52 protein-coding genes and 3 pseudogenes (1 of these 55 only partly in view) are annotated in these 57,005 nt (G+C 71.8%); 19 read left to right on the top strand and 36 right to left on the bottom strand.

Annotation, left to right across the window (positions count from 1 at the left end; genetic code table 11):
- The 5 genes and pseudogenes from opcA to ACIP94_RS27735 all read left to right on the top strand — a co-directional run.
- A protein-coding gene (gene opcA, locus ACIP94_RS27755) for a glucose-6-phosphate dehydrogenase assembly protein OpcA (protein WP_402431229.1) crosses the window boundary here: on the top strand, nt 1-500 show its 3' portion. The gene continues 436 nt to the left of window position 1, outside the view; only the last 500 of its 936 coding nucleotides appear in the window; its start codon lies off the left edge, out of view; it ends in the stop codon at nt 498-500.
- Nucleotides 493-2,179: pseudogene (gene pgi / locus ACIP94_RS27750) on the top strand (glucose-6-phosphate isomerase). Before opcA ends, pgi begins: the two are co-directional and overlap by 8 nt.
- A 17-nt stretch (nt 2,180-2,196) precedes the next feature.
- On the top strand, nt 2,197-3,078 hold the full coding sequence (gene gnd, locus ACIP94_RS27745; protein WP_402431379.1) for a phosphogluconate dehydrogenase (NAD(+)-dependent, decarboxylating): 882 nt from the start codon (nt 2,197-2,199) through the stop codon (nt 3,076-3,078).
- Between the two features lie 6 nt (nt 3,079-3,084).
- Nucleotides 3,085-3,711: a histidine phosphatase family protein gene (locus tag ACIP94_RS27740; RefSeq protein WP_402431226.1), complete on the top strand. Its 627-nt coding sequence runs from the start codon at nt 3,085-3,087 to the stop codon at nt 3,709-3,711.
- A gap of 62 nt (nt 3,712-3,773) precedes the next feature.
- Nucleotides 3,774-4,229, top strand: a complete 456-nt coding sequence (locus tag ACIP94_RS27735) for a tellurite resistance TerB family protein (protein WP_402431223.1) — start codon at nt 3,774-3,776, stop codon at nt 4,227-4,229.
- Between the two features lie 205 nt (nt 4,230-4,434).
- On the opposite strand, the gene ACIP94_RS27730 is transcribed toward ACIP94_RS27735, so the two are convergent.
- Nucleotides 4,435-4,845, bottom strand: coding sequence for a VOC family protein (locus ACIP94_RS27730; protein ID WP_402431221.1), 411 nt, complete (start codon nt 4,843-4,845; stop codon nt 4,435-4,437).
- 133 nt (nt 4,846-4,978) lie between these two features.
- Nucleotides 4,979-5,584 (bottom strand): TetR/AcrR family transcriptional regulator, encoded by a 606-nt coding sequence (locus ACIP94_RS27725; protein WP_402431218.1) that lies wholly within the window; start codon nt 5,582-5,584, stop codon nt 4,979-4,981.
- A gap of 112 nt (nt 5,585-5,696) precedes the next feature.
- Here ACIP94_RS27725 and ACIP94_RS27720 point away from each other — a divergent pair, with 112 nt between their 5' ends.
- Entirely contained in the window at nt 5,697-6,617 is a 921-nt protein-coding gene (locus ACIP94_RS27720; RefSeq protein WP_402431215.1) for an NAD(P)-dependent oxidoreductase, read from the top strand.
- A gap of 208 nt (nt 6,618-6,825) precedes the next feature.
- Here the strand turns inward: ACIP94_RS27720 and ACIP94_RS27715 are convergent, their stop codons facing one another.
- Nucleotides 6,826-7,263 (bottom strand): PPOX class F420-dependent oxidoreductase, encoded by a 438-nt coding sequence (locus ACIP94_RS27715; protein WP_402431212.1) that lies wholly within the window; start codon nt 7,261-7,263, stop codon nt 6,826-6,828.
- A 149-nt stretch (nt 7,264-7,412) separates the two neighbouring features.
- On the opposite strand from ACIP94_RS27715, the gene ACIP94_RS27710 reads away from it, so the two are divergent.
- Nucleotides 7,413-8,639: a serine hydrolase domain-containing protein gene (locus ACIP94_RS27710; RefSeq protein ID WP_402431209.1), complete on the top strand. Its 1,227-nt coding sequence runs from the start codon at nt 7,413-7,415 to the stop codon at nt 8,637-8,639.
- A 237-nt stretch (nt 8,640-8,876) separates the two neighbouring features.
- Here the strand turns inward: ACIP94_RS27710 and ACIP94_RS27705 are convergent, their stop codons facing one another.
- The 5 genes from ACIP94_RS27705 to ribA form a co-directional block, all read right to left on the bottom strand.
- On the bottom strand, nt 8,877-10,043 hold the full coding sequence (locus ACIP94_RS27705) for a saccharopine dehydrogenase family protein (protein ID WP_402431206.1): 1,167 nt from the start codon (nt 10,041-10,043) through the stop codon (nt 8,877-8,879).
- Nucleotides 10,036-11,091 (bottom strand): saccharopine dehydrogenase, encoded by a 1,056-nt coding sequence (locus ACIP94_RS27700; protein ID WP_402431203.1) that lies wholly within the window; start codon nt 11,089-11,091, stop codon nt 10,036-10,038. The genes ACIP94_RS27705 and ACIP94_RS27700 overlap by 8 nt, the downstream gene beginning before the upstream one ends.
- Nucleotides 11,088-12,233, bottom strand: a complete 1,146-nt coding sequence (locus ACIP94_RS27695; RefSeq protein WP_402431200.1) for an NAD(P)/FAD-dependent oxidoreductase — start codon at nt 12,231-12,233, stop codon at nt 11,088-11,090. The genes ACIP94_RS27700 and ACIP94_RS27695 overlap by 4 nt, the downstream gene beginning before the upstream one ends.
- Nucleotides 12,230-13,207 (bottom strand): ornithine cyclodeaminase family protein, encoded by a 978-nt coding sequence (locus ACIP94_RS27690; RefSeq protein WP_402431197.1) that lies wholly within the window; start codon nt 13,205-13,207, stop codon nt 12,230-12,232. The genes ACIP94_RS27695 and ACIP94_RS27690 overlap by 4 nt, the downstream gene beginning before the upstream one ends.
- A gap of 130 nt (nt 13,208-13,337) precedes the next feature.
- The gene (gene ribA / locus ACIP94_RS27685; RefSeq protein WP_402431195.1) at nt 13,338-14,027 is read right to left on the bottom strand and encodes a GTP cyclohydrolase II; all 690 of its coding nucleotides are present in this window, start codon (nt 14,025-14,027) and stop codon (nt 13,338-13,340) included.
- Nucleotides 14,028-14,173: 146 nt separating this feature from the next.
- On the opposite strand from ribA, the gene ACIP94_RS27680 reads away from it, so the two are divergent.
- The gene (locus tag ACIP94_RS27680; RefSeq protein ID WP_402431376.1) at nt 14,174-14,944 is read left to right on the top strand and encodes a creatininase family protein; all 771 of its coding nucleotides are present in this window, start codon (nt 14,174-14,176) and stop codon (nt 14,942-14,944) included.
- 119 nt (nt 14,945-15,063) lie between these two features.
- On the opposite strand, the pseudogene ACIP94_RS27675 reads toward ACIP94_RS27680, so the two are convergent.
- The 5 genes and pseudogenes from ACIP94_RS27675 to ACIP94_RS27655 all read right to left on the bottom strand — a co-directional run.
- Nucleotides 15,064-16,371 (bottom strand): annotated as a pseudogene (locus ACIP94_RS27675) (lysylphosphatidylglycerol synthase transmembrane domain-containing protein); the annotation flags it as partial.
- 8 nt (nt 16,372-16,379) lie between these two features.
- Nucleotides 16,380-17,303 (bottom strand): class I SAM-dependent methyltransferase, encoded by a 924-nt coding sequence (locus ACIP94_RS27670; protein WP_402431192.1) that lies wholly within the window; start codon nt 17,301-17,303, stop codon nt 16,380-16,382.
- Nucleotides 17,300-18,514 carry a glycosyltransferase family 4 protein gene (locus ACIP94_RS27665; protein ID WP_402431189.1) on the bottom strand — a complete coding sequence of 405 codons (1,215 nt, stop codon included), beginning with the start codon at nt 18,512-18,514 and terminating at the stop codon, nt 17,300-17,302. Before ACIP94_RS27665 ends, ACIP94_RS27670 begins: the two co-directional genes overlap by 4 nt.
- On the bottom strand, nt 18,511-18,909 hold the full coding sequence (locus tag ACIP94_RS27660) for a 6-pyruvoyl trahydropterin synthase family protein (RefSeq protein WP_402431186.1): 399 nt from the start codon (nt 18,907-18,909) through the stop codon (nt 18,511-18,513). The genes ACIP94_RS27665 and ACIP94_RS27660 overlap by 4 nt, the downstream gene beginning before the upstream one ends.
- 194 nt (nt 18,910-19,103) lie before the next feature.
- On the bottom strand, nt 19,104-20,084 hold the full coding sequence (locus ACIP94_RS27655) for a zinc-binding alcohol dehydrogenase (protein WP_402431183.1): 981 nt from the start codon (nt 20,082-20,084) through the stop codon (nt 19,104-19,106).
- Between the two features lie 109 nt (nt 20,085-20,193).
- On the opposite strand from ACIP94_RS27655, the gene ACIP94_RS27650 reads away from it, so the two are divergent.
- A complete protein-coding gene (locus ACIP94_RS27650; protein WP_402431180.1) occupies nt 20,194-20,982 on the top strand; it encodes a CDP-alcohol phosphatidyltransferase family protein in 789 nt (262 codons plus the stop codon).
- Nucleotides 20,983-21,186: 204 nt separating this feature from the next.
- Nucleotides 21,187-21,696: a hypothetical protein gene (locus tag ACIP94_RS27645; RefSeq protein WP_402431177.1), complete on the top strand. Its 510-nt coding sequence runs from the start codon at nt 21,187-21,189 to the stop codon at nt 21,694-21,696.
- Between the two features lie 61 nt (nt 21,697-21,757).
- On the opposite strand, the gene ACIP94_RS27640 is transcribed toward ACIP94_RS27645, so the two are convergent.
- Nucleotides 21,758-22,213 carry an RpiB/LacA/LacB family sugar-phosphate isomerase gene (locus tag ACIP94_RS27640; RefSeq protein WP_402431174.1) on the bottom strand — a complete coding sequence of 152 codons (456 nt, stop codon included), beginning with the start codon at nt 22,211-22,213 and terminating at the stop codon, nt 21,758-21,760.
- Nucleotides 22,214-22,663: 450 nt separating this feature from the next.
- On the opposite strand from ACIP94_RS27640, the gene ACIP94_RS27635 reads away from it, so the two are divergent.
- Nucleotides 22,664-23,278, top strand: a complete 615-nt coding sequence (locus ACIP94_RS27635; RefSeq protein WP_402431171.1) for a DNA polymerase ligase N-terminal domain-containing protein — start codon at nt 22,664-22,666, stop codon at nt 23,276-23,278.
- 19 nt (nt 23,279-23,297) lie between these two features.
- On the opposite strand, the gene ACIP94_RS27630 is transcribed toward ACIP94_RS27635, so the two are convergent.
- The 3 genes from ACIP94_RS27630 to ACIP94_RS27620 form a co-directional block, all read right to left on the bottom strand.
- The gene (locus ACIP94_RS27630) at nt 23,298-23,981 is read right to left on the bottom strand and encodes a DUF305 domain-containing protein (RefSeq protein ID WP_402431168.1); all 684 of its coding nucleotides are present in this window, start codon (nt 23,979-23,981) and stop codon (nt 23,298-23,300) included.
- 106 nt (nt 23,982-24,087) lie between these two features.
- Nucleotides 24,088-24,696 (bottom strand): DUF6153 family protein, encoded by a 609-nt coding sequence (locus tag ACIP94_RS27625; RefSeq protein ID WP_402431165.1) that lies wholly within the window; start codon nt 24,694-24,696, stop codon nt 24,088-24,090.
- Between the two features lie 409 nt (nt 24,697-25,105).
- Nucleotides 25,106-26,557, bottom strand: a complete 1,452-nt coding sequence (locus ACIP94_RS27620; RefSeq protein ID WP_402431162.1) for an MFS transporter — start codon at nt 26,555-26,557, stop codon at nt 25,106-25,108.
- Nucleotides 26,558-26,901: 344 nt separating this feature from the next.
- On the opposite strand from ACIP94_RS27620, the gene ACIP94_RS27615 reads away from it, so the two are divergent.
- Complete coding sequence (locus ACIP94_RS27615) at nt 26,902-27,483, top strand: TetR/AcrR family transcriptional regulator (protein WP_402431158.1); 582 nt, start codon at nt 26,902-26,904, stop codon at nt 27,481-27,483.
- Between the two features lie 88 nt (nt 27,484-27,571).
- Here ACIP94_RS27615 and ACIP94_RS27610 read toward each other — a convergent pair whose 3' ends face one another.
- The 4 genes from ACIP94_RS27610 to ACIP94_RS27595 all read right to left on the bottom strand — a co-directional run bounded on the left by ACIP94_RS27610 (nt 27,572) and on the right by ACIP94_RS27595 (nt 32,271).
- Nucleotides 27,572-28,339: a TIGR03943 family putative permease subunit gene (locus tag ACIP94_RS27610; protein ID WP_402431155.1), complete on the bottom strand. Its 768-nt coding sequence runs from the start codon at nt 28,337-28,339 to the stop codon at nt 27,572-27,574.
- Entirely contained in the window at nt 28,336-29,349 is a 1,014-nt protein-coding gene (locus tag ACIP94_RS27605; protein ID WP_402431152.1) for a permease, read from the bottom strand. The genes ACIP94_RS27610 and ACIP94_RS27605 overlap by 4 nt, the downstream gene beginning before the upstream one ends.
- Before the next feature lie 122 nt (nt 29,350-29,471).
- On the bottom strand, nt 29,472-31,307 hold the full coding sequence (locus ACIP94_RS27600) for a phosphatidylglycerol lysyltransferase domain-containing protein (RefSeq protein WP_402431149.1): 1,836 nt from the start codon (nt 31,305-31,307) through the stop codon (nt 29,472-29,474).
- 277 nt (nt 31,308-31,584) lie between these two features.
- Nucleotides 31,585-32,271, bottom strand: coding sequence for a hypothetical protein (locus ACIP94_RS27595; RefSeq protein ID WP_402431146.1), 687 nt, complete (start codon nt 32,269-32,271; stop codon nt 31,585-31,587).
- Nucleotides 32,272-32,358: 87 nt separating this feature from the next.
- Between ACIP94_RS27595 and ACIP94_RS27590 the strand changes: the two genes are divergently transcribed.
- Nucleotides 32,359-32,856, top strand: coding sequence for a hypothetical protein (locus ACIP94_RS27590; RefSeq protein ID WP_402431143.1), 498 nt, complete (start codon nt 32,359-32,361; stop codon nt 32,854-32,856).
- 167 nt (nt 32,857-33,023) lie between these two features.
- Here the strand turns inward: ACIP94_RS27590 and ACIP94_RS27585 are convergent, their stop codons facing one another.
- The 4 genes from ACIP94_RS27585 to ACIP94_RS27570 form a co-directional block, all read right to left on the bottom strand.
- Nucleotides 33,024-33,827 carry a DUF2690 domain-containing protein gene (locus ACIP94_RS27585; RefSeq protein WP_402431140.1) on the bottom strand — a complete coding sequence of 268 codons (804 nt, stop codon included), beginning with the start codon at nt 33,825-33,827 and terminating at the stop codon, nt 33,024-33,026.
- A gap of 224 nt (nt 33,828-34,051) precedes the next feature.
- Entirely contained in the window at nt 34,052-34,687 is a 636-nt protein-coding gene (locus ACIP94_RS27580; RefSeq protein ID WP_402431137.1) for a hypothetical protein, read from the bottom strand.
- Between the two features lie 197 nt (nt 34,688-34,884).
- Nucleotides 34,885-36,405 carry a hypothetical protein gene (locus ACIP94_RS27575; RefSeq protein ID WP_402431134.1) on the bottom strand — a complete coding sequence of 507 codons (1,521 nt, stop codon included), beginning with the start codon at nt 36,403-36,405 and terminating at the stop codon, nt 34,885-34,887.
- A gap of 407 nt (nt 36,406-36,812) precedes the next feature.
- Nucleotides 36,813-38,081, bottom strand: coding sequence for a serine hydrolase domain-containing protein (locus ACIP94_RS27570; RefSeq protein WP_402431131.1), 1,269 nt, complete (start codon nt 38,079-38,081; stop codon nt 36,813-36,815).
- A gap of 858 nt (nt 38,082-38,939) precedes the next feature.
- Between ACIP94_RS27570 and ACIP94_RS27565 the strand changes: the two genes are divergently transcribed.
- The gene (locus ACIP94_RS27565) at nt 38,940-39,524 is read left to right on the top strand and encodes a hypothetical protein (RefSeq protein WP_402431128.1); all 585 of its coding nucleotides are present in this window, start codon (nt 38,940-38,942) and stop codon (nt 39,522-39,524) included.
- Here the strand turns inward: ACIP94_RS27565 and ACIP94_RS27560 are convergent.
- Entirely contained in the window at nt 39,512-40,126 is a 615-nt protein-coding gene (locus tag ACIP94_RS27560; protein WP_402431125.1) for an LLM class flavin-dependent oxidoreductase, read from the bottom strand. The genes ACIP94_RS27565 and ACIP94_RS27560 overlap by 13 nt on opposite strands.
- On the opposite strand from ACIP94_RS27560, the gene ACIP94_RS27555 reads away from it, so the two are divergent.
- The 3 genes from ACIP94_RS27555 (at nt 40,117) to ACIP94_RS27545 (ending at nt 43,418) form a co-directional block, all read left to right on the top strand.
- On the top strand, nt 40,117-40,290 hold the full coding sequence (locus ACIP94_RS27555; protein ID WP_402431122.1) for a hypothetical protein: 174 nt from the start codon (nt 40,117-40,119) through the stop codon (nt 40,288-40,290). The two genes, ACIP94_RS27560 and ACIP94_RS27555, sit on opposite strands and share 10 nt — an antisense overlap.
- 682 nt (nt 40,291-40,972) lie before the next feature.
- Nucleotides 40,973-41,596, top strand: coding sequence for a lasso peptide biosynthesis B2 protein (locus ACIP94_RS27550; protein WP_402431119.1), 624 nt, complete (start codon nt 40,973-40,975; stop codon nt 41,594-41,596).
- 1 nt (nt 41,597) lies between these two features.
- Complete coding sequence (locus ACIP94_RS27545) at nt 41,598-43,418, top strand: asparagine synthase-related protein (RefSeq protein WP_402431116.1); 1,821 nt, start codon at nt 41,598-41,600, stop codon at nt 43,416-43,418.
- Here ACIP94_RS27545 and ACIP94_RS27540 read toward each other — a convergent pair.
- The 10 genes and pseudogenes from ACIP94_RS27540 to ACIP94_RS27495 form a co-directional block, all read right to left on the bottom strand.
- On the bottom strand, nt 43,402-44,607 hold the full coding sequence (locus tag ACIP94_RS27540; protein ID WP_402431113.1) for a hypothetical protein: 1,206 nt from the start codon (nt 44,605-44,607) through the stop codon (nt 43,402-43,404). The two genes, ACIP94_RS27545 and ACIP94_RS27540, sit on opposite strands and share 17 nt — an antisense overlap.
- Nucleotides 44,608-44,958: 351 nt before the next feature.
- Nucleotides 44,959-45,183, bottom strand: a pseudogene (locus ACIP94_RS27535) (M4 family metallopeptidase); the annotation flags it as partial.
- A gap of 57 nt (nt 45,184-45,240) precedes the next feature.
- Nucleotides 45,241-46,131, bottom strand: coding sequence for a DUF6424 family protein (locus tag ACIP94_RS27530; RefSeq protein ID WP_402431110.1), 891 nt, complete (start codon nt 46,129-46,131; stop codon nt 45,241-45,243).
- Between the two features lie 350 nt (nt 46,132-46,481).
- The gene (locus ACIP94_RS27525) at nt 46,482-47,495 is read right to left on the bottom strand and encodes a GlxA family transcriptional regulator (protein WP_402431107.1); all 1,014 of its coding nucleotides are present in this window, start codon (nt 47,493-47,495) and stop codon (nt 46,482-46,484) included.
- Between the two features lie 209 nt (nt 47,496-47,704).
- Entirely contained in the window at nt 47,705-48,208 is a 504-nt protein-coding gene (locus ACIP94_RS27520) for a hypothetical protein (RefSeq protein WP_402431104.1), read from the bottom strand.
- A 2-nt stretch (nt 48,209-48,210) separates the two neighbouring features.
- On the bottom strand, nt 48,211-49,644 hold the full coding sequence (locus ACIP94_RS27515) for a molybdopterin-dependent oxidoreductase (RefSeq protein ID WP_402431101.1): 1,434 nt from the start codon (nt 49,642-49,644) through the stop codon (nt 48,211-48,213).
- Between the two features lie 586 nt (nt 49,645-50,230).
- Nucleotides 50,231-51,697: a glycosyltransferase 87 family protein gene (locus ACIP94_RS27510; RefSeq protein WP_402431098.1), complete on the bottom strand. Its 1,467-nt coding sequence runs from the start codon at nt 51,695-51,697 to the stop codon at nt 50,231-50,233.
- A complete protein-coding gene (locus ACIP94_RS27505; RefSeq protein ID WP_402431094.1) occupies nt 51,694-52,380 on the bottom strand; it encodes a class I SAM-dependent methyltransferase in 687 nt (228 codons plus the stop codon). Before ACIP94_RS27505 ends, ACIP94_RS27510 begins: the two co-directional genes overlap by 4 nt.
- Before the next feature lie 182 nt (nt 52,381-52,562).
- Entirely contained in the window at nt 52,563-53,219 is a 657-nt protein-coding gene (locus tag ACIP94_RS27500; protein ID WP_402431091.1) for a DUF2064 domain-containing protein, read from the bottom strand.
- Nucleotides 53,216-53,944, bottom strand: coding sequence for a glycosyltransferase family 2 protein (locus ACIP94_RS27495; protein ID WP_402431088.1), 729 nt, complete (start codon nt 53,942-53,944; stop codon nt 53,216-53,218). Before ACIP94_RS27495 ends, ACIP94_RS27500 begins: the two co-directional genes overlap by 4 nt.
- 689 nt (nt 53,945-54,633) lie before the next feature.
- Here ACIP94_RS27495 and ACIP94_RS27490 point away from each other — a divergent pair.
- The gene (locus ACIP94_RS27490; RefSeq protein WP_402431373.1) at nt 54,634-55,377 is read left to right on the top strand and encodes an SGNH/GDSL hydrolase family protein; all 744 of its coding nucleotides are present in this window, start codon (nt 54,634-54,636) and stop codon (nt 55,375-55,377) included.
- A 441-nt stretch (nt 55,378-55,818) separates the two neighbouring features.
- The coding region (locus ACIP94_RS27485) for a GH25 family lysozyme (protein WP_402431085.1) at nt 55,819-57,005 on the top strand (1,187 nt) is incomplete at its 3' end.

The raw sequence follows: 57,005 nt of genomic DNA, 5'->3' as shown, positions 1-57,005 counted from the left end.
GCCGGATCACCGACATGTACGCCGTCGAGCACCCGCTCGAAGCCCTGGAGATCCGGGTCGCCTCCTACGCGCCCGGTGACACCGACCTGGCCTGGACCCGGCTCACGCCCTGGCGGTCGATGCTGGCCGCGGCGCTGGACCAGGCGCGTACGAAGGTGACCTACGCGGCGATCGAGAGCGAGGCCGAGAACCCGAGCGCCGAGTTGCTGGCCCGCTGGCTGGGCGCCCGGCTCAGGGTGCCGGTGGAGCGGATCGTCACCGCGGGACCGGTCATCACGGCCGTGCGGCTGGGCACCGAGAAGGGCGAGATCGTCATCGACCGCCCCGAGGGCCCGCTGGCCACGCTGACCCTGCCGGGCCAGCCCCCGCGCACCCTCGCGCTGAAGGTGCGCCCCACCTCCGAACTGATCGCCGAGGAACTGCGCCGGCTCGACGCGGACGAGATGTACGCCATCGCCCTGCGCGGCGAGGGCGCCAAGGAGAACGCCAGCCATGTCTGACAGCCCCCGGCTCACCCGACGCCCCGAGTGGACGGCCCTGGAGGACCACCGCGCGGGCCCGCTGCTCCACCCGGACCTGCGCGGGTTCTTCGAGCAGGACCCCGGACGGGCCGAGCGCTACACCGTGCGCGTCGGCGATCTGCTCATCGACTACTCGAAGCACCTGATCAACGACGAGACGCTCGCCCTGCTCCAGGAACTGGCCACCGCCACCGGCGTGTTCGGCCTCAGGGACGCCATGTTCCGCGGCGAGAGGATCAACGTCACCGAGGGCCGGGCCGTGCTGCACACCGCGCTGCGCGCCCCGCGGGACGCGGTGATCGAGGTCGACGGCGAGAACGTGGTGCCCAAGGTCCATGCGGTCCTCGACAAGATGGCCGGATTCGCGGACCGGGTCCGCTCGGGCGAGTGGACGGGGCACACCGGCAAGCGCATCAGGAACATCGTCAACATCGGCATCGGCGGCTCGGACCTGGGCCCGGCGATGGCCTACGAGGCGCTGCGCCCGTACACCTCACGTGAGTTGACGTTCCGGTTCGTCTCCAATGTCGACGGCGCCGATCTGCACGAGGCGCTGCGGGACCTCGACCCGGCGGAGACGCTGTTCATCGTCGCGTCCAAGACGTTCACCACCATCGAGACGATCACGAACGCGACCTCGGCCAGGTCCTGGCTGCTCGCGGCGTTCGAGGAGGGCGGCACCTCCCGCTCGGGCGAAGGCGGGGGTGGGGGGGGACAAGGCGGTCGCCCGGCACTTCGTCGCGCTGTCGACGAACGCCGGGAAGGTCGCCGAGTTCGGTATCGACCCCGAGAACATGTTCGAGTTCTGGGACTGGGTCGGCGGCCGCTACTCCTTCGACTCGGCGGTCGGCCTGTCCCTGATGATCGCCATCGGCCCGGAGCGGTTCCGGGAGATGCTGGCGGGCTTCCGCCTCGTCGACGAGCACTTCCGGAACGCTCCCGCCGAGGCCAACGCGCCGCTGCTGCTGGGCCTGCTGGGCATCTGGTACGACGACTTCTTCGACGCCCAGACCCATGCGGTCCTGCCGTACAGCCACTATCTGTCCAAGTTCACCGCCTATCTCCAGCAGCTCGACATGGAGTCCAACGGCAAGTCCGTGGACCGCGAAGGGCATCCGGTGGAGTGGCAGACCGGGCCGGTGGTGTGGGGCACCCCCGGCACCAACGGCCAGCACGCCTACTACCAGCTCATCCACCAGGGCACCAAGCTCATCCCGGCGGACTTCATCGGTTTCGCCCGGCCGATCGAGGAGCTGAGCGAGGAACTCAAGGCCCAGCACGACCTGTTGATGGCCAACTTCTTCGCCCAGACCCAGGCGCTCGCCTTCGGCAAGACCAGCCAGGGGGTACGGGCGGAGGGAGTGCCGGAGGAGCAGGTGCCGCATCGCACCTTCAAGGGCAATCGCCCCACCACCACGATCCTCGCCACCGAGCTGACCCCCTCGGTCCTCGGCCAGCTCATCGCCCTCTACGAGCACAAGGTGTTCGTCCAGGGCGCGGTCTGGAACATCGACTCCTTCGACCAGTGGGGTGTCGAGCTGGGCAAGGTCCTCGCCAAGCGGGTCGAACCGGCCCTGACCGAGGGCGCCGAGGTGCCCGGCCTCGACCCCTCCACCGCCGCCCTCGTGGCCGCCTACCGCACGCTCAGGAAGAAGTGAGACTGAAAATGACGCAGATGCAGTTGGGCCTCATCGGCCTCGGCAAGATGGGCGGCAACATGCGCGAGCGGATCCGCCGCGCGGGCCACACCGTCGTCGGCTACGACCGCAACCCGGAGATCTCCGACGTCAAGACCCTTGACGAACTGGTCGAGAAGCTCGAGGCGCCGCGCGTGGTCTGGGTGATGGTCCCGGCCGGCGGGCCCACCCAGTCCGTCATCGACGAGCTCAGGGATCTGCTGTCGCCCGGTGACATCGTGGTCGACGGCGGCAACTCCCGCTGGACCGACGACGAGAAGCACGCCACCGAGCTGGGCATCAAGGGCATCGGCTTCGTCGACGCGGGCGTCTCCGGCGGTGTCTGGGGTCTGGAGAACGGCTACGCGCTGATGGTCGGCGGCGACAAGGAGTACGTCGACCGCCTCCAGCCGATCTTCGACGCGCTCAAGCCCGAGGGCCCCTACGGGTACGTCCACGCCGGCCGGGTCGGCGCGGGACACTTCTCGAAGATGGTCCACAACGGCATCGAGTACGCGATGATGCAGGCCTACGCCGAGGGCTGGGAGCTGCTGGAGAAGGTCAAGTCGGTGGAGAACGTCCGTGAGGTCTTCCGCTCCTGGCAGGAGGGCACGGTCATCCGCTCCTGGCTGCTGGACCTCGCGGTCAACGCTCTCGACGAGGACGAGCACCTGGACAAGCTGCGCGGCTACGCCGAGGACTCCGGCGAGGGCCGCTGGACCGTGGAGGCCGCCATCGACAACGCGGTGCCGCTGCCTGCCATCACCGCGTCGCTGTTCGCGCGCTTCAGCTCCCGGCAGGACGACTCCCCGCAGATGAAGATGGTCGCGGCGCTGCGCAACCAGTTCGGCGGCCACGCGGTCGAGTCGGCGAAGGAGTAGCCGGCCGTGGGCGACCTCCTGCTGGTCCGCCACGGCGAAACCGAGTGGAGCATATCGGGACAGCACACCAGCTGGACCGACCTCCCGCTCACCCGGCGGGGCGAGGAACAGGCCAAGTCCCTCGCCCCGTTGCTCGCCGGACGCACCTTCGCTCTCACCCTCACCAGCCCGCTCGGCCGGGCGGTACGCACGGCCGAACTCGCCGGGCTGTTCGGCGCCGAACCCGACGCCGGCCTGCACGAGTGGGACTACGGCGGCTACGAGGGCATCACCACGGCCGAGATCCACCGCACCCGGCCCGAGTGGTGCCTGTGGACCGACGGGGTGCCGGCCGGACCGGACGGCCATCCGGGTGAGTCGCCCGACGAGGTGGCGGCGCGCGCCGACCGCGTACTGGCCCGTATCGAGCCCGCCCTGGCCCAGGGCGATGTGATCCTTGTGGCCCACGGTCACTTCCTGCGTGTCCTGGCCGCCCGGCGTCTGGGTCTGACGGCCGCCCAGGGGCGGCTGCTGCGGCTGGAGACGGGGACGGTCAGCCGGCTCTCCACCGAGCATGGCTGGCCCGTGATCGCGGAATGGAACGCGAGCGGAACTTCTGCGGCTTCCCGTCAGTTTCCTTCTACGTTGCTGTAGAAAGGCGAGGTCACGGCCCGTCCGCCGGGACGGGCCGGCTTCGACGACGTAGGGAGTTCTCCATGGCCCTGTGGGACCGCATCAAGGAATCCGCCTCGACGATGCAGACCCAGCTCGTGGCGAAGAAGAACGATCTGAAGAGCGGCGCGTTCCGCGACGCGAGCATGGCCATGTGCGCGCTCGTGGCCGCGGCGGACGGCACCGTGGACCCCTCGGAGCGCCAGCGTGTCGCCCAGCTCATCGCCACGAACGAGGTGCTCCAGAACTTCCCGGCCGACGACCTGCGCCGCCGCTTCGAGGACAATCTGAACAAGCTGACCGCCGACTTCGACTTCGGCAAGGTCAGCGTTCTCCAGGAGATCGGCAAGGCGAAGAAGAAGCCCGCCGAGGCGCGCGCCGTGATCCAGATCGGCATCGTCATCGGGGGCGCCGACGGGAACTTCGACAAGGACGAGCAGGCGGTGGTCCGGGAGGCGTGCTTCGCGCTCGACCTGCCGCCGCACGAGTTCGACCTCTAGGCCACCACTTGGGCCCGGACCGCACGGTGTCACGTCACTCGCCGCGTGCGCACACGGTGTGGCCCGGGCCTTGCCGTCCGGGCTGACGTCCCGGGGGAAGCCGCGGTCCGCCTCGGTGCCGCGGGAGTACATCACGAGGTGCGTCCCATCGATCACGGCCGGAGGCCCACGGCAGAGCGGGTCCCCCCGGCGCGGCACACCGGGCCTATGCGTTGGACCAGCCGCGTCGGCAGAGCACCAGCCGGTAGCCGTCGAGGTCCTCGATCGTGACGCCCCACTCGTTCCAGTACGGGTTGGGCGAGGGCACCCGCCTGCCGCCGTGCCGCTCCAGCCGGGTGACCAGTTCGTCGGGGACCGGCTCGTCGAGGTACAGGACGAGGAGGTCCTCCTCGGTGGGACGGGGTCGGACCGGGCGGCCGGCCTCGTGGACGAGTTCCAGGTGCCATCCGGCCTCGGGCAGGCCGAGCATGAGCAGGTCGTGCTCACCCTGCTGCGGGCCCGCCTCGATCCGGCACACCACCGACATCCCGAGCCCTCCGGCCCAGAACCGCTCGGCCGCGGCCAGGTCCCGGGAGGGACGGGCGATCCGGACGTGACTGCGGGCGTCGAAGGGCATGACGGTGCTCCTCACGGAGATGCGAACGGGCGGGTCGGGGCGCGACCGCGAGCGGGTCCCTTCGGCAGCCTAGGAGCGCGGTGATCGCGAGACCATCGGCCGTGCGTCCTGCGTCGTAGGGCGTAGGACCATGTCAGCCGTCCGGTGCCGGGCGTGTGACGCTCGCGTCGAGCAGGGGCCCCAGTTCCCGTACCACGGTCGTCAGGGCCCGTACGTCCCGTTCGGTCCGGGCGATCAGAAGGGCACCCTCCAGTGTGCTGATCATGAGCGTGGCGAGCGACTCGGACCGGTCCGCCGGGACGCCCATGGCCGTCAGGGCGTCGGCGACCGGGCGGATCCAGCGCGCGAACGCCGCCGCGGCCGCCGTCCGTGTGGAGTCGGCGGACTCCGCGCAGTCCACGGTCGCCGCGGCGACCGGGCAGCCCCCCGCGAACCCGGCCGTCTCGTACTCATCCGTCCACTGCCGCACCATCGCGGCGAACAGCCCGCTCGGCGTCGGCTCGGGCAACTGGGCGAGGAAGCGCGCGACGCGCCCGGCCGCGTACCGGCCGGCCCAGGCCACGGCCTCGTTGACGAGCTGCTCCTTGCCGCCGGGAAAGTAGTGCTGGAGGGAACCGCGCGGAGCCCGCGCGTGGGCGGCGACGTCGCGCATGCCGGTCGCCGTGACACCGTCGCGCCGGATCAACTGGGCCGCGCTGAAGACCATCCGCTCCCGCGGCCCGCGCTCGGACGCCGCCATCGCCGACCTCCCGGCTGGACACCTCGTTTGCCGCCCACTCTATGACCGGTGTCATAAAGCTGGCTACTATGACCGGTGTCATAAGGGGGTCCGGAGCGGAAGGCGGTCCATCGTGCACATCGGCTTCATCGGACTCGGGGTCATGGGGCAGCCCATGGCGCTGCGCCTCGCCCGGTCCGGCACTCCCCTCGTGGTCTGGAACCGCACTCCCGCGCGCGCCGAACCACTGCGCGCGGCGGGCGCCGAGGTGGCGGCCGACCCCGCCGAGGTGTTCGCGCGAGCGGAGGTGGTGATCCTCATGCTCGCCGACGACCTCGCGATCGACGCCACCCTGGGCCGTGGCACCCCGGACTTCACCGCGCGCGTCGCCGGACACGTCGTCGTGCACATGGGCACGACCTCGCCCGGATACTCACGGGCCCTGGAGGCCGACGTACGGGCCGCGGGCGGGCGCTATGTGGAGGCCCCCGTCTCCGGATCCCGGGTCCCGGCGGAGAACGGGCAGCTCGTGGCGATGCTGGCCGGGGACGCGGCGGCCGTGGAGGTCGTACGGCCGCTGCTCGCGCCCCTGTGCCGCGAGACGTTCGTCTGCGGCGCGGCGCCGAACGCCCTGGTCATGAAGCTGTCGGTCAATCTGTTCCTGATCACCCTGGTGACCGGCCTGTCGGAGGCCTACCACTTCGCCGACCGGCACGGCCTGGACCACAGGCTCTTCCTGGACGTCCTGGACGCGGGGCCCATGGCCAGCGCGGTCTCCCGCATGAAGGCGCCCAAGCTGCTCGCCCGCGACTTCGCCGTGCAGGCGGCGGCCCACGACGTCCTGAAGAACAACCGGCTGGTCGCCGAGGCCGCCCGTGAGGCGGGAGTCGCCTCACCGCTCCTCGACGTCTGCCACACCCTCTTCGACGAGACCGTGACGCTGGGGTACGGGTCCGAGGACATGGTGGCCGTCCTGCGGGCGATCGAGGCCCGCACCGCGAACGGTCCCGCCGCGTCCCGGCCCCTGGACGTCCTGGACCGGCCGGGGATCTAGTGGCCCGACAGGCCACCTTCGGCCCGTCACGACGCCCGGCACGCGCTCTCGCCGCACCAGCCGAAAGCCCAGGTACGTCCGAGTAGGAGGGCGTCCGGCCGGCACGCCGAGAGCACGCTGCCCCAAGCTCTCGGCTTCGCTCGGGCAGGGGGGACCAGGGACCCCCATGACGCCGCTCCTCGACGGGCAGACGTCGCCTGCCGGGGCCCTAGCTCCGGGCGATTCCGTAGGCCCGCTCGACGCGCAGGCGCAGGACCAGCCGGCGGTCGCGGACCATGGCGGCGCGATAGTCGTCCCAGTCGGGGTGCTCGCCGGAGATGTCGCGGTAGAGCCGCACCAGCTCCTCGACCGTCCGGTCGTACGGGTCCTGCGCGACCGGCGACAGCTCGGCGGCGCCCTCGGCCACCGTGTACGCCCACCGGTCGGGACTGGTCACGTGGTACGAGGCCCGGGGGTCCCGGCGCAGATTGCGGGTCTTGGCGCGGTCGTCCGTGAGCGAGACCCGGATGACGCGCTCCTCGGGGTCGTAGGCGTGGCTGACGTTCGACAGCTGGGGCCGGCCGTCGCGCTTGAGGGTGACCAGCACCCCGCCGTGGCCCTCGGAGAGCAGTGCGAGCAGCGCGTTCTGCGTGGCGTCCTGAGTCATACCCGGGTCAACTCCCCCGACCGAGCAGCGCATTCCCCGGTGAAGTGATCCGGATCGCAGCGGCTCTGCGATCGGCCCGGAACGCTGTGCACCGTGACATGTTGGAGCCGGAAACCCGGGAAGGCACCGGGACGGACCGGAGGAGAACGATGGGACAGCTGCGTCAAGAGGTGGAGCCGGAAGAGGTCGGTCTCGACCCGCAGGCGCTGGCCCGCCTCGACCGGCACTTCACGCACCAGGTCGACGACGGGCGGCTGCCCGGCTACCTGGTGGCCGTCTCCCGCCACGGCCGCACGGCGCACCTCACCCTGTACGGACACCGCCATGTGCAGGAACGGCTCCCGGTCGAGACCGACACGCTGTGGCGGATGTACTCGATGACCAAGCCGGTCACCTCGGTCGCCGCACTCATCCTGATGGAGGAGGGCCGCTTCGGGCTCGACACCCCCGTCGCGGACTTCCTGCCGGCCTTCGCCGAGCCGCGGGTCTACGTCGACGGCTCCGGTCCGGGCCTGAGGACCCGCCCGGCCGAGCGGCCGATCCTGGTCCGCCATCTGCTCACCCACACGGCGGGACTGACGTTCGGCTTCTACCACACGCATCCGGTCGACGCCCTGTACCGGGAGGCGGGCATCGAGTCCTCCGTGGTGCCCGGCACGGACCTCGCCGAGACCTGTGAGGCCTACGCCCGGCTGCCCCTGCAGTTCGAGCCGGGCACCCGGTGGAACTACTCGGTGGCCACGAATGTGCTCGGCCGGCTCGTGGAGGTGGTGTCGGGCCAGGACCTGGCCGCCTTCCTCGCCGAGCGCGTCTTCGCCCCGCTGGGCATGAGGGACGCGGGCCTGTGGGTCACCGAGGAGCAGGCGCCACGGCTCGCGGAGCTGTACGGCGAGACGGAGGACGGCGGGATCACCCCGGTGCCGGGCCTGCCCGTGCGCGGCCGGCCGCGGCTGCTCTCCGGCAGCGGGGGCATGGTCGCGTCGGCGCACGACTACCACCGCTTCATGGAGTTCCTCCGCCGCCGCGGCGAACTGGACGGCATCCGTCTGCTGAGCGCCGCCACGGTCGCCGCGATGACCTCCAACCACCTCCCGGGTAACGCCGACATGCACTCCTATGGCAGTCCGGTGCATCGCGAACCCGGCAAGGCGGGCCTCGGGTTCGGGCTCGGAGTCTCCGTCGTCACCGATCCCGCGATCACCCGGTCGCCCACGGTCAGGGGCGCGTTCGGCTGGAGCGGGGTGGCCACCACGACCTTCTGGGTCGACCCGGAGCACGACCTGACGGTCCAGTTCCTGACCCAGCTCCGCCCGACGGGCTCGCACACGGTCTACCCGGAGTTGAAGCGCCTGGTGCACGAGGCGTTGACGGGCTGAACCCCTCCCGGCGTCCAGCCGGTCGGGGCGGCGATCCGGGGAGGGGCGGCGATCCGGCCGCCCCTCTCCCGGCGCTCCAGCCCCGCCGGTCAGGCCAGGCGCTCGAACCCCGACACTCGAACCCGGTGGTCAGAGCCGGCGCGCGAACCCCGGTGGTCAGACCCGGCGCGCGAACCCCGGTGGTCAGACCCGGCGCGCGAACCCCGGCGGTCAGACCCGGCGCGCGAACCCCGGCGCTCAAGTCCCGGTGATCAAGCTGAACTCCAGCCCCTCTCCGGCCAGTTCCGCGAGCCACTCCTCGGACCGCCGGGCCGTCTCGGCCGCCCGGTTGAGCCCCGGCGGCAGGGCGTCGGCCAGGATCCGCCGCACGCCCAGGGCCAGCGGGCGGGAGACACAGCGGGCCATCGCGCTCTCCTCCTTCGTGCCCTTCAGGTCCAGCAGGTAGCGGCCCGACCACACCTCGCCCGACCCCGCCCGTACCTCGAGGGACACGGCGAGGACCACCCGGTCGCGGTCCTCGTCCGTCGTGGGGTACGCCGCCGCGAGTTCGGTGGCCAGGGCCGCGATCGTTGCGTCGTCGCCCGCCTTCAGCTGCTCGAACACCCGGTCCCAGGCGCGCAGCCAGCCGTCGAGCCGCAGGGTGCCGCGGACGAAGGTCACCGGCTTCCAGGCGGGCGGCAGGCCGTACTGGGCGACGAAGGGCACGCTGTCGCGGTTCGGGTAGGCCTCGAAGGTCTCGCCGTCGATGACATGGGGGCGGGTCGCCTCCCAGGGCCGGGCCGCCGTGGTCTCGGCGCCGTCCTCGATGTAGCGCGCCGGTGAGCGCAGCGCGTTGAGGACGCCGAGGGGGGCCCAGCTGAAGCGGTAACGGAAGTCGTTCGGGACCGCCGGGATGCCGCCGCAGTAGGAGGTGAGGCTCACCTCCGCCGGAGCGCGGGCGCCGATCTCCTCCTGGGCGCGGGCGATCAGGCTGTGGGCGAAGAGGTGGTCGATGCCCGGGTCCAGGCCCGCCTCGGTCAGCACCACGAGCCCGGCCTCGGCGGCCTCGGGCACCAGGTCGAGGACCGCGTCGGAGACATAGCTGGAGCAGGCGAAGTGGGCCCGCCGCTCGAGGCAGACGCCGAGCAGGGGCGCGTGTTCGGGTGCCGGGAGCATGGAGACGACCACGTCCCCCGGCGCCAGCTCCGCCGCCAGCGCGGGCAGGGTGAACGCGCGTGGCTCGGCGCGCCCGGCCAGGCCCAGCCCGGTCAGGGCCTGCGCGGCGCGCTCCTCGGTCCGGTGCCAGAGCCGGACCCGGGCGGCCGTGTCGCAGACCGCCGCGAGCCCGCTGCCCGTGGACAGTCCCGCGCCGATCCAGTGCACCGTGCCGCCGGCCGGGACCGGTGCCTTCGTGGGCTCAGACATCGCTCGACTCCCCTTCCTCGGCCCGGAGTTCCCGGACCGCCGCATCGAAACGTTCCCGGCAGCGTCCCCAGGCGCCGCCCACCTCGAAGTCGAGCAACAGCGGTGTCAGCGCCGCCGAGAAGTCCGTGCCGGCCTCCAGCGGCAGCAGGGACGGCAGGTTGTCGATCGCGATGAGGTCGAGGGCGGGCTCCTCACGCAGCCTGCGGACCGGGTGGTCCCAGTCGGTCGGGGTGTCGTAGACGGGCAGGAGGTTCAGCGGCGAGCCCACGTCGGCCGTCACATCGCACACGGTGCGCAGCCGTCGGCCGGGTTCGTCGAGGTCCTTGTCCGTGAGGAACGGCGGCACCGGGCTCGTGGTGAGCACGGTGTTGACCATCAGCTCGTGGTTCAGCAGGGCCGGACGGTCCAGATCGCGGGTCTCGGCCAGGTCCCAGCACGTGGGGTCGACCCCGGCCACGTCGAGCGCGGCCCGCGCACCGCGCCCGCTGCGCCCCAGCGCACCGATCACCAGGGCCCGCGCCGCGCCCGCGACCGCGCGCAGCCGCTCGTCCAGCTCCTCCTTCGAGGTGGGCCGCAGCGGGGCGGTCAGCCGGTCGCGGTGGTGGAGCAGGGCGAGGGCGGCGCCCACGTAGCCGGCCCAGTAGCCGAACGCGACGAGGCGGCGCCCGGTGTCGTCCACCAGGTACTCCAGGTCGAGCAGTGTTCCGCCGCCCGCGCGGAAGCGGCGCAGCAGGTCCGCGGCGCCGGGCTGGCCCTTGTAGGCGTGCCCGAAGAAGATATGACGATGGATCAGGGAGGATGGCTGGTCCGGGAGTTCCTTGAGGCCGAGGATGACGGCGTCCCGCGGTGCCGTCACCCAGGAGCCGGGCTCGGCGAGGCGGCAGCCCACCGCCTCGTACTCCCCGGCGGGGAAGATCCGCTGCGGGGAGTCCTCGACCGTGACGGTCACTCCGCCCTCGACGAGCCGTCGGGCGTCGGACGGTACGAGGGGCGTGCGGCGTTCGGTGCTACGGGTCTCGTGGCGGAGCCACAGATGGAGTGCGGTCATACGCGGTTGACCTCCGGGCGCGGGGCGTCGGCGGCGAAGCGTTCGACGCTCAGGGGGCTGACGTCGACGAAGGGTACGCGTCCCAAATAGAGATCCCTCAGGACCTCGCCGACGGCCGGCCCCTGGAGGAAGCCATGACCGGAGAAGCCGGTGGCGTACAGAAAGCGGGAGGGTGAACTCGCCTCGCCGATCAGCGCGTTGTGGTCGGGCGTGATCTCGTAGAGGCCCGCCCAGCCGCCGGTGCGGCGCAGGTCGAGCAGCGCGGGCGCCCGGTGCTCCATCGCCGCGCACAGCCGGGGGATCCAGCGGTCGTGGGTGCCGGTGGCGAAGCCGGGCCGCTCGTCGGGGTCGGACATGCCGACGAGGAGTCCCGGGCCCTCGGTGTGGAAGTAGAAGCTGGTCGTGAAGTCGATGGTCATGGGCAGTCCGGGCGGCAGGTCGGGTACGGCCTCGGTGACGGCGATCTGGCGGCGCAGCGGCTCCACCGGCAGGTCCACTCCCACCATGGCACCGATGGCCCGTGACCACGCGCCGGCCGCGCAGATCACGGTGTCGGTCTCGATACGGCCCCGCTCGGTGAGGACGGCGGTGATGGTGTCGCCGTGCAGTTCGATGCCGGTGGCCGCGCAGTGCCGCAGGATTCTCGCGCCGTGCCGGCGGGCCCCCGCCGCATAGCCGTGTACCACGGCCTCTGGGGTGCAGTGACCGTCGTCGGGTGAGTACGCGGCGGCCAGCAGCCCGTCCGTGGTGATGAGCGGCGACAGCCGCCGCGCCTCGGCCGGGTCGACCATGCGGCTCGGCACGCCGAGGGAGTTCTGCAGCCGCACCCCGGCCTCGAAGGAGGCGACCTCCTCGGGGGTGGAGAGCAGGAACAGATAGCCGACCCGGTGCAGCCCGATGTCCTGCCCCGGCTCTCCGGCGAACCGCCCGAACGCCTCCAGGCTGCGTGCCCCGAGCCGGATGTTGAGGTCGTCGGAGAACTGCGCCCGTACGCCGCCGGCGGCTCGTGAGGTGGAGCCGGCGGCGAGTTCGCCGCGCTCGACCAGGACGACGTCGGTGACACCGGCGCGGGCCAGGTGGTAGGCGATGCTGGTGCCCATCACCCCGCCGCCGATGACGACGGCGCTCGCACGCGGGGTCATCGGCGGGGCTCCCTTCCGCGGGCGGCGTCGATCACGGCCCAGGCCGCCGCCGCGTCCTGGACGCCGACCCCGACGCTGAGGTGGAGCACGATGTCGTCGGTGCTCCTCCTCGCCTCCCGGCGGCCGGTGACCACACCACCCAGGGGAATCAGGTCCTCCGTGGCGAGCATCCGGTCGCGCAGCGCGGTGACGACAGGCCCCGCCTGGTCCCGGGCCGTATCCGGGTCGTCCACGACCACGGCCGCGGCCCGCCGTACCGTCTCGGCGTCGACCTCGCTGCGCGTGGGCTCGAAGGATCCGACGCTGACGACCGTGCAGCCGGGGGTGAGCCAGGCGCCGTGCAGGACGGGAGTGCGGCTGAGAGTGCACACGGCGACCATCGGCAGCCCGGTCACGGCCTCGTGCGCCGTGTCGACCGCCTTGACCGGGAGGCCGAGTTCGGCGGCGAGGACGCGGGCGGCCCTGGCGCGCCGGTCCGGCGTGGGGCTCCAGATGCGCACGGAGCGCAGGGGCCGTACCCGGGCGACGGCCCGCGCGTGCGCGAGCGCCTGGGTGCCGGCGCCGAGCAGACCGAGTTCCCCGCTGTCGGCGGTGGCGAGGACATCGAAGGCCAGGGCGCTGGCCGCGGCGGTGCGCAGGGTGGTCACCGCGGTACCGTCCAAAACGGCGGCCAACCGTCCCGTCACCGGGTCGAGGGCGTTGATCACCGCGTGGACCGTCGGCAGCCCGGCGGCCGCGTTACCCGGGTTGACGCTGCCGAACTTGGCGACGGGCCCGGTGTCCGCGGACAGGCGGGCGACGTGGGAGAAGACGACGCTGTCGTCATGGCGGCTGGGGTGCATGATCTTGCCGGGGAGTTCGGCGGTTCCCTCCCCTAGCGCGGTGAAGGCCGCGCGCTGGGAGCGGATCGCCCGGTCGGGGTCCAGTAGTGCCAGGATCCGCTCGCCGCTCAGGTGTAAGACGTCGTCGGTCATTCCTTGATTGTTTCCGGGATCCGCGCCGGCGTCACCAGGGCGTCCGGGGCGGTGTCACACCAGGGTGCCGGACGGTGCCGACCTGCGTGCGGGCGCGGCGGCCGGCGCCGGGCGGCCGCCGCGCTCCCGCTCACGAGGACTGCACCACCGCGTCGAGGTGCGGCAGGTAGTGGTCGAGCCGCTCCCGCTTGGTGCGCAGATATGTGATGTTGTTCTCGCACGGCGGTATCAGCAGCGACACCTGCTCGTCGATCTTGATGCCGTGCCTGAGGAGCGCCTCCCGCTTGCGCGGGTTGTTGGAGAGCAGCCGCACGGAGCGGACACCGAGGTCGTGCAGGATCTCCGCCGCGACCCGGTAGTCACGCGCGTCCACCGGCAGACCGAGGGCGAGGTTCGCCTCCACCGTGTCCAGGCCCTCCGCCTGGAGCTTCATCGCGCGCAGCTTTCCGAGCAAGCCGATACCGCGACCCTCGTGACCGCGCAGATAGACGAGGATGCCGCGTCCCTCGGCCACGATCTCCCGCAGCGCCGTGGAGAGTTGGGGCCCGCACTCGCAGTGCGTGGACCCGAAGGCGTCCCCCGTCAGGCACTCGGAATGGAGGCGGACGAGCATGCCCTCCTCCTCGATGTCGCCGTACACCAGGGCGACTTGTTCGTCGCCGCGGTCGTGGTCGAGGTAGCCGACGGCCTGGAAATCACCGTACTTGGTGGGCAAAGGGGCATTCACGACCCGGGTGACCCCGGAGGAGGGACCATCCACCACTCGGGGAACTCCCGAGAGGTGGGCATTGCCGCCGAGCACCCCGTCGATGTCTGTCATGATCTATTCCTATCTGTAAGCGCAGGCGGTACGAGACGAAAGGCCGTGGAACCATGAGCGGTTCGGGAATTGCGGATACTTCTGGGACGCGGCCGGCGGATGACACGGTTGCTTCGGGACAGGCGCCGGGGCACGGCGCGCAGGTGCTGCCGTCGGACACCTCGCAGGACGTACGGGCCCGGGCGGAGGGTCTGCGCCGCCAGGTCGCCGTGCTTCCCGTGGGCAGCTTCGAACAGCACGGTCCCTACCTGCCGCTGGCGACCGACACGCTGGTCGCCTGCGCGATCGCCCGCGAGGTCGCCGCCGCGTACCCGGTGCACCTCCTTCCTCCGGTGACGATCTCCTGCTCGCACGAGCACGCGGACTGGCCGGGAACCGTGAGCATTTCCTCGGTCACTCTCCACGCGGTGGTACGGGACATCGCCGCGTCGCTGCGCCGCTCGGGCGTCGAGGCCCTGGTACTGGTCAACGGCCACGGCGGGAATTACGTCCTCGGCAATGTCGTCCAGGAATCCGCGGGCAGCGGCGTCCGGATGGCGCTTTTCCCGGCCCCGGAGGACTGGGAGACGGCCCGCGAACGGGCCGGTGTGCGCACCTCGTTGCTCAGCGACATGCATGCCGGGGAAATCGAGACCTCCATTCTTCTGCACTGCCATCCCGAATTGGTCAGGCCTGGTTACGAGACCACGGATTTCATCGCCGACGACCGCAGGCATCTCCTCACCCTCGGTATGTCGGCCTATACGGAGTCCGGAGTCATCGGGCGTCCCTCGCTGGCTTCCGCGGAGAAGGGGAAGCGACTGCTCGCGACGCTCGCCGACTCCTTCGCGTCGTACTTCTCCCTGGTCGCCTCGGAGGAGCCCGCCGCCGACGGCCGAACCGGAGCCACGGCTCCCGAGGGGACACAGCGACTGTGACGCCGCGTCAGCAGCGAACGCCGCGGCCCGGGGGGCGAGCGCGGATAGGGAGCGTACGGCACGGGGGCCCGGAGCGCGTGGGGGGAACGCTCCGGGCCCTGCGCGAAGGGCCCTTCCGACGCCTCGGGGGGCTCCTGCGACGCCTCGGGGGGCTCCTGCGACGCCTCGGAGGAGCCTGACACGTCGGCGGGCTCGGCCGGTTCGGCCCTCTGGGCGGGCGCGGACGATGCGGCCTCCTCGGCGGGCACCGTCCCCTCGCCCGCGGTGTGGACCCGCTCGCCTCCCCCGGCAGGGTCCGTGTCCGTTGCCCCGGCGGGCTCCGCGTCCCTCGCCCCGGCGGATTCCGCGTGCGTCGTCGGGCGCGGGCTCCGCAGTCCCGCGTACCACCGGGCGAGGAGTACGACGATCCCGGGCAGGCTCGCGACGAAGCTCAGGACGCCGTACACCACGGCGACGGTCAGCCCCGTGTCCGCGCCGAGGCCAGCCGCGCCGAACGCCCAGGCGGTGACGCCCTCGCGGGGGCCCCAGCCGCCGACGTTCAGCGGCAGCCCCATCGCGATGAGGGCCAACAGGGCCAGGGGAAGCAGCGTGGCCGGGGAGGCGTGCGACCCGGCGGCCCGCGCGGCCACCAGGAACATCAGCAGATGCCCGGCGAGCACGACGACGGACGAGAGCAGGACCGAGGGCCAACTGCCCCGGGCGAACAGGGCGGTCCGGGCCTCGGCGAGCGTGGCCCTGAGCGCGTGGGAGCGGCGCGAGGGCCGGGACGGCCGGCCCATCCGCAGCGCCGCCACGACGGCGAGCACACCGAGCGCGGCGAACGCCGACAGCGCGACAAGATGGCGGGCCTGCGCGAGCACCGGCGAGGGAAACGTGAGCAGAACCGGCACACCGACCGCCACGAGGGCCACCTGCCCCGCGGTGCGTTCCAGGACCACGGCGCGCACACCGCGTCCGACGTCGCCGGCGCTCTGCCCGTGCCGTACCGCGCGGTGCACATCGCCGAGCACACCGCCGGGCAGCGCCGCGTTGAGGAACAGGGCGCGGTAGTAGTCGGCGACGGCGGCGCCGAGCGGCAGCCGGATGTCCAGGGCGTGGGCGACACGGCACCAGCGCCAGGCGCTGAACACGGTGGTCAGCACGCCGATCCCGAGCCCCACGAGCAGGGTCGGGCCGTCGATCCGCCGCAGTCCGTCGAGGAACACGCCGGTGCCGAGCCGCCACAGGAGCACCCCGAGAATGGCGGCTCCGGCGACCGTGCCGAGATGCGTGCGCAGGGCGCGTGGCACGGAGCGGCGACGGGCCGGCGGCGCCTCGCCCGTGCCCGCCGGGCCGTCACCCGGACCGGCGGACGCGGTGTTCGCGGGCAGGACCGCGGTGGCCGGCGCCTCCTGGATCCCCTCCCCCGCCTGCTCCGAGGCGAGCATCCGCGCCGTCATCCCGCCTCTCCCGTCGGTCGCGGCAGCACCAGGACGTCGCTGTGGTGCACCACGACACCCAGCCGGCCCGCCGCACAGTCGGCCAGACGCTCCTGGAGATACGTCTCCGCACGGTCCGCCAGGTCCGGCCGCTGCTCCACGGTCGCGCCGACCCAGCCGCGCAGCCATTCCGCGGTCAGTCCCGCCTGCTCGGGGCCGAGCCGCCAGGGGCTCGGCCGGACTCGTACGCTCGCGCCCAGCCGCTCGAAGACCTCGCAGGCCGCACGGACCGCGTCCGGGCCGAGGAGGTCACCGCGGCGCTGGTGGGCGTTGAAGGCCTCGGCGATCTCCTGGTCCATGGGGTGCGGGGGCGTGAGTTCCACGCGTCCGACGACGGACAGGGTGAGCAGCGCCGGGCAGCCGGCGCCGACGCAGGCCGCCGCGAGCGTCTCCATCTCGTCGGCGGTGAGGACGTCGAGCAGCGCGGAGGCGGTCACCAGCGAGGCTCCCGCCAGGGCGTCCTGGGTGAGCCGGCCGATGTCGCCGCGCTGGGTGGTGACGGTGACCCCGCTGCCGTCGGCGGCCGCCTTGGGGGCGCCCACCGTGGCGAAGTGCAGCAGATATGGGTCCCGGTCGTGCAGGATCCAGTGCTGGGGTCCGTCGAGGAGCGGTGCGAGCCAGCGGCCCATCGAACCGGTGCCGCAGCCCAGGTCGTGCACCACCAGGTCGGTGGCGCGCCCCGAGCGGTTGGCGAGCCAGGTCCGCAGCGGGTCGAGCAGTTCGTGCGCGCGGGCCGCCGCGTCCGCGGGCTCTCGCAACTGGAGCCACTGCGGGGCGTACCGGGGGACGTCGGGCTCCGCGCCGCCGGGCGACGGTATCGCGGAGAGGGCCGCGGGCTCCGTGTGCGCCTGGGGCCCGGGAGGAGTCGTACTCGTGTTCATGCCGTCCTCCGGGGTTCGTGGCGTAGCTTGGCCAGGACGCCCGCCAGGCTGCGGGCCGTGGTCGCCCATCCGTCCAGTGCGGCGCGGCGGCCGCGCGCGGCGGCCTTCAGCCGGCGCCGTACGTCCGCCTCGCCGAACCAGCCACGCAGCTCAGAGGCCAGCGCGCTGGGGTCCTCCGGCGGGACGAGGATGCCGGGCACCCCGCCGTCGGGCGCGCGCCCGACCGCCTCCGGCAGCCCGCCGACGTCGGTGGCGAGCACCGGGATCCCGCGGGCGAGTGCCTCGGTGACCGCCATGCCGTATGTTTCCGCGTACGAGGTCAGGACCATGAGGTCGGCGGCGGCGTAACTGGCGTCGAGCGCGGCGCCGGAGCGCGGTCCGACGAGATGCAGCCGGTCGCCGAGGCCGTGGGCGTCGATGAGGGCGCGCAGCCGGGCGACGTACTCGGGGTCATGGCCGAGCCCGCCGACGCAGTGGCAGTTCCACGGCAGGTCCTTGACCGTGGCGAGGGCCTCGATCAGCCGGTGCTGGCCCTTGCGCGGGGTGACCGCCGCAACGCACAGCAGCCGTGAGACACCGTCGGTGCCGGGGGCCAGGGGCGCGATGTCGGCTCCGGGCGCGGCGGCGTGGACGCGGTCGGGGGCGAGCCCGTGGTGCGAGACGAGCCGGCGCACGGCCCAGTCGCTGGTGGCGACGACGGCGGGCACGGCCCGCAGGGTGGTGCGCTCCTTGGCGTCGAGTTCGGCCGCGGTCGCCGGGGCGAGGCCCGTCTCGTCCCCGAGCGGCAGATGCACGAGGACGGCGAGGCACAGGCGTTCGACCTCGGGGACGACGATCTCGGGGACGCCGCAGGCGACCAGGCCGTCCAGGAGGACGACCGAGCCGTCGGGCAGTTCCCGCAGCGTACGGGCGAGTTCCGCACGGGCGGCCGCCCCGGGCCGGGGCCAGGAGCCGTCGACGGTGTGCCGCTGGACCTGCCAGCCGAAACCGGGCAGGTCGAGGCAGATGCGGCGGTCGTAGGCGTTGCCGCCGCTGGGGGTGGCCGGGTCGTCGACACCGCCCGGCATGACGAAGTGCACGGTGCGCAGGGACATGGGAACAATGTCGGCGTTCTTCAGGGCCGTGTTCTGCACCGGCACATAGTTCAGCCGGGTCTGGGGCGTCCGGCCGCGGGAGTCCGGGGACGCCTGGTCGATGGTGGTGTCCGTCACAGGGCACGCTCGTAACTCGCCCAGGCGATGTGCGACTCGTGCAGTGTGACGGTGAGGCCTTCGATGCCCCGGGCGCTCTCGCCCAGCGCTCCCTTGTGGATCCGCTCGGCGAGGCGGTCGGCGATCACCTTGGCCAGGAACTCCGTCGAGGTGTTGGTGTTCGCGAAGTCGGGCTCGTTGTCGAGGTTGCGGTAGTTGAGCTCGCTCACCACGGCCCCCAGCTCCTGCGTGGCCAGTCCGATGTCTACGACGATGTTGTCGTCGTCCAGCTCGGCGCGGCGGAAGGTGGCGTCCACGAGGAACGTCGCCCCGTGCAGGCGTTGCGCGGGTCCGAAGACCTCGCCGCGGAAGCTGTGGGCGATCATCAGGTGATCACGGACGGTGATGCTGAACAACGGACGACCCTCCAGGTGCGGTACGTCGGGCCCCCTGCCGGGGCATGTCGTGTAGTACGGCCGGCTCCGGCGCGTTGTTCAGCTGCCCGTTCTCCTTGTTTCGAGGTTGTCTGCGAATTCCCCGAGGGTTTCCCAGGAGTCCGGACAACTCGGGCGGCGGGGCCGGGACTCGGCGGCGAGGCCGGGACCGGGACTCAGCCCGCGGCGTACCGGACGCGGTGGCACAGCCCCTTGAGCTCGCCGCTCGCGAGACGCGCCAGCGCCTCGGGCAGGTCGTCGAAGGCGGACTCGCCGGTGATGAGCGCGTCGAAGGCGGGGTCGGCAAGCAGGGTGAGTGCGAGGGCCATCCGGTCCGCGTAGGTGCGTCCGGAGCGGGCGCGCGGAGAGACGGTGCCGACCTGGCTGCTGCGCAGGGTCAGACGGCGCGAGTGGAAGGCCTCGCCGAGCGGCAGGGTGACCCGCCCGTCGCCGTACCAGCTGAGTTCGACGACGGTGCCCTCCGGGGCGAGCAGTTCCAGGGAGCGGACGAGGCCCGGTTCGGTCGCGCTGGCGTGGACGACGAGATCGCACTCACCGAGCGCGTCCTCGGGCCGCGCGAACTCCACGCCGAGCGCGCGGGCGGTCTCGGCGCGTGCGGGGTCGGCGTCCACGAGCTGGACGCGGACCCCGGGATGGCGCGCGAGGAGGGCGGCGACGGAGCAGCCGACCATGCCACCGCCGACCACGGCGATCCGGTCCCCGACGAGGGGGCCGGCGTCCCAGACCGCGTTGACGGCGGTCTCCACGGTGCCGGCGAGCACGGCGCGGTGGGCGGGCACGGCGTCCGGCACGACGGTGACGGCCGACGCCGGGACCACATAGCGGCTCTGGTGCGGATACAGGCAGAAGACGGTGCGTCCGGCCAGGTCCGCGGGCCCGTGCTCCACCTGTCCCACGCTCAGATAGCCGTACTTCACGGGGGCCGGGAAGTCGCCCTCCTGGAACGGGGCACGCATGGCGGCACGCTGGCTCTCCGGCACGCCGCCACGGAAGACGAGGGTCTCGGTGCCGCGGCTGACACCCGAGTACAGCGCGCGCACGAGCACATCTCCGTCACCGGGCTCCGGAAGCTCGACGTCGCGCACCTCCCCGTGCCCCGGTGAGCGCAGCCAGAAGGCCCGAGCTGTGAGGTCCATGTGCGTCCTCCTGAACGATCGGCCGACTCTTCACGTACCGCACCTACGAGAAGCCGCGCACAAGGTACGCGGCGGAGATCGAATCTGTCACTTGGCCGGAGGGTGAGCGGTGGCCCTGAACCACATGTACGAGGCGAGGCTGTTGCAGCAGGAGACGACCGTGGGGGCGGGCGTGCAGGTGCTGCTGCTGACCTTGCTGGGCACGGCGATCGGGATGGGCCCGGCCGGCTGGCTGACGGGTCTCGCGTTCGCGCTTGCCACCTGGGCCGTGCTCACCCGTGCCGTACTCCGCTCCCGGCTGCGCTCCTTCGGTCCCGCCAACCGGGTCACGCTGGGCCGGGCCACCCTGGTGGGCGGCGTCACGGCGCTGGTGGCGGACTCGTTCGAGAGCTCGCCGCCGGTGACGGTGCTCGTGGCGCTGACCGCGGTGGCGCTGATCCTCGACGGGGTGGACGGCAAGGTGGCCCGCCACACGGGCACCTCGACCGCGCTGGGCGCGCGCTTCGACATGGAGGTCGACGCGTTCCTCATCCTGGTGCTGAGCGTCTATGTGTCGATGTCGCTGGGCCCCTGGGTGCTGCTGATCGGCGGGATGCGATACGTGTTCGTGGCGACGGCCCGGGTGCTGCCGTGGCTGAACGGCGAGCTGCCGCCGAGCATGGCGCGCAAGACGGTGGCGGCCCTCCAGGGTGTCGCCCTGCTGGTGGCCGGGTCCGGATACCTGCCGTATGCCGCGACGGCGGGGATCGTCGCCTGCGCGCTGGCGTCCCTGGTGTGGTCGTTCGGGCGGGATGTGCTGTGGCTGTGGAGCGTACGGGACCGGGGCCAGGACCTGGCGGGGGCGGCGGCCGACACCGTGCTGCACCAGCCGGTGCCGGAGCTGGTGGCGGGCGGCTGAGCCGGCGCAAGGTCGACGGGGGCCGATTGGGTCGGCCGACGCGGGACCGGCGCCTGGTGTGGCGGTGCGCCCGGCCGCGCGTGAGGGGATGTGGAATGCGCCGGATGCCACCTCGCGCCCCCGTTGCGGGAGTTCGCCCGAAGTACGCGTGTGGGCAGTGATGCGGAGGTAGTCACCGAGCCGTTCACGAGAGGAACGACCGCCATGAACCGACGCCTCACCCGTCCTGCCGGACTCGCCGCCTCCGCCATCCTGCTGACCGGCGGACTGCTTGCGGCCACCGCACCCTCCGTCACCGCCTCGCCCGCGAAATACACCCATGCGGCCGCCGCTCAGCAGTTACGGCAGGCGGGCATCGGCTGGACCTCGTCGGGCGGATGCGGCGACCGGAACAACTCCCGGTGCACCTCCTTCGAGCAGATCAACAGGACCACCGTCTCCGGCGTGACCGCCTTCAAGCGGGCGAGCCGCTGCGCGGTGACCATCACCGGCGGGACGGAACGGGGGCACGCCTCCGGCACCTACAGCCACTGGAACGGCTACAAGGTCGACATCAAGGTGACCTCGTGCGTGGACGCCTACGTCACCACCAAGTTCCGCTACGTCGGCCCGCGGCCCGGCGACCGAGCGAGGCAGTACAAGTCGCCCGCGGGGAACGTCTACGCCCGTGAGGGCTCGCACTGGGACGTGACCTACTTCAACGGCGACCGCTGACCGGGGCGGTGGTGGGAGCCGACCCGCGTCGCCCCGCCACCGCCGTCCCGGCATCGTTCCGCTACGGCGTCGGCCTGCCGAGGTCGAGCCGTCCGATCCGGGCCACGTTCTCCCGGTCGTCCGCGTCCCCGCTCGCCTCGGCCGCGAACCAGGCGTCGAGGATCTCCTTGAGCAGCGGCTCGGACGTCAGCCGCAGACTGAGCGCCAGCACATTGGCGTCGTTCCAGCGGCGGGCGCCGTCGGCCGTGTACGCGTCCGTACACAGCGCCGCCCGTACGCCCGGCACCTTGTTCGCGGCGATCGACGCCCCGGTGCCGGTCCAGCAGCACACGACGGCCTGGTCCGCCGCCCCCTCGGCGACCTCACGGGCCGCCTCCTCCGAGCACGCCGCCCACTGGGCGTCGTCACCGGGGCACAGGGCACCGTGGACCAGCACCTCGTGGCCGCGACCGCGCAACTCCCCGACCAGGATGCGGGCCACGGGTTCGTCCATGTCCGAGGAAACGGAGATCCGCATACTCCGGAGACTACCCCGCTCACGCGGCGACGGCCCGGCGCTCCGGCGGGCCGTCGCGTGCACCGGAACGGCTCGCTCCCACCGCCTCGAAGAGCGACGCGTGAGCAGATGGCGGGTCTCCACGTCGGGTCCGTCGGCCGCAGGTTCCTCCGTGGTGGCGGCGTGCGGCGCCTGGCCTGCCCGCCACCGGGCGCCCGGACGCTGCCATCGCCCGGGTTCAGGGCTGGAGCGAGCACACCACGCAACGGCGCATTCAGCGTCCGATGGCCCAGTGGACGCCCCCACCCGCTTCCAGGCCGGCCTCCTCGCGGCTCGCCGGGGCTGGCTCCGACCAGGAGGTGAGGCGCCGCTCAGGTCGTCTTCCTCCTACGTGCTCTGGGCGGCAGGTGGGGTACTCGGGACCGAAGACGGCACAGCCCGACCCGGCCGGGCGGCGGAGAGGAGCCGGACGTGGGTGGCAGCGATCGGCTGCGGGAATACCGCGGCAAACGGGACTTCGAGCGGACCGGTGAGCCCCGTGGCAGTGGCGCCTCCTCCGGTGCGGAGCCGCGTTTCGTGGTGCAGATCCATGACGCGAGCACCCTGCACTTCGACTTCCGGCTCCAGGTCGGCGACGTACTGCGGTCCTGGTCCGTCCCCAAGGGCCCCTCCACCGATCCCGTCGACAGGCGGCTCGCCGTACCCACCGAGGACCATCCCCTTGAGTACGAGGACTTCGAGGGCGTCATCCCGCCGGGCGAGTACGGCGGCGGTGCCGTCATCGTCTGGGACCGTGGCACCTACCGGCCGACGAGCCACGACCGCCGCGGGCGGCCCGTTCCCTTCGCCGAGGCCCTCGATCGCGGGCACGCCACGTTCCGGCTGAACGGCGCGAAGCTCCACGGCGAGTATGCCCTCACCCGCTTCCGCGGTGGCAAGGGCAACGACAAGGACGAGGCCTGGCTGCTGGTGCGGACGGGTCACGCCGGGCCCGGCGGGCACGGCACGCCGGATCCCCGCCGTGCCCGCTCGGTGTGCAGCGGTCGTACGCTCGCCCAGGTCGCCGCGGGAGGCCGCGGCAGGTGAACGGCGACGAGCGGCCGGCCTATCGCCGGCTGAGCATCTGGATCATCTCGGTGATGTCGGCCGACTGCGAGGTGACGATCGACGTCGCCATCGCCTTCGCCGGACCGTAGGCGCCCTTGGCCTGCTCGGCCTTGGCCATCACGAGGGCGCCTTGGTGGTGACCGATCATCATCTTCAGAAACGCCCTGTCGAAGACGTCACCGGACAGCTTCGCGAGCTTGTCCATGTCGTCGTCCGACATCATGCCGGGCATCGACGAGCCGGAGTGCTCCATCCCCGCCATGCCGCCCCCGGCGGACGGGGCGCCGGACGGGACCTTCTCACCCCAGGCCCTCAGCCAGCCCGACATGGTCGCGATCTCCGGGTCCTGCGCCTTCTCGATCTTCGCGGCCAGGTCCTTCACCTGCTGTGACTTCGCCCGCGAGGAAGCCAGGCCGGCCATGGCCACGGCCTGCCGGTGGTGCGGGATCATCTCCTGCGCGAACGTCATGTCCTGCGCGTTGTGGCCGCCCTGTGCCGCGGAAGTAGAGGCGGACGGGCCGGAGGAACCGGAGGAGGAGGACGAGGCGGAGTCATCGGTGCCGCCGCAGCCGGCGAGCACGGCCGCGGCTGTGACGGCCGCGGCCAGCGCGGCGGTCCGGCGGACGAGGTGGGTCCGGCGGACGGGGTGGGTCCGGCGGACGAGGAAACGGCGAGATGCCATGGGAAGTACAGCTCCTTCAAGCGCCCGCGCGCAGGCGCGGGAAGATACGGATCACGAGACGGACCGGAACACGCCACCCGGCGCAGGGGGTGTCGTGCGGGTGCCTCTAGATCCGCAGAAGCTGTAGCTGGGACAGGTCGGGCGGAGCCCGGCCGCCGACCGCCCGTGCGAGATGAGCGCCTTGGGCTACGGAGGCCGGGTCGGTGGGGGCCGTGGGCGCGGGCGGCAGTGCGGGGGGCACATAGGAAGCGGCCGTTCCCGCGGCCGCGCAGGTTCCGCCGGCGTGGTCCATGACCATCCCGCCCTGTCCGGCACCCGAGACCATCCCGCACGATCCCGCACCGGACGCCATCCGGCTCTGTCCGGGGCGGAACGCCCTCCGCCCCTGCCCCGCGTCGGACACCATTCGGTCCCGCCCCGCGTCGGACACCATTCGGTCCTGCCCCGCCTCGGACACCACTCGGCCCCGCCCCGCGTCCGACACCATGTCCTGCCCCGCGTCGGACAGATGCCGGCCTACGCCGCCCTGCGCGCCGGCGGTCTCGGCATGGTGACCCGCGCCGGCCGGCCCGGTCACCATGACGTGCTCGCCCGCCGACGGAGTCCCCGAGGGCGACAGCGCGTGCATGGCCAGCACCCCGGCCACCACCGCCAGAACCAGCAGCCTCCAGCGGGCACGACGCGCCACGAGGCGGGTGCGCGGGCCGGATGTCATGGGCTCATCCTAGGGACACCCGACGCCTGATCCGCGCGGCGGCGCTCCGTTTTCGCCACTCTGCCGTCCTGGAGCGTCCTGAAGAAATCCGGCGATCCATGCTCGACGACAGCATCGTCGAGATCGGTTCCGATGTGTTCAGTCCTGATCGACCCGGTGCAACTCCCCCAGACGCGGCGCCGGTTCCTGCGCCGGGTGTCGGTCGGCCGGGTCCTGGCCAACGGGTGGCACCGTTCCCCGAGGAGCGACAACTCGACGTTCCGGGGGGCCGCTTCCGGTGCTCCCCCCCGGTCACAGCGACGGGCACTGCGCGCGGGACGCCCGTCGGCCCTGTGGCAGCACCGCTGAACCCCGACCACCGCGGCGCCACAGGGCCGGCGGCGGTCGGGGCGGTCATTCGTCGCAGAGGTCAGCCGCGCGCACTCGGTACGGCGGCCTCCGCCTCGGTGGGGACCGGCTGGTCGGACGCGCGCGGCACACCGGTGACACGGGCGGCGCGCCGGACCGGGACGAGCAGCGCGGCCAGGGTGGCGGCGAGGCAGAGCAGGGCCAGCAGGCCGAAGCCGTGGGTGTAGCCGGAGGCGTAGGGCAGACCCGAGGGCTGGAGGTGACCGGTCACCAGGACGCTGGTGACGGCGGCGCCTATGGAGCCACCGATCGTCCTGATGTTGGCGTTCATGCCGGTCGCGGCCCCCGTCTGCTCGACCGGCACACTGCCGACGATCAGGTTGGCCATCGAGGAGAAGGCCAGTCCGATGCCGAATCCGAACACGCCCGCCACGAAGGCCACCTGCCACTGCTGGTCGTGCCACAGAGCCAGGAAGCCACAGGCGACCGCACCCAGCGCGGCACCGGCCGTGAGCAGTGCCTTGGCTCCGACCACCGGCTCCAGCCGACCGCTCAGCACGCCCGAGAGGAACATGGCGACCAGCATCGGCAGCATGAGCAGTCCGGACGCGGTGACGGACGCGCCGAAACCGTAACCGGCGATGGCGGGTGTCTGCACGAAGCCCGGCAGGAAGGACCAGATGGAGTACATGCCCGCCCCGAACAGCAGTGCGGCGGTGTTGGTGGTCCACACGGCGGGCAGCCGCATGACGTGCAGGTCGATCAGCGGGCTGCGGGAGCGCGCCTCTGAGGTCAGCCACAGCGCGAAGAGCACCACCGCGGCGACGAACAGGCCGATCACCCGGGCCGATCCCCAGCCCCACCGGCCCGCCTGACTGAGCGGCAGCAACAGGGACACCAGCCATGCCGACAGCAGGACGGCGCCGGCCCAGTTGACGCGGCCCTCGGCCCGGCGCGGCGACTCGGGGACGTAGCGCAGGGCGATCAGGGTGGTGGCGGTGACGACGGCGACCGGGATCCAGAAGAGCCAGCGGTAGTCGAGCGCGGACACAATGGGGCCCGCCGCCACCATGCCGACGCCACCGCCGGCGGCGATCACGGCGGACAGGTTGCTGATGCTTCCGCTGACCTCGGACGGGGCGAACTCGTCGCGGATGATGCCGAAGGACAGCGGGAAGAGGGCGCCGCCGGCGCCCTGGATCACCCGGGCGACGATCAGCGTGCCGATGCCCGGCGCGAGCGCGGCGAGCAGACATCCGGCCAGCACGGCCACCAGTACGGCGACGAGCGTGCGCTTCCTGCCGACGAGGTCGCCGACCCGGCCGAGGATGGGGGTGAACACCGAGGCGGACAGCAGATACGCCGTCATCACCCAGGTGGCGGTGGACTGCGAGGTGTGCAGCGCGTGCTGAACGGTCGGCAGGGCCGGCGCGATCAGGGACTGCAGCATGGAGAACACGCCCGCACCGGTCGCCAGGACGGCGAAGGTAAGGCGCGTGGACTTCCGTGGCATCGAAAAAGCCTCTCCGGACAAGGTCTGGCCCAGGTCGTCGGGCAGGGGTCGTACGGGCTCGGTCGCCCGGGCCGTAGGGGCTCGGTCGCGCCGCGGGCGGAGTGGAGCACGCCGACGGCGGCGGGGGCGGTCGCGAGCGGATGGGGCCGGGCGGCGCGGTCTGCGCGGGCTCGGCATCGGATCAAGCGGATACGAGGAGGTAGCAAGGGCTGGGGGTGCGTCGGCGACCCGTGTGGCCGCACGTGTCCAGGCCGAACGCACTCCGACTGCTAAAGTGGAGGTACGCCTCCACTGTAACGGAGGTAACCCTCCGCTTCAACTCGGTTCCGTCCAGGGAGGCAGCAGTGACGGCTCAGCCGTTCCCCGTCAGCGAGATCGTGGCGGCCCAGCGGCCGCACCGGAAGGACGCCGCCCGCAACTACGACGCCCTGATCGCCGCCGCACGCGAGGCATTCGCGGAGAACGGCGCGGAGGCGTCCCTGGAGGACATCGCCCGCCGCGCCGGCGTCGGGATCGGCACGCTCTACCGCAACTTCCCGACCCGTCGTCACCTCTTCGAGAGCGTGTACGCCGGCGAGGTGAACGACCTGTGCCGGGTGGCCGGGGAGGTGGCGGACCGCGAGCCGTGGGAGGCGCTCACCTCGTGGCTGCGCCGGTTCGTGGACTACACGGTGACCAAGCGGGCCATCCGCGAGGCGATGGATGACGAGTCGGACATCTTCCTCGCCTGCCGGGAGTCCATGTACCAGGCGGGCGGACCCCTGTTCGAGCGGGCCCAGAAGGCAGGCGAGGCCCGGACGGACATCGGCTTCGACGACCTGCTCCGTATGGTCGCCGGGATCACCGCGACGAACTTCCTCGACGACGCCCAGCGGGACCGGGTCCTGACAGTGGCCCTGGACGGGGTGAGGGCCTCCGCCGTCTGAACCGGTCGGCCTCGTCCGGCTCCTCGGGCCTCCTCGCCGGGGATCGGCGCGCCCCGGTCATCCCCCGGGCGCGCCGTCGCCGGTCACGTCACTGGTTCCAGCTCTCGTCGTAGGGATCCTTCGGCGTGGGGACCGGCTTGGCCTCCCTGACCTCGAGGAACGGGATGCGGCCGCCGTTGACGGGGTCCTTGGTCCGCCGGTCGGTGTAGGTGCCGGTGACCTGGAGCCAGGAGTCGGGCTGGAGAACGGGCGGCAGCTTGCCGGTCAGCCCGACCTTGACCGGCTGGGCGTCGGCGGCACAGCAGTTGAGGGCCATGCGGACGAGATACGGGGTGCCCCCGTGGTCGAGCGCGACGAACCCGGTGATCTCCACCTCGCGGTTGCCGAGGGAGTGTCCGTCGCCGTAGGCCGCACGGCCCGCGTAGTCCACCAGGCTGAGCGGGACAGGGTCGCCCGACGGCAGGGCCGGGTAGGCCAGCGGCGGCTGGAGGGCCGTACCGGCGCGCAGGGCGCTGTACGAGCCGAGCGCGGGCGGCGCGACCAGGATCAGCGCGAACAGCGGCAGCACGAGCAGCCAGGAGATCCGCGGCTCGCGGTGGCCGTGGCCGTGGCCGTCGTCGTGCTCATGGTCGTGACCGTGCGGCTCTTCTCCGACCTGGTGCTGCCGGGCAGCCCGGAGCCGTCGCAGTTCGTACCAGACGGTCGCGAGCGCGGCCACGATCAGCACGGCCCCGGAGGCGAGCAGCAGCGGCTGGAGCCCGGCCTTGACGTAGCGCAGATACAAAGAGGTCGTGCCGGCGTGCAGCATCGCCCCACCGACCAGGAACAGCACGGCCGCTTGCGCCTGACGGTTCACAGCAGCACCGCCCCGGCCACGACCGACACCAGGATTGCCAGCAGGAACGTGGCGGGCGCGAACCGCAGGGCGAAGGAACGCCCGAACGTGCCCGCCTGCATCGCGAACAGCTTCAGATCGATCATCGGCCCCACCACGAGGAACGCCAGCCGGGCGGTGAGCGAGAACTGCGAGAGCGACGCCGCCACGAACGCGTCCGCCTCGGAACAGATCGACAGCAGTACCGCGAGGACCGAGAGCGCGAGGATCGCCACCACCGGGTTGCCCGCCGCCGTACGCAGCCAGCTCGCCGGGGCCACGGCCTTGAGGGTGGCCGCGGCCATCGCGCCGACGACCAGGAACCCGCCGGCGTGCATCACGTCATGCCGTACGGACCCCCAGAACGCGGCCCCCTTGCCCTGCCCCTCGTAGGACGCTCGGGCCGGCGGCTTCAGCCAGTCGGTGCGGCCCAGCCGCTGCCACAGCCACCCCATCGCGCACGCCACCAGCAGGCTCGCCGCGAACCGGGCGAGGACCATCTCGGGGTTGCGCGGGAACGCGACGGCCGTGGCGGTCAGCACGATCGGGTTGATCGCGGGAGCCGAGAGCAGAAAGGCCAGCGCCGCCGCGGGTGTGACACCCCGGCGGACCAGCGCACCCGCGACCGGCACCGAGGCGCATTCGCAGCCGGGCAGAACGGCCCCGGCCACGCCGGCGACCGGCACCGCGAGGGCCGGCCGCTTCGGCAGGGCGCGGGCGAAGAACGACGGCGGGACGAAGACCGCGAGGGCCGCGGACAGCAGCACCCCGAGAACGAGGAAGGGCAGGGCCTGGACAACCACCGCGAGGAACACGGTCATCCAGCTCTGCATCACGGGAGCGCCCAGCACCCGCCGGATGGGGCCCTGCCCGACGACCAGCAGGAGCAGCAGGAGGACCAGACCGTGGGAGGAGGTGAACTGCCAGCCCTGTGAAGGCTCCTCGTCATGGCGCCGGTCGACCGGGGCCGGGGGTGCTTTGACGATCGTCACGGGCGGGGTACCTCCGGGAGGAGCGGGCGGCGCGGGAGGGGCTCGGCCCCTCTACTGCTGTACGTCCGCCGGCGCGCCCCGTCTCATCCGGGGTCCGGAACTTTGCCGCTCAATGACCCTTGTCATGACCCTTTTCGTACGCGAGCGGGGGCTGGCCCTGCCCCGCCGGCCGGGGCGTGCCGCCGGCCGAAGAGGGACGGCAGGCTCGGCGCGGCCAGGAATCCCTCGGCCCGGGCGCTGGCGATACCGATGCGCGGGATGTCGCTGCTCTTCTCGAACAGCAGGAAGCGCGGCTCCCACACGGGCCGGTACTTGGCGTTGGCGCGGTAGAGGGACTCGATCTGCCACCAGCGGGAGAAGAAGGTCAGCACGGAGCGCCACAGCCGCAGCACGGGTCCGGCGCCGAGGCGTGAGCCGCGTTCGAAGACGGAGCGGAACATCGCGAAGTTCAGCGACACCCGCTTGATGCCGAGATCGGACGCGCGCAGCAGCAGCTCGATCACCATGAACTCCATCAGGCCGTTCTCACAGCCGCGATCGCGCCGCATCAGGTCCAGGGACAGCCCGTGCTCGCCCCAGGGCACAAAGCTGAGCAGGGCCCGGGGCTCGCCCAGCTCGTCGCGGCACTCCAGCATCACGCAGTTCACGTCGGCCGGGTCGCCGAGGCGGCCCAGGGCCATGGAGAAGCCGCGCTCGCAGCCGCCGTCCCGCCATCGGTCGGCCTTCTCGATCAGGCTGGCCATGTCGGACTCGGGGATGTCGCCGTGGCGGCGGATCTGCACGGTGTAGCCGGCCCGGCGGACACGGTTGTGGGCCTGCCGCACGACGCGCATCGCGCGCCCTTCGAGGCTGAAGTCGGCGACCTCCACGATCGCCTCGTCGCCCAGTTCGAGGGCATCGAGGCCATGCCGGGCGTAGATCGTTCCGGCTTCCTCGCTCGCACCCATGACGGCGGGCGTCCAGGCGTGCCGACGTCCCTCCTCCAGCCATGCGTCGATGGCACCGGGCCATGCCTCGGGGTCGCCGATCGGGTCGCCGGAGGCCAGGGTGACGCCGCTGACCACCCGGTAGGTGATGGCCGCCTTGCCGCTCGGGGACCAGATCACGGCCTTGTCGCGGCGCAGCGCGAAGTAGCCGAGGGAGTCGCGGTCACCGTGCTTGGCGAGCAGGGCGCGCAGGCGCTGTTCGTCCGCATCGCCGAGGAGTTCCCGGCCGCGGGGTGCGCGGAAGCAGGCGTACAGAACGAGCAGGAAGGTGGCCGCGATCAGGCCGTTGATGGTGATGTCCACCCAGCGCGGGGCGTGCACGGCGTCGACGCGGTCGGCGAGCGGGCCCACGCTGACGCCGCGCAGCAGCGTGTACGCGATCTTGTCCGTCAGGGTGGCCCCGGCCAGCTTGTTGGTGGCGTCCACCAGCAGGGTGCCGATGCCGCCGCTGACCAGGATGCCGCAGGCGCCCACGACCAGGGCGAGCCGGGGGTTGGAGCGGTCGCCCACGGCCTGGAACTCCCTGCGGCCGATCAGCAGAGCGGCCACGAACAGCCCGGTGAGCAGGACGGAGATCCAGTTGAAGACGTGGCGGCGGTAGTCGTCCTGAGTGAGGGCGAGCACGTAGAGCGCGAAGAGCGGGCCGGCCAGCAGCATGTTGAAGATCCATGCGGCCCGCTTGCGCCGCCGCATCACCACCGCGAGGAACAGGGCGAGGGCCGCCGAGACCAGACCGGCGGTGGCCAGGTAGGGGGTGAAGAACTCACCGGCGTTGTGCTCCTTGACCTCTTCGCGGAAGGGCAGCGAGAGGACGGCCACGATGTTCAGCAGGGCCTGGAGCCGCAGGTACCAGACGGTGGCGGCGGCCGCTCCGGGGCGCAGGCGTGCGAGGAGCGGCGGTCGCCCCTCCGGCGCGCCCTGCGGATGCCGGGCGCGCTGCTGGGGGATCACTGCTTGTTGCTGTGCGGGCACCGCGATGACTCACCTTGAAACAAGAGGCCGGAGCGACCGGCGTGGACGGAAGCGGACACTGGGGGCGGGACAGTCAGCCCTTGGCTCTCCCGGGCACTCCCATCGACCCTACGTTCTGTAGGGCACCCGGGGCGCCCCGTCGAGGGTAGGCGTCCGGCAAGGGTCGTGGCCACCCCCCGATCGGCGGTTCATCCCCGATCGGGGGTTGAGAGGGCGGCGGGTACGGGCCGGGTACGGGAGACGAGCGACTCACCCGGCGGACCGGGACGCGGAGCGACTACCGAACCCGCTCCTCCGCGCCGACGGCGCGCCCCTCGGGCACATACGCCCGGTCGGTGTGCGCCGACTCCGCGCGCTGACGGAGGAACGGCACGAGTCCCCGTTCCAGCACGGCGTTCTCCCAGGTCTCCCGGGCCCGGCACACTTCGGGATCACGGTCGGCGGGATGGTCCCGGCGGCGCCCGGAGCGGCTCCGTGCGCCCATCACCAGGATCCAGGCGAGGTCCCCAAGGGCCGCTCCCGCCGTCACGGCGGCGGCGATGACCCCGGCCATCACGAGCCCGTCGTCGATGTGCGGACGGACGGCGAAGGCCCGCAGCCCGAATCCGCACAGCAGGAACACACCGGTGGCCACGGCCCCGAGGCTCGGCACGAGGACCGCGAGGACGGGCAGGATCACCCTTTTCGTCCGGACGTCGGAGGCGGGAGCATCATCCTGCGTACGGGCTTCGCCGACCGGGGCATCGTCCTGCGCGCGGCCGTTGCCGACCGGGGCACGATCAGCCGTACGGGCATCGCCGACCAGGACGGCACCAGCCGTACGGGCATCGCCGACCGCGGCATCACGCGGCGTGCGGGCGTCATCGTCCGGGACGTCGCCGTGGGTGCGGTCGCCGTCACTCGAAGCCTCACTCTGCGTGGCGGCGTCGTCGCCGATGGCATCGCCCGGCTCACAGTCGCCCACTACCGCAGGACCGTCCGACGCACGGTCGCCCTCCGCCGTAAGACCGTCCGACGCACGGTCGCCCGAGGCCGTAGGACTGCTGAGCCCATGGTCAACCTCGCCCGCGAGAGCATCCGACACACCGTCGTCGTCACCGGTGGGGCCGCCCACCATGCGATCGCCGACATCCACTGGACCGCCCGATGCGTGATCGCCGACATCCACGGGACCGCCCGATGCGTGATCGCCGACATCCACGGGACCGCCCGACGCGTGATCATCGTCACCCACGAAACCGCCCGACGCATGATCGCCGTTCCCTGCGAGACCGACCGCCACCCGATCGTCGTCCCCCACGGAACCGCCCGACCCGTGATCACCGTCACCAGAGGCCCCGTAGCGGTCGACGGCGGCAGCCCTCAGCGCGAGATAGCGGCTGTATTCGGCGGCGGCGACACCGACGAGGCGGGTGCGCTCCTCCAGGGCCACCGCGCGCAACTCCTCCCGGGACATGCCCACGCCGGCGGCGCCGAGCGCGGCCGCGACCTCCGGGGAGTCCAGCGCCCGGTCGACCATCCCCTCGAAGGTCTGGCCTGCCACTGGTGACGGCTCGTCGGACTCCTGCACGCGGATCCCCCGATCGGCGACAACGGGCCGGCCGATACCGACCGGCCGGGCGGACGAGCCAAACCCTACAACATGTAGGACCTCCGTCAGGAGCAGAGCACCGGCGTGGCAGACCCCACATGCCCACCCCCGGACCGATCATCCGCTCAGCGCCCGCCCGTGGGTTCGGCATCGAGGCCTGTGCACGCCACCTTGCCGTCCACCTCGGCACACGCCTCCACCCCTTCGGGTGAGGTCACGGCGAGCATGGGGCTGCTCGAGCCTCCGGTCCCGTCTCCCGGGTACGACGCCGAGAGCACGTCCCGGCCCGACCGGACGGAGATGACGCGGGCCTGCGTGGGCCGCACCTGGACCTCGGCCCAGGCGGCGCCGCACGACGGCGAGTACTGAAGCCGCACCCCGTAGGAGGCGTCACGGACGGCACTCTTGGTCTGCGCGTCCCGGTCGCAGGCGGAGACGTCCGGCAACTGCCCCTGACAGGACGCGCCCCGGCAGCGGGGCGAGGGCGCGGGGGGACGGCCGGAGGGCGCGCCCGAGCGGTGTGCCGCGACGACGGTCAGGGCCACGGCGGCCGCCGCGACGGCCAGGGCGAGGGCCGGCCGCGGCAGCCGCCGGCGCCGGACGGATCGCGCCGGGGGGACGGCGTCCGACGGCCCGTCCGGACCCGGGGCGCGGTCGGCCGCCTCCCACAGAGCCAGCACGGGAGCCGGGTCGACGCCGGCAAGGCCGGCGAGCGCCTCCACGGCCGAACGGGGCGGCCGCTGGGCGCCGTTGAGATAGCGGTGCCAGGCGGATTTGCTGTACGGGGTCCGCGCGGCCAGGGCCGCGAGGCTGAGACCGGTGCGCTCTTTCAGGCCGCGCAGCTCCGTCACGAACGGTCCGTCCGGCTCGGCCGGCGGGGCCGCCGCCGTCCGCCAGGGCGCCGCCGTCCGTGCTGCGCCGACCTTCACGGTCTGGATCCTTGGGGCTGTCGCATGACCTGTCCCTCAACGCCGATTCCACTTCGGGCGGTTCGCCCTTGGTTGTCGGGATGTGTTCCCGGGACTGTGGTGCCGCCACACATGGAAACCAGTATGAACAAGGTGAGTTGCCGGAGGCGGGGCACACCGAAGACCTGCCCGGCACCCACAGGTGACCGGGCAGGCCGTCCCTTCAGGGGGAGGGAATGGGAGCGTCAGCACCAGGGCACGGCGCTCCGGGTGCGGACGTAGTGCGCGGAGACATAGCCCCTGCCGCCCGCGAGCCGGTACCACCGCCGGTTCCCGTGGACGTAGGAGCCGTGCTTCTCGCAGACGAGCAGCAGCCGGCCGTGGACCTGGCGGTGTCCCACCACGCGGTAGCCGGTGCCGGGACCGGAGCGGACGTTCAGCGGCACGTAGCGCGTGGCGACGCGTCCGACGACGCGATACGTGTGGTGGCGATACGCCGTGCCCGTCACGTAACCGAGGCGGTGGCGGCACGCCGTGCGCGTGCCGTAGGCGTTGTGGTGGCGATACGCCGTGCCGGCACCGTAGCCGGCGTTGTGGTGGCGCGTTGTGCGCGGGATGTGGCGGAGGTGGCAGGCGTAGCCGACCCGACGGACGTGACGGATGTGGCGGACGTAGCGCTGGCAGAGTGCGGAGCGGTGGGCGCGGTGCCGCACCGGCACATGCCGGGCGGGGGCGGGGAGCGTGTGCGGGCGGTACGGGACCGTCGCGACGGCCGGCGCCGGGGCGGCCCGGTCGCCCTCCACGGCGACCGCGGCCGTGGGCGCGAGCGCGAGCATCGCGACCGCGGCGAGCAGGCCCCCCTGCAGTGTCCGACGAATCATGGAAACCTCCGTGCTGACGTTGCCGATCACGAGGCGTGATCTCACATCGCCCAGCGTTTCCGTGCCGGGGGGCGGGAATTCCGTTTCCCTGTTCCGGGGATGGGCGGAACGTCCCCTGGGACGGAGGGAGCCGGCTCGCGCTGGTGGCGAGCGCCGTGCGCGCCGCTCACCACCAGGCAGGTTGCCGGTGGGTCGCCCTAGACGGCGCCCGAGGCGAGCTTCCACTCCCGATGGAACGCGCCCAGGGGGATCGTGCGCTGGAGGACGGGCGTGCCGAAGATGGACAGTTGCAGTTGCAGCGCGCCACTCAGATCGACACCGCCGTACAGCGCCCACGCCCCGGTCGCGCCGGCCGCCGTCCGTGCGCCGGGGCTCGCGGCCGCGCTCGCCGCTGCCGACACCTCGCCGCGCAGATACGGTGCCAGGTCGGCGGCGACGCCCACCGCGCCGTAGAGACCGACGGCGGCCTGCGCGCCCAGCGCACCCTTGACGTTCCCTGCGGCCGTCAGGGAGGTGCGCACCGGCGTGCTCGTCATCGTGGACTCGTTCACCGGCGTCCAGCCCTTGCCCGGACCGTAGGTGCCGCCGGCCTTGAAGTCACCCTTGAGATCCTGTTCCACCGCGACGGTCACACTGCCGTCGCCGCTGACCTCGAAGTAGCAGGTCAGATCGAGGTTGACGACGACGGGGATCGAGCCGACCTGGAGGACGGGGTCGGCGTGGAGCTTGGCGAAGGGCACCCGCACCGGCTTGGCGGTGACTCCGACGCGCCCCTTCAGTGACCACTGCGAGGTCCAGTCGCCCGACACGCCGAGGTACGCCGAGGCGGGCCCGGCCTGCCCGGCCTCGGCGGACGCGTCACCGGTGCCGCCTCCGCCGTAGGAGAAGTCGACCTCGGGCGCGACCTGCACATATCCGGCCACGCTGGCGTCCGCCGACACCGGGGTCCCCGCGGGGGTGGGCACATCGGCGCGGAGGTCGAGGCGCAGGCTGCCCAGCGGGAGCTTCGCACCCTCGGGTCCCACGTGGATGTCCCCCCTCCTGGCCCAGGAGACCTTCACATCGGGCAGCAGTCGCTCGACAGCGAAGGACGAGGGGTCGACGGGGACGGTGCCCTTGGCCTTGTCGCCGCCCAGCAGGGTGTCGAGGGTGGTCGGCGCGGTCTGCACCTCGGTGCCGGCGCCGGTCTCCCCGATCACCCGGGTGACCTTGGCGAGGAGGCCGTCAGGGGCGCCGGGCGCGGGCGCGCTGGCGATGACGTCGCCGACGGCGATCCGCCCCGGCTCGGCGGGCCGGCTCGGGGTTGCGGACGGGGTCGCCGTAGGCGATCCGGGCGCCGTGGACGGGCCGGATGCCGTGGACGAGCCCGATGCCGTGGGTGATTCCGACGGGCTGGCCGTTGTCCTGACCGCCTGTGAGATGACGGCCCGTCGGGTGTGACGGTCGTACGAACTCACCTTGAGGGTGCTGCGGTGGGCCCGTGCGCCGGTCGTGTCCGGCCGGGCGAGTGCGGTGGACATGGCGGCGGGCGCCGCCTTGACCGCGAGCGCGCTGTCGGCGCCCTTGGCCGCGGCGGCGGATGCATCGGGCTGCCCGGCGGGCGCCGCGCCGGAGGCGGAGGAAGAACCGGACCCCGACGCGCAGCCTGAGGCGAGCAGCAGCACGGATGCGGTGAGTGCGGGCATGAGGGCACGCAGGTGCCCCTTGCGGATACGCAAGATCTGTCCTGTGGTGGTGGGGGGTTACCAGAAGGAGCCCGGCGGTCCGATCATACCGACGGGTAACAAGGCGTGAGCATGCCATGAAGATGTGAAGCCTCGCTCCACATTCCAGCCCCGGACACCTGTGATGTGAACCACGCGCCGAGCGCCGACCGGACGCGGCGCACCTCCGAAAGGGCTTGCAGTCAGCGGGAGTTGAGGCGAGCACGGCAGCGGTCGCACCTACGCGGCACGCGTCCCGCCGGCGTAGGAGCGGCAGGCACGCCGATTCCTACCGCGTCACTCCCCTACCGCGCCACTCCCCAACCGCCCCACCCCTCCTGGACCGACGAGCCCGCTGTCCGCGGAGGCACAGCGAACAGCGACGAGCGAGAGACGGAAGAAAAGACGAACGACAGCGCTTCTCACCCGGCCGACGGCCGCGCGGGCAGGCTGAGGACATGCCCCGGCGTGGCGATCTTCGTGATGGCTTCGCCGAAAATGGCGCTGGGCTGCTGCCCGTCGTGGCGGATGTCGGTGTTCAACAGCACCACGAGGGTCGTCCGCGCCGGCGGCAGATAGACGGTCAAGCACTCGTAGCCCGGCAGCGAGCCGTTGTGCCCGATCCAGCCCTGCACATCGAAGATGCCGAGCCCGTATCCGACGCCGGGGGCGGACGTCGGGGACGCGATGAGCCGCTGCCGTTGCAGGGCCGGGCGGATCAGGACGGTTCCGTCGGGCAGGGTGCCGGTGGCCACCGTGCGCGCCCACACCCGCAGATCCCGCAGATCGGAGATCATCGCGCCGGCCGCCCAGGCCCAGGAGGGGTTCCAGTCGGTCGCGTCCTCGACCTTCCCGCCCGCGGTCTGGTCCGTGTATCCCCGGGCATGCGGGTCCGGGAAGGAGGCGTCGACGGGGAAGCCCGTATGGTCCAGGCCGGCAGGGTGGAGGATGTTCCTCTGGATGAACTCCCCGAGCGGCAGTCCGCCTACCTTCTCCACGACCAGGCCGAGCAGCACGAGATTGGTGTTGCTGTAGTCGAACCGCCGTCCGGGCGGGAACAGCACGGGATGCTTGAAGGAGTGGTCGAGCACCTCCCGCGGGGTGAGGGACCGCCGAGGATCGGACGTCAGCGCCCGGAAGAACGCCTCGTCGTCGGCGTAGTCGAACAGACCGCTGCGCATTCCGGCCAGCTGACGCAGGGTGATCCTGTTCCCGCCCGGCACACCGTCGACGTACTTTCCGATCGGGTCGTCCAGGCCCACCCGGCCCCGGTCGGCCAACTGGAGCAGCGCCGTCACGGTGAACGTCTTGGTCTCACTGCCGATCCGCATGCGCAGGTCCGGCGCCATCGGGCGGCCGTTGTCCTTGTCGGCGACTCCGAACGAGCGTACGTAGCTGCCCTTGCCGGGCGTCCACAGCCCCACGGTGACACCGGGGACGTGCACCTCCCTCATGATCCCCTGAACGGCCGCGTCGAGCTGCCGTTGCACATCGGGCCCGAGGACCGGCGTCTCACCGACCGACGGCCATGTGGAAGAGGGCATATGGGGTACGGCGACGGTGACGGGTTCCCCTTCCTCCGCCCCCCGCACGGCTCCCCACACGGCTCCGGCAGCGATCGGCAGTCCGAGCGCCCCCACGGCGGCGACGATCGCCGCACCTTTACGCAACCGTCCGCACACACGCGCCATGAGCCGACTCCCACTGTGAACAGACCCGCGCTCACACCTGGGACGCAGGCCACGGGTCCCGACGCCAGACTATGAGCGCCCGCGCGACCCCGCCTGTCGGCGTGTCACCCGCACCCCCGGACCGCCCGGACCACCCGGATCCCCCGGACCGCCCGGACCACCCGCACCCCCGGACCGCCCGGATCCCCCGGATCCCCCGGACCGCCCGGACCACCCGCACCCCCGGACCGCCCGGACCGCCCGGATCCCCCGGATCCCCCGGACCGCCCGGACCACCCGCACCCCCGGACCGCCCGGACGGCCCGGACCGCCGGTCCCCCGGAGCCACGACACGCCGACGCCGCGACCGATTCACCCGTTCGCCGACCCCGCGTCCGGGACCGCGACCGGACCACCTTCCCGCCACGCCCGCCGACCGGTCCGCCCGCCGCTCAGGCCGGCCGGCCATCCGGTTCGAACCATCCGCCGGCCGCCGGGAGAACGACCCCCGGTCGACCGGCGCGGGGCCGGCCGACCGCCCTGCCTCGCCTCAGCATCAACTACCGCCCGCAGACGCAGAGTTAACGGGACATGAGGGGCAAAGGCGGCGCCACCCGACACCCGGCCTCCCCCGGGTGGGACGGCCTCGCCGATACGGCCCCGGGCTTCTGACCCCGGGTCGGCTGTCGGGCCGCGCCGAACCGCGCCCCGGCCAAGAAGGCCGCCTGGGTCTGATTGACGAGGCGTCAGTGCCGCCATTACTCCAAAAGGATCCTTCGTAATATTTTCAGCATGTCTGATATGACACACAAGAAGATGATCTGTACGTTCAATCTCGCATCGGCTCACAGCCGACGTCTCTCAGACAGGAGAAGCAACATGGCAACGCGTTCCACTGTGGTGACCGCCGCGCTGGCGGCCGGCGCGGCCCTGGTGGCCACCGGCATCACCTACGCCAACGCCGCCTCGGAGCCGGCTCAGGCGGCCGCGGTCGCGGCCCCCGCTCCCGCCGCTGCTCCGGCGGCGGGCGCTCCGGCCTACTCCGACGGCAGCAACGGCAACGGCAACAACAACGGCAACAACAACAACAGCTACGGCAACAACAACGACAACTCCAAGGGCCACGAGGGTGGCGAGGAGGAGGAGAACGAGGAGGAGGGCCACCACAAGGGCGAGGGTCGTATCTTCGTCAACGAGCGGGAGTACTCCCCCCACGAGAGCAGCTGCATCACGATTGTCAGCGGCCTCGGGGCGAACAGCCTCAACGTCCGCAACGACAGCAAGAAGACCGTCGAGGTCTTCAATGGTGCGACCTGCGACAACGGCGCTCCCATCGCCACTGTCGGTCCTCACAGCTCCAGCAACGGCCTCTTCCCCCGCCGCGTCCGCGGCGGCGTGAAGGTCAGGCACGGTGTGGTGGGCAGCATCCGGATCGTGCACCGCCACAAGGGCTACGACGACTGACAGGGGCACTCGTGTTGCCCACACAACGAGAACCCCGGCCCGCCGGAATCGGGCCGGGGTTCCGGTCTGTGAGGACCGTGACCGGCGCGTCCGCGAGGACCCTGACCGGCCCGTCCGCGTCCCACGCTAATCCTTTGCCGAGGGACCCGCGTGTCGATCACCGGAAAAACGAGACGTTGAGCTAAGAGCGCTTCTGACGGCGCCGCCCTATCGGTCCCCGTGGGGCGCCGCCGTCGTCCCCGCGGATGACGAGCCGCGGGGGCACGACCGTCTCCCGGTCCGGCGCGCCCTCCCCCGCCACACGGGTGACGGCCCGGCCGACCGCCGGTTCCGCCGGCCGGGTGATTCCTCGTGTCCGGTGCCGGCCTGCCGCACTCGGCCAGTGCCTGCCGCACGATCCGGGCCTGCTCGGCGAGCTTCCGGGTCGGTACCTGCCCCGCACCGAAGAGGTCGGGATTCATCACGGCGCGTCGCAACGCGGTGCGCCCGCTCCCGCCGAACCACAAGGGAGGATGGGGCTTCTGGAACGGTTTCGGTTCCATGGCGGCATCGGACAACTGCCAGAATTCGCCGGAGGGCCGCGCTCTACACGGTGAAGTCACCCGAGATCGAAGCCGCCGCGATCGCGGGAACGCCCATGGACTGTGTTCGGCAGTTGCGTGAGGTCGTCGCCGCCGGGGCCGAACTCATCCTGTTCACGCCGCTGTTCGCATCGGCCGAGCACGCCGAACGGCTGGCCTCGGAGGTCATCCCGGAGCTTGGGTAGGTCCACGACTGGCCGTCGGCGGCCCTTGCCGGCGCCGACGGCCGAGCAGTTCGACTCGGCCGTGGCGTCGCCGGTGGGCCCGGCTGCCCGATGCCGCCGTGATCCGCGTCGTGCCGGTCGGCCCGGCTGTCCGATGTCGTCGTGATCCGCGTCGCGCCGGTCGGCTCCGAGGTCCGGGGCTGCGGCGTCCGGCGTACGGCGCGCAGGGCGAGGGAGAGCGCTGGTCGTGGGCAGGCTGGTGGTGGAGTCCCGGAAGCAGTCGTACGGCGGATCGCGGCAGGCAGCCAGGACTCCAGCGTGCGGCCGGGGCGGTGCGTCCAGTCCGCCGAGCCCGCCGGCTCGCGGATCAGCCTGATGCGCACCGGGCATACGCCCAGGCCGCTGCGGTCAGGCGAACCGCTGGTGTTTCGCGACGCCGGCAGCAGTCCGGTTGCGGGGTGGACGGGGAAAGGTAGCCTGAGAAACGACCGGTTCCGCCTGAGTCTTGGAGGTATGCGATGTTTCTCCGACTGCTGCGACGTCGTATGCCGCGCGGGCTTGTCCTTCTCGGCAACAGCCGTCTGATCCGGGGCTTCAGCGGTGGCCACTACGACGGTCACGGATACATGTCCTGACACCGTCCACAAGTCGGACCGGGCCCGCCTCAGAGTCGCTGTGGCGGGCCGACCTTGGAGGGCGTGCGGTGGCGGAGGACGTCGATGCGCTGGGGGCCATCACGCGGATCCTGTCCCCACACTGCCGTGTCACCAGGATGTCCAACGGGGCGCTGATCGCGGACTGGAAGCGGACGCGGTTTCTCGGAATGGCGACGGCGGACATCCGGAAACTCTCTGACGGAAGCTCCGTGGAGCGCGCCGACCTCGTCACCGGGCTCATCCGGGCCGGATGCGCGACGGCCGTCCGAAAGGAGCATTCGGACGTCGAGGTCGGACTCTGGCTGCGCGCAGTGCACCTGCTGATCCGGACCATGGGATTCGGACGGGTCCTGCGGCTCCTGTCCGTGGCAGCCCCGGATTACGTGCGTGCGGACATTCCTTCCGAGCGGGACGTCGCGTGGCTCAAGCGAGCAGTCCAGTCACACGGCCGCAGAAGCTGGTTCGTCAACGACGACTGCAAGGCCGAGGCCGTGACGGCCTTCGTCCTGCTGCGGCGGCGCGGCCTGAAGGCCGTGCTTCACGTCGGTGTGCGCGAGCATCCGTTCGCCCTGCACGCCTGGACCTCTTCGGCGGACCTGTGCATCCCCGACGCCGATCCGCGCGGGCACGCCTTCGCGCCTGTTCTCTCGATCAACGGGGGAGGACAGTGACGTGGAGGCACTGCGCCTCGAGTGGGCCGGTGGCTCACCGAAGCTCTCGGCGGCGGGGCCCATGGTGCGACAGGGGCTCGTGACGACGGTCTCCTCAGGGGCCGGCACCGCGGCGGTCGTCGGGTGGGTCGGCTCCGTCCAGGGCCGTGTCGCGGGCGCGCGCGGTCTCCTCGACGCTTTCGGCCGACCGGGAGCCGTACCGTGCCTGCCGACCGGTGATTATGCGGCCGTCCTGCTGTGCCGCGACCGCATCCTGCTGATGCGGGACCAGCAAGCGCGCATTCCTCTGTTCTTCAGGGAGTCCGGTGGCCGCGTGAGCGCGGCGAGTACCTCGGCGCGCCGCCTGGGCGTCGGAGCAGAGCCGGAACGTCGCTACGTCTGCCGGTATCTGACCGGGAACATGGCTCAACAGCACACGGAGCTCACCCCTTTCGCCGGGGTGCACCGGGTTCTCGGCGGCGAGGTGGTGGAGCTTTCGATGGCCGGGCAGATGCTCCGTCGGGTACGGCTCCGCGTCCCTCAGGCCCACGACCCGTCGATGCCGGCAGCACAGGGCCCACGCCTTGGCGGCGCCGCCAAGGACCTGCGCCTCGCGCTCGAGAACGCCGTCGAACGCCGTATGGGCAGGGTGACGGCATGTCACGTCTCCGGCGGCACCGACTCCACCAGCATCGCCTTGCTCGCGGCGCATCTACGGGCCGCGGGGCGGGGCCCCTCCGGGGACCTTGTCCTGATCGCCGGGCGCTTCGGCAGGGGGGAGCTGGCTGGAGAGCAGCCCTACCTCGACGAGGCGATGAAGGAGATCCGCCGTCACGCGGCCGCGGCCCACCCGGTGATCGTCGACGCCGAGGACGTGGCCGACTTCGACGACTTCCAGGACCACGCGGCAGACGCGGACGAGCCTCATGCGCACGCCTTCCGCGCCCCGTTCTGGCGCAGGCTTCATGCCGCCGCGGCGGAACTGGGCTGTGACACTCTCCTGACCGGCTGCGGGGCGGACCCGATCGTGGACGCCAACCCGTTTCACCTGCACAGGCTGGCCCGCACGGGACAGCTCCGGCAGATGGCGAAGCAGGCACGTGCCTGGGCCGCGGGCAGCGAGCAAGGCGTGTGGGACGTCGTCTCCGCCCATGTGGTGCGGCCGGCTCTTCCGCTGGCAAGCGAGCGGATCGCAGCGTTCGTCCGCCGCCGCGGAACGGTGCTCGGCGGCCTCGGCAACCTCACCCGTCCGCGATGGCTGCGATCCGCATTCGCCCGGGCTCACGGCTATCGGGAGGCCAGCATTGCGGAGAGCCGCTTCATGTTCGGGCGCAGGCCGGAACACTCCTTCTACGACGCGGCCAACTACCTGGCCGCTCCCGACCCGCTGTCCTGGCGTCACGCGGGGCGGGACGGATTCTTCCTCTCGCATCCCTTCCTCGACCCGGAGGTCGTCGCCACGATGCGCCGCCTTCCCGCCGAAGCCACGTTCCTCCCGGGCCGGCCGAAGGCCGTTCTGCGGGAGGCCATGGCGGATCTGCTCCCGCCCCGGGTCCGCGGCAGGAAGGCCAAGATCCCCTTCAACGAGCTCTACGCCCGCGGTCTGCGGACACACGGCGACGAGCTCATCGACCTCTGCCGCTCCGCGAGACATCCGCTGATCGCGGAGATGTTCGACGTCGACACGCTGTGCCGGGCAGTGAGGGAGGCACAGCTCGGAATGGGGGACCCCTACTCATGGGATCGCCTGAACGGCTCGCTCGCCCTCGTGGCATGGCTGGAGCGACTGGACGGGCGGTCTCCCGCGCTCGATACGGCCATGACGGTCATCGCTGGGTCTTGATGTCCCACAGCGTCCGTTCGATCGGGCCCGTCTCGACGTCGACAAGGCCGTAGCGGCTGCCCGAATCCGACGGGGATCGCTCCTCGCCTTTTCGCGCGATGACTGCATCAACGCTTGCGCCATGTGCGCCGAAATCCCAATAGACGGTTACGTAGCGCGCCTCCCTCGTGTGCTCGTCGATCGCATTGTTCTCGTGCACCCTGCCGCGATAGACGACGGCGTCGAGGTCCGGGCTCTTCATCCACCGGGGCACATGCCCACCGTTCCAGGAGTACCCTTCGAATTGAAGCGGCGGCACCAGGCCGAGCCGGTCCTTGCGCGCGAAGCTACCCTTGGCATAGAACGCCACCCGGTCGTACGGCGTGTCGATCGGCAGTTGCACCACCGTTCGGGTGGCGAAGGCGTCGTTTGCGTCGATCCACGCCCCGGGGGGCATAAAGGGCTGCGCGGCCACCAACTCGCCGGGCTGGTGGATCTCCCTGCGGGAGAGCGGGTTCTTCTCCTGGAAATACTTCCACTGCTCGGCATCGGCCCGCCACTGCTGGCGGAGCCGGTCCCTGGCGCTCAACGACACCCGCTCCCCCATGGCGTGGATTTCGGTGCCGAGCACATAGAAACCCACATCGCTGTGGTTCTCGAGACTGATGTCGACCGGCACGGCGAACGCCTTACGGTCCTGGCTCAGCACAGGCGTCCCCATGGTCAGCTTGATAAGAGGCTTGGACCCGTGCTGGAAGGGCTGAAAAAGACTCTGGTAACCGAAATTGGCTGCCGCGATGACCAAGGAGACGATCATCGCCGCGGCCACCCGCTTCGGGGCGGGGATCACGACGGTTGTCCGCCACACCACGAAGACAGCCCATGCGGCACCCGCCGTGAGCATGCCCAACAGCGCCTGGTAGAAGGGGGACTCCCCGCTCTTGCATGTCTCGACGAGGAGCATGGCGTTGGTCAGGAATGCGGCGCTCGCGCCGATCAGAGCGACCAGACCGGAGTAGGCGAAGGTGTTCCAGAACCAGTGGTCCACGACCGCGGCAGCACCCAGCAACGTGGTGAGCGAGACCACGATGAGGACGGCACCGGTGATGCGGCCCGGGAAGGTCAGGGCCCCGCTGAGATCCTCGATGCCGATCCAGCCCAGCCCCAGCGTCGTCAGCAGGAAGACCGGCAGGATCACCACCACGGCCACCGGTGACCGTCTGGTTCTCGTCGTCGGTACCCGTCGCACCCGCGGGTGCGAGCCGACGCCGGACCGGGGCGGAGGCTTCATCTGCTCATCTCCTGACGCCGCGCACCGTACGCGATTCGCCCCAAGAGGACCTGACCCACAGGGTGTCTCCTTCGACCGTCGCCGGGGCGCCGCACGGGTGAAGCGCCGTCTGACGAGCCCCTGCCGGCTGCCTGCGGCACGTGTCTCGCGGTGGCGTCGCGGATCATCCGATCCCCGCAGCGGCTGCAGGAGACCCGGCACATGCCGAGGGCTCGAGCACCATCGTCGGCGGTGATCCCCCGGATCACCATCCGGATGCCTCCGTGCCGCCTACCGAATGGGTTCCTGGTCGACTCCATCAGCGGATACGCCGACCTCGTCCCACGCCTTAAGTACCGCCGCACGCTCCTGCGGCCCGTAGGCGCCGGCGGCGTCCGCCGTCAGCCGGGCGAAGGACGCGAAATCGGCGTCGCGGGCGAGTGCGCCACTGGTGAGCACGTCGTACCAGATACGGCCCGCCCCCGCGGCGCACGTCATGCTCGACCGGCGCCACGCACCGTCTTCCCTGCGGCATCTGCCGTGACGGCATCCGCGCCGCTGAGTCCGGCCGGCCTAGCGGGAGCCCCGGCCGTTCCGGCGCGTCCGGCCCGTGGCCGGGGGACCAGCCGCCGTGCGTCGCCCGCGGTCGATCTGGTCGGCGAATGCCTGGAGCGCGGCCGAACTGTTCGGCGGCAGGACCGCCATCAGCCCCTGGTCCTGCGCCTCGGCCAGCGTGTCCGCCGCTTCGCTGCCCTCGGGGACGTGCACCAGGCGGACATGCCCGTCCCCGGAACCCCGCCGGTCCACCGGGGCGACGGCACCGTGGGTGCCATCGGGCAGAGTCACCCACAGTTGGAAGTCGTCGTACCGGACGAAGTCCGCGCCCTTGACAGGCCAGGGGTAGTGGTGCTCGCCGGGCACCTTGGGAAGGAGTCCCTGGTGGTTGCCGTGGCTCATGGGCACGCATGCGTTGAACAGGGAATCGGTCCACGCCTCCACCCCGTCCGCGTTCTCGATCGGGGTGTGCAGCAGGTCCTCGGCCTCCTCGTATCCCAGCTCGGCGAGGGCCGGCAGGGTCAGAGGGAAGGCGTCGACGAGTTCGGCCGCCTCCCGCCTGAGCCGGTCGACCTTCGCAGGCTCGGCGCAGAACTGCATGCTCCACTCGATGCCCACCCGGGCGCGGTACATCCGCCAGGCGTGCTTTCCCCTGACCCAGAGGCTGCCTCCGTGGTGCATCTCCCAGCGCTCGGAGCCGGCGGGACGGGTCCCGTACGGCAGTTCCTCATCGCTCATCTCGTCGAGGATCTTCCGCGCCGTCTTCTTCGCGGCGCGGAAGAACGACGACTCAAAGCGTTTGGGGTGCTCGACCAGCCGTATCTTCCAAGGGTGGCTCTCCGATTCGATCCCGCCGGGCTTGAGCGTGTCGGGAGTGCGGGACGACGCAAGGGATCCGATGCTGGCCATGACCGACCTCCAGATGCCGACCGCGGCCGTGTCCGGCCCACGGTGCCGGGCGCCCCTGCCTTCATCGTGCGCCCGGGGGCAGGGGTTCGCGCGCCCAAGCCGCCGGGGAGTCCGGTGGACAGGGGCGCGTGGATGGAGGCCGTCAAGTAGGCGACTCCGCAACCGTCGTCCGGAATGGCGGCCTGGGACAGACCGCGGACCTGGGACTGGGTGAACAACTGGCCGGCCCAGGGCGCGGTGCACCGCGTCGTACAGGTCCTCGATGTCGGCGCCGCCGACCCCGAACACGTGGCGCACACCGATTCGGTCCAGCTCGGCGGCCACGTAGTCGGCCAGGCGCATCCGGTCCGTCATGCCGACCTCCGTTCCGTCCAGCCCGGCTCGACGACCAGGCCGGAGGGGCTGTGGAGCTGGAAGTGCTGCCGGTACTGGGCGGGGGTGATGCCGAGAAAGGCATCGAATGCGCGCAGGAACGTTTCGACGTTGGTGAACCCGCATCGACTCGCGATCTGCCCCACCGACAGCTCCGTGGCCTCCAGAAGCTGACGGGCCCGGGCGACACGCAACCGCCGGACGTACTGGCCGGGCGTCATCCCCACCACGCGACGGAACACCCGGGCGAAGTGACGCGGGCTCAGGTTCGCCCGTTCGGCGAGTTCGGATACCGGCAGCACGCGGTGGAGGTTCTCCTGAATCCAGTCCTGCACGACCCGGATCGGCTCCTGATCGGACAGTTGTGCGTTCAGGACCATGCTGTACTGTGCCTGGCCGCCGGGCCTCTTGAAGTACAGCACCAGGAATCTGGCGATCTCCAGGGCACAGCCCGGACCGTGATCGCCCTCCACCAGAGCCAAGGCCATGTCGATGCCGGTGGACACGCCCGCGGAGGTGACATAAGGCCCGTCCCGGATGAAGATCGGCTCGGGATCCACGGTCACCTTGGGATAGCGACGGGCCATCTGCTCCCAGAACGCCCAGTGCGTGGTGGCCCGCCGTCCGTCCAGAAGACCGGCCTCGGCCAGCAGGAACGCCCCTCCGCACACGGACGCCACGCGGCGGGACCGCTCGGCGGCGGACCTGATCCACGCGATGAAGGAGCAGTCGCGCAAGGCCTGCTTCAGGCCCGGCCCGCCGGGAACGAGCAGCGTGTCGATCGTCCCCTCCGCCGCCTCCAGCGGCTCCGCCTGGACGACCAGGCCCGTGGAGGTGGGCACTGAGGGCGCGTCAGGGGAGACACACTGCAAGCGGTAGGCACTGTCTCCGGATGACAACCGGTTCACGCTGTCGAAGACTTCGAGCGGTCCGCTGACGTCCAGTGTCTGGGCACCGGGGTAGACCGCGATGACAACACGTCGTTCCTTCACGATCACAGACTGTTCCCAGCGGCGAGCCGTCCGCAAGGACAGGTTGTTGACGTTTCCTGCCACGCCTCCACTCACCCCGCTCACCAGGAGCAAGACCCCGAGGGGCGCCGGGTGAAACCGGTCACCGCCGAGGTGACACGTGTCTTCCGGATCCGGACCCGCGTCCGCTCACCGGCCGGGGTCCCGCACGTGACCTCACAGCATGTGCATCACGGCGCTGAGTCCGGGCCCGGGCCGCGCCGCTCCTCGTCGGTGCGGGCGGCTCGGTGGATCCTGCGCAGTTTGACGGCGAAGGCCACTGCGGAGGCGCCGAACAGCACACCTGTGATGATCAGCCATCGGCCGAGGTAGACACTTTCGGACAGCCGGGTGGCGCCGGGGTAGGGCACGGACAGAGCGAAGATGAGAGGGAACCAGACGAGCAGGAGCACGCCGGAGAGGAAGGAGGGGACGCGCAGGTAGTTGATCCACGGCAGCTGCGGTACGCGGATGGTGCGGTGTCGCAGCACGGCGGGGGCCGTCAGGTCGGCGAGCGAGTAGAGCGGGAGCAGGATCAGGTCGTGGACGACCGCAGCGCCGACGAACCAGACCGCCACCGCGAGCGGCCGGAGGGCGAACAGACGCACCATGGCGTAGGCGGTGAGGGCGAACGAACAGATCAGGACGAGCAGGTGCAGGGGGTTGGATCCGTACCAGCGGACGAAGCGTGCCATGATCACGCCCTGAAGGTGAGCCGGTGCACCCACTTGGTGTTGTTCACCCCGGGGTTGGCCGGGACGATGACACGCGCCGGGTAGCCGTGATCGATCGAGAGGTCCGCGCCGTTGACGCGCAGGGCGAGCAGCGCTCGGGGGTCGTGGATCTGATTGCCCCGCAGTACGACCGAGCTGTAGGGGCCCGGCGGCTGGACGGACTCCACCAGTACGCGTGAGGCACGGGGCAGCCCGGCCATGGCGGCCAGATCCGTCAGCCGTAGGCCGCTCCAGTGCTGATCGGGGGTGGACCACCCCTCCACACACGCGATCGGCAGCGCGGCGGCATGCTGACGCATCGCCAGGAGCTGTCCTCGGGTGAACACCAGGGATGGCCCATGACCGCTGATCTCCAGCCGCCAGTCCGGGCCCACACGCGCGCGGGTGACGCCGACGGCGGCGGCTGTCTTGTTGATCTGAAAACCGTTCGGTCCGCGTCCCGGATCGCGGTTGTGCGGCGCGAGCAGGGCGCTCTCCCGCAGTCGCCCGCCGATGCTCTGGCCGGCGGTGACCACGAGCAGGAGCAGCGATCCGGCCCCCACCATTCCCACGGCGCCGCGACGCGTCATGGTCGGTGCCTGAGGAGCGATGGCGACCAGGCCGTCGGGGTCGGGAGGCTCGGGCCGGGTATGGGCGAGGTCGGTGCGCAGTTCGGCGGCCAGGCCGCGGGAGCGCAGGGCGCGCGTCATCCGGCCGAGTCTGATGCTGACGTGGACGACGAAGGCGGCGATGAACACCCAGGCCCCGTAGAAGTGCAGAGTGTAGAAGGAGCCTGGGAAGACGTAGAAGAGCTGGATGTTGAAGATGCCGGTCACGAACTCGAAGATGACCCCGCCCACCAGCATCAGCAGGGACAGCCGTTCCAGACCGTGCGCGACGGTCCGCACCGGCGGCCACTCGAACAGCCTGGGGATGACGGACCACAGCTTGCCCAGCAGCACCGGCACCAGCGTCACGCCGAGCGTGACGTGCACGCCCTGGGTCAGCCGGTACAGCCAGTACGGGTGCGTGGGCCAGTCGAAGAGATAGAAGCCCAGAACGCCTTTGTCCGGAGTCTGGTCGTTGAGCGGGCCCAGATCGGGGTTGTACGCGGCATAGGAGAGCATGCCGGTGATGAAGATCAGCGGGATGCCGGCCAGCAGGACCAGGCCGAATACGGACGTCAGCCAGGGACCTCGGATCGGGCTGCGCCAGAACTCGGGGCGGAATGGCCCCGGTGGCGGTGGAGCCTGCCCGACCCGTCGCCCGACGGCTCGCAGGCGGGTGGCAGCCCGGTCGGTGAGAGCCGCCGCGGCGACGCGTGCCCGTCTGAAGCGCTCCCGCGCGTGCCCTTCGTCCGTCGCGGGCCGGGGCACGCCGGACCCCTTCGGCGGCGGCGGTCGTCCGCCATCGTCCATCGGCCGTCTCCTCCGTCTCCGGGCGTCTCAGGGGGCCGACGACCGGGCGCGATCAGTGTCCGACGCGGCAGGCACGTACGACCTGGCGCAGGTCTCCAAACTGACACAGGTCCCGGCGCCAGGCCGAGTCCGGCGGGTATGGGAGTGTCTGCCGCCAGCCAAACGGCGGAGCCGTCGCTCGGCACGGGTCGACCGGTCCCCGGCAGGTGGCCTCATGACGGCCAGGGGCGGCTCCTCGGCGCAGGGCACCACGCGGCCGCCCTGTCCGGCCGCAGCGGGCCGTCCGGGGAGCTCGGCTGGTTTCCTCGTGCGCGTCGGCGGCGGAGGCCTTGGTGCTGGTTCCCGAGTTCGCCCTGATCACCGGTCTTCGCTTCACGGTGTTACCCCTGGTCGTGTTCCGGCGCCGCCGCTGACGTCGTGGTTGCGGACATGATCGGCGGCCTGGATCGACGGTCCTTGCCGCGCCGCCGGCCGGTCCCTGAAACGGACCGTCGACGCCGACCCGGCGCCTTGTGGCCGGACGTTCAGCGCCACGGCTCGCGGCGGCGGACGACGCCGGGCACCCGGCCGGCTTCCGCGACGGGTGTCAGGTGGGCGGCAGGCCCCGGCCGCGGCGTGGCTCCAGAAGGTCCCGTGCCGGGGCGGCGCGCAGACAGGCCCCGAGCGCGACGCACACGACGGCCGTGCCATACGCCCACTCCTGGAGGGGGAAGCCGGGCAGCGTCGGGCCACCGAGGTAGAGAGCGGTGCCGGCGACGGTGACGCTCAGCCACTCCCAGCGGCCGTCGAGCGCGACGAGGCCGACGACGAGCAGCGAGTACCAGGGGTAGTTGGGCGAGATCAGCAGCAGAGCGGCGCCGGTCAGCGACAGGGCGCCGCGCCAGGGGCGGGCCGGGTCGCCGCGCCACCACACGTACAGGGCCGTCAGCGTGAGCAGCACGATGACCGTCACTCCTGCGGCGGTGTCCGGCAGCAGCAGTCGCAGCAGGGCGAAGCGGTGCACGTCACCGGGCTCGTAGCCCTCCTCCTGGAGATAGCCCGGCAGGTAGCCCAGGACGCCCGCGCCGGAGGCGACGACGTAGGGCAGATACACGAGCGTGGCCACACCGAGCGCCGTCGAGAGCAGGCGTGCCACCCGTGCGGGACTGCGCTGTCCGGACAGGGCGCCCGGCAGCGCCAGAACGGGCAGCAGTTTCACGGCGATCGCCGCGCCGAGGAGCGCGCCACGGCGAGCCCCCGCCGTGGCGGTGCCGAGGGCGAGCACGGTGAGCAGAACACCGAGGGTGTCGACGTGAGCGTTGTTGACCGCTTCGAAGGGGACGGCCGGACACCAGCCCCACAGGGCGGTCCGGGCAGCGGCTCCATGCGGGTCGCCGCGTCGGCGCAGCACCGTGAGCAGGGCCACGGTGGTGCCGAAGGCCAGGATGGCGCCGCCGGCCTGGAGCGGCTTGTGGCGGCTGTCGGGCGGTGAGAGGGCGTGGACGGTGAAGAACCAGCCCTCGGCGACGGGCGGGTAGAGGGTGGGGACGGTGGGGCGATTGATGCGGACACACAAACCGCTGTTCGTGCGCGTCAGTCCCCAGCCCTGGCAGGAACCTTGGGTGGGGAAGAGCCAGTCGTCGCGCAGCTTGGCGAGTGCGGATGCGGCGGGCGGATGGGCATACGGGGAGATCCCGTCGGCCTGGACGCGGCCGTCCCAGGCGTAGCGGTACATGTCGTCGCTGGTGCGGGGCGGCGCCGCGAGCGCGGCCACCGCCACGGCGGCCGCCCCGGCCAGGACCAGTCCGGTCGCGGCGCGCGCCGGGGCCCTGCGTACGGCCCACACCGAGGCGGCGAACAGCGTCCAGGCGACGGCGTACCCGGCCAGCAGGCGGCCGGGGCGGCTCTGGTTGTCGCCTGCGCGGACGGTGTCGAAGACGACGGCGGTGAGGGCAGTGAGGAGGACCGCGGTGCCGATGGTGCGGATACGGGCCGTTGCGCGGCTCATGGGTGCGGCAGGCTGACTGGGCAGCGGCCGGGGCGAATGGTGGTGCGGGGCGGCGGTGTCGCTCATGGGTGTTCGGGCCTTCCGGTGACCGTGGGGTGCCCGTCGCGATGACCGGGCTGCGGGCGCCGCAGTTCCACGAACGGGCGGCCGTCGGCCGTCCACCGGCCGGTGAGGATCCAGCCCGCCACGTCGGCGGCATTGAGCAGGGCGTTGGTGCCGAGGCGGGCCCAGGGGAAGGGGCGGCCGTGCCGGCCGTGGTCGTCCTCGACCCGGACGGTGAGGCGCTCGTCCACGTCGTGCGGAGCAGCCTCCGCGAGCAGGCGCCCGCCGGGCGCGACCACGGCTCGCAGACGGGCAAGGAGTGCGACCGGATCGCCACCGATGCCGACGTTGCCGTCCATCAACAAGGCAGTGCCCCAGCGGCCCTCTTTCGGCAGCCGGTCGAAGACGGACCGGCGCACGGCCGCACCCCCGCGCTGGCGGGTCCGGGCTACCGCGGACGGGCTGACGTCCACGCCGAGCGCCCGTACGCCCTCGGCAGCCAGCGCCGCCACCAGACGTCCCGGCCCGCAGCCGACGTCGAGAACGGGGCCGGCGCAACGATGCAGGACGCCGGCGTCGGCGGCGTCGGGGGCAGCGCACCAGCGCTCGACTTCCAGCGGCAGCAGTTCTTCTTCCCCTCCGGCGGGGTCCGAATGGGCCGCAGGCGCCAGGCGGCGCAAGAAGAGCGGCCCGCGGCCGGTGCGCACGGCATCGGCGTAGGGGTCATCCGTCCACGGCTCGCCCGGTTCGGCTGAACCGAGCAGATCGGCGGCATGGGTGTGCGCGAGGGTCCTGGCAGGCCGTGGGTCGCGGGTCTGCGGATGCCGTCGGACCGCAGTGCGCGTCGTCCACTCGGTGGAGTCAGGGTCCTTACCGCTTGCCGGGCCCATCACCACCCAGCCGCCGCGAGCGAGTTCAGCGTTGCGGCGAAGCGTGAGCCGGGCAGGCAGCACGCGGCGACCGCAGCGGCGTCGGCGGCGGTGTCCACATCGCGCAGCACCGGCAGGTCGATCACGCTCAGCCCCGCCTCCACCAGTCGGCGCCGCTGCATCGCTCCGGTGCGGTCGGTGGACATCGGCACGCCCCGTACGAGGGCGCCGGCGCGCGCCGGATCGGCGAAGCCCAGCGCCCAGAAACCGCCGTCCGCGGCCGGCCCGAACCAGGCGTCGGGGCCGTCGCCTGCGGCGCCCGCGATAAGTTCCGCGGTCAGTTGGGGGGTGTCCATGCCGATCAGGAGGGCCGGCCCGCGGTCGCAGTGGGCGAAGGCGGCCGCGATCCGCTCGTCCAGACCACCGGCCTCCTGAGGCACGATGTCGATGCCGGGTGGCAGCCAGGGACCGGCGGCACCGTCGAGTACGAGGACACGGCGCCGGGCGGGGGCCTTGAGCACCGTGTGCAGGGTGTCGGCGAGGGCGGCCCCGGCCAGAGCGGCCGCCTGCCGGGGCGTGTAGGGCGGGGTGAGCCGTGTCTTGACCCGCCCCGGGACGGGTTCCTTGGCGATGACCAGCAGCGTGGGCGGGTCCGAGGACCGGTGCCGGGCGCTCACCGTCCGCTTCCCCGGGCGGTTGCCGCGGACACCGGGTCGGCGGCGGGACGTTCGGCGAGGACGGCGCGCATGTCCCGTACCGCTTGCCAGGTGCCGCGCCAGGTGCCGGTGACCTTCGAACGGCCCGTGCGCGGCCGGTACGGCACATCCCTCTCCACCACCCGCCAGCCGGCGTCGGCGGCACGGATCACCATCTGCAGTGGATAGCCGGAGCGCCGATCGGTCAGGGCCAGGGCGAGCAGGGATTCGCGGCGGGCGGCGCGCATCGGGCCCAGATCGTGCAGCCGCAGTCCGGTGCGTCGGCGGATCAGGCGGGCCAGCTCCAGGTTGGCCAGCCGCGCATGCAGGGGCCAGGCACGGCGTGTGACGGGCCTACGGCGGCCCACTACGAGGTCTGCGGTGCCGTCGAAGACGGGCCCGGTGACGGCGGGCAGCAGCGCCGGGTCGAGGGAGGCGTCGCAGTCGCAGAAGCAGACGACGTCGGCCGTGGCGGCCGTCAGGCCCGCGTGGCAGGCGGCGCCGAAGCCACGGCGCGGCTCGTGGACCACATGCGCCCCGAGGGCACGGGCGATGTCCGCCGAGCGGTCGGTGGAGTCGTTGTCGACGACGATTGCGCGCCAGCCCGACGGGACGCGGTCCAGCACCCACGGCAGGGCCTCCGCTTCGTCGAGGCAGGGCAGCACCACATCCACAGGAGCGGGTGAAGAGCAGGATGTCTCGATCACCCCACTCACCCTACGTGGACAAAGACGATAAAAGGGATCTAGTACGCCTATGGATCGCTGACGTCCGCCAGCACTCCCGCCGACGGCCGAACGCCGGTGCGAGACTCGGCGGCGGAACGCGTACCGGCCTTGGACGACGACCGCAGCCGACCCGCACACTCCTCCAGTACGCCGACGCGCTTCCTCCTCCACGCAGGCGATCGGCAGCTCCACGTGACGAGCCCGCGGACCGGTTCCGGCCGGCCGCGCTCTCGTCGCCGATACCGCGGGCGCCTGTACGCACTGGTATTCCTCGAGCACGGCACCCGCAGACTCCACCTCACCGGGGTCACCGCCCACCCACGCGCCGCAGGCGCCGCGGGTCCGCGAAGGCTCCTACGCACCCGCGTCCTCGGCGGAGTCGTCAACGAGTACAGATGCGCCGCTTGAGCTGCCGCGATGACTTTCCGAGCCCCACAGGCTTCGTCCCGCCCGGAGGCTCTCCTCGGTTCACCGCCCGACGCTCCGCCGGCCGAATCCCGCGCCCTCCTGGCGTGAACAGGGAGTCCACGCGAGAGGAATCTTTGACATGGACACTTCCCCTAAGTGGTTGTGGGCTGTACCAAATGAGAGCCAGCTTTCCCGCTCAGGGAGGTTCCGTGAGACGCATCAAGTCGCTATCAGCCCTTGCCACGCTGAGCGTCGCGATCATGTTCAGCCTGGTACTGACCGGTCCGGCACAGGCTGCCGGACCCTCGTATGCCGCGTTGGGAGACTCGTACTCAGCCGGCAACGGCGCAGGGAACTACGACAGTTCGAGCGGCGACTGCCACCGCAGCTTCAGCGCCTACCCCTACCTCTGGAAGAACGCCCACGCCCCGTCCTCGTTCGCCGACACCTCCTGCTCGGGCGCCCTCACCACGGACGTCACGAACTCCCAGCTCGGGCCGCTGAACTCCGCCACCGGGCTGGTCTCCCTCACCATCGGCGGCAATGACGCGGGCTTCTCCGACGTCATGACCACCTGCGTGACCGGCTCGGACTCCGACTGCGTCAACCGGGTCAACCAGGCCGAGAGCTACGCCCAGAACACGCTTCCCGCCCGCCTGGACGCCACCTACGACGCGATCCGCGCCAAGGCGCCCAACGCCAAGGTGGTCGTGCTTGGTTACCCGCGCATGTACACCCTCAACGTCTACTGCGTCGGCCTCAGCGACACCAAGCACCGCAAGATCGACGAGGCCGCGGACGTCCTCGACAACGTCATCGCCAACCGGGCCGCCGCCCACGGCTTCGTCTTCGGTGATGTGCGCACCACCTTCAACGGCCATGAACTGTGCTCCGGCGACGGCTGGCTGCACTCCCTGGTGTACTCGCCGAGCTGGGAGTCGTACCACCCCACCGCCACCGGCCACGCGAGCGGCTACTACCCCGTCCTCAACGCGAACAGCTGATCCCTCCCGCGACCGAACCGGCGCCTGGCAGGGCCCTTGTCCGTCGCCTCCGGCGTCAAGGGCTCTGCCCCAACTCGCCGGCACCGGCCCCGACTCGGCTCTGTCAGACCCGTAAGCGTGCCCTGGAGCACGAGAAGACCTCCCAGCTCCATGGCCCGTTGACCAAGGGCGGGTCCTCAACGACGAGTTCACCGTCGAACTCCACCCGTGTAGCCCCACCATGCGCTGTCATGAACGCAATCAACCACTGGCTCTGATCACTTGCCCGCGAAGGGTGCAGTCGCACCCAGGCGGCCGAGACCGCCGACTCCTCGCAGTGCGCGTCACGGCACCCGTTGTACCCATCGTCAGACCAGAACCGAGGAAGGACACATGGCCGCAGCTATCACGCCCGGGCGCAGACCCGGTGCAGGTTTGCGTCTGCGTCGCACACTCGCCACGGTGGCGGGACCGCTTGCCGCCTCCCTGTGCCTGCTGTTCTCCCTGCCAGGCGTCGCCTCAGCGAAGACCGCCCCGGGCCCAACCCCGACGCCCGTGACACACCCGGAGGACGACTACGCCGGATCGGGGCTACAGCGGCTCGGCCGGCGTGTCCCGCACTCCACCGCGCTCGCCGCCTCCGTGAGCACCGGACCCGCCGGTCTCGACGTCAGCTCCTACCAGGGAACGGTGGACTGGGCGGCCGTCAGGCGCGACGGGGGTACGTTCGCCTACGTCAAGGCCACCGAGGGGACCACGTACACCAACCCCGATTTCTCCCAGCAGTACAGCGGCTCGTACAACGCCGGGCTCCTCCGCGGCGCCTACCACTTCGCGCTGCCCAACAACTCCGGCGGGGTGGCGCAGGCCGACTGGTTCACCAGCCACGGCGGCAGCTGGTCCGCCGACGGCAAGACCCTGCCACCGGCACTGGACATCGAATACAACCCCTACGGGTCCACCTGCTACGGGCTGAGCCAGAGCGCGATGGTCTCCTGGATCCGCGACTTCAGCAACGAGGTCCACGCCAGGACCGGGCGCTATCCGACGATCTACACCACCACCGACTGGTGGACCACCTGCACCGGCAACAACAGCAGCTTCGGCGTCACAGATCCGCTGTGGATCGCCCGCTACTCCAGCAGCCCGGGCGTGCTGCCCGCCGGCTGGTCCAGCCAGACCATCTGGCAGTACGCCGACTCCGGTGTCCTCCCCGGTGACCAGGACACCTTCAACGGCACCTCCACCGACCTGCAGGCCTTCGCCAAGGGCAGCGGTTACACGCCGCCGCCGGCCACCGGCTGGCCCACCGTGCGGCAGGGCTCGACCGGCGAACGCGTCAAGACCGTGCAGTACCTGCTCGACGCGCACGGCGCTTCGCTCACCGTGGACGGCAACTTCGGTCCCGCCACCGACAGCGCGGTGCGCTCCTTCCAGTCCGCCCACGGCCTCACCGTGGACGGCATCGTCGGATCCGACACCTGGCAGGCACTGATCACCACCGTGCAGCAGGGCTCCGCCGGGCCTGCGGTCAAGGCCGTGCAGAGCCAGCTCGACGCGCACGGCGCTTCGCTCACCGTGGACGGCAACTTCGGTCCCGCCACCGACAGCGCGGTGCGCTCCTTCCAGTCCGCCCACGGCCTCACCGT

Source organism: Streptomyces sp. NPDC093261 (assembly GCF_044753645.1).
Lineage (GTDB): Bacteria > Actinomycetota > Actinomycetes > Streptomycetales > Streptomycetaceae > Streptomyces.
Note: the sequence above shows the minus strand (reverse complement) of the source record. Positions and strands in the feature narration are given on the sequence as shown.

Excerpts from the sequence above, each read along its gene's own strand:
- gnd (WP_402431379.1), top strand. The coding sequence starts at position 2,197 with ATGCAGTTGGGCCTCATCGGCCTCGGCAAGATGGGCGGCAACATGCGC.
- ACIP94_RS27735 (WP_402431223.1), top strand. The coding sequence starts at position 3,774 with ATGGCCCTGTGGGACCGCATCAAGGAATCCGCCTCGACGATGCAGACC.
- ACIP94_RS27730 (WP_402431221.1), bottom strand. The coding sequence starts at position 4,845 with ATGCCCTTCGACGCCCGCAGTCACGTCCGGATCGCCCGTCCCTCCCGG.
- ACIP94_RS27725 (WP_402431218.1), bottom strand. The coding sequence starts at position 5,584 with ATGGCGGCGTCCGAGCGCGGGCCGCGGGAGCGGATGGTCTTCAGCGCG.
- ACIP94_RS27715 (WP_402431212.1), bottom strand. The coding sequence starts at position 7,263 with ATGACTCAGGACGCCACGCAGAACGCGCTGCTCGCACTGCTCTCCGAG.
- ACIP94_RS27710 (WP_402431209.1), top strand. The coding sequence starts at position 7,413 with ATGGGACAGCTGCGTCAAGAGGTGGAGCCGGAAGAGGTCGGTCTCGAC.
- ACIP94_RS27705 (WP_402431206.1), bottom strand. The coding sequence starts at position 10,043 with ATGTCTGAGCCCACGAAGGCACCGGTCCCGGCCGGCGGCACGGTGCAC.
- ACIP94_RS27700 (WP_402431203.1), bottom strand. The coding sequence starts at position 11,091 with ATGACCGCACTCCATCTGTGGCTCCGCCACGAGACCCGTAGCACCGAA.
- ACIP94_RS27695 (WP_402431200.1), bottom strand. The coding sequence starts at position 12,233 with ATGACCCCGCGTGCGAGCGCCGTCGTCATCGGCGGCGGGGTGATGGGC.
- ACIP94_RS27690 (WP_402431197.1), bottom strand. The coding sequence starts at position 13,207 with ATGACCGACGACGTCTTACACCTGAGCGGCGAGCGGATCCTGGCACTA.
- ribA (WP_402431195.1), bottom strand. The coding sequence starts at position 14,027 with ATGACAGACATCGACGGGGTGCTCGGCGGCAATGCCCACCTCTCGGGA.
- ACIP94_RS27670 (WP_402431192.1), bottom strand. The coding sequence starts at position 17,303 with ATGAACACGAGTACGACTCCTCCCGGGCCCCAGGCGCACACGGAGCCC.
- ACIP94_RS27655 (WP_402431183.1), bottom strand. The coding sequence starts at position 20,084 with ATGGACCTCACAGCTCGGGCCTTCTGGCTGCGCTCACCGGGGCACGGG.
- ACIP94_RS27645 (WP_402431177.1), top strand. The coding sequence starts at position 21,187 with ATGAACCGACGCCTCACCCGTCCTGCCGGACTCGCCGCCTCCGCCATC.
- ACIP94_RS27640 (WP_402431174.1), bottom strand. The coding sequence starts at position 22,213 with ATGCGGATCTCCGTTTCCTCGGACATGGACGAACCCGTGGCCCGCATC.
- ACIP94_RS27630 (WP_402431168.1), bottom strand. The coding sequence starts at position 23,981 with ATGGCATCTCGCCGTTTCCTCGTCCGCCGGACCCACCCCGTCCGCCGG.
- ACIP94_RS27625 (WP_402431165.1), bottom strand. The coding sequence starts at position 24,696 with ATGACATCCGGCCCGCGCACCCGCCTCGTGGCGCGTCGTGCCCGCTGG.
- ACIP94_RS27620 (WP_402431162.1), bottom strand. The coding sequence starts at position 26,557 with ATGCCACGGAAGTCCACGCGCCTTACCTTCGCCGTCCTGGCGACCGGT.
- ACIP94_RS27590 (WP_402431143.1), top strand. The coding sequence starts at position 32,359 with ATGGTCAACCTCGCCCGCGAGAGCATCCGACACACCGTCGTCGTCACC.
- ACIP94_RS27580 (WP_402431137.1), bottom strand. The coding sequence starts at position 34,687 with ATGATTCGTCGGACACTGCAGGGGGGCCTGCTCGCCGCGGTCGCGATG.
- ACIP94_RS27570 (WP_402431131.1), bottom strand. The coding sequence starts at position 38,081 with ATGGCGCGTGTGTGCGGACGGTTGCGTAAAGGTGCGGCGATCGTCGCC.
- ACIP94_RS27565 (WP_402431128.1), top strand. The coding sequence starts at position 38,940 with ATGGCAACGCGTTCCACTGTGGTGACCGCCGCGCTGGCGGCCGGCGCG.
- ACIP94_RS27530 (WP_402431110.1), bottom strand. The coding sequence starts at position 46,131 with ATGGCCAGCATCGGATCCCTTGCGTCGTCCCGCACTCCCGACACGCTC.
- ACIP94_RS27520 (WP_402431104.1), bottom strand. The coding sequence starts at position 48,208 with ATGGCACGCTTCGTCCGCTGGTACGGATCCAACCCCCTGCACCTGCTC.
- ACIP94_RS27515 (WP_402431101.1), bottom strand. The coding sequence starts at position 49,644 with ATGGACGATGGCGGACGACCGCCGCCGCCGAAGGGGTCCGGCGTGCCC.
- ACIP94_RS27510 (WP_402431098.1), bottom strand. The coding sequence starts at position 51,697 with ATGAGCGACACCGCCGCCCCGCACCACCATTCGCCCCGGCCGCTGCCC.
- ACIP94_RS27490 (WP_402431373.1), top strand. The coding sequence starts at position 54,634 with ATGTTCAGCCTGGTACTGACCGGTCCGGCACAGGCTGCCGGACCCTCG.